At 51.4% G+C, this 55,668-nt stretch carries 59 protein-coding genes, 1 tRNA gene and 1 pseudogene (1 of these 61 only partly in view); 16 read left to right on the top strand and 45 right to left on the bottom strand.

Features of this window, described 5'->3' with window-relative positions:
* The 4 genes from AC9UEO_RS08275 to pip all read right to left on the bottom strand — a co-directional run.
* Window positions 1–489, bottom strand: partial view of a DUF2135 domain-containing protein gene (locus tag AC9UEO_RS08275; protein WP_509532053.1) — the 5' portion only. The gene continues 141 nt to the left of window position 1, outside the view; only the first 489 of its 630 coding nucleotides appear in the window; it begins with the start codon at window positions 487–489; its stop codon lies beyond the left edge, outside the window.
* 13 nt (window positions 490–502) lie between these two features.
* Entirely contained in the window at window positions 503–1,183 is a 681-nt protein-coding gene (locus AC9UEO_RS08270; RefSeq protein ID WP_509532051.1) for a hypothetical protein, read from the bottom strand.
* A gap of 70 nt (window positions 1,184–1,253) precedes the next feature.
* Window positions 1,254–1,883 (bottom strand): response regulator, encoded by a 630-nt coding sequence (locus tag AC9UEO_RS08265; RefSeq protein ID WP_509532049.1) that lies wholly within the window; start codon window positions 1,881–1,883, stop codon window positions 1,254–1,256.
* Between the two features lie 30 nt (window positions 1,884–1,913).
* Complete coding sequence (gene pip / locus AC9UEO_RS08260; protein WP_509532047.1) at window positions 1,914–3,020, bottom strand: prolyl aminopeptidase; 1,107 nt, start codon at window positions 3,018–3,020, stop codon at window positions 1,914–1,916.
* An 86-nt stretch (window positions 3,021–3,106) separates the two neighbouring features.
* Here pip and pqqA point away from each other — a divergent pair, with 86 nt between their 5' ends.
* From pqqA to pqqE, 5 genes are all read left to right on the top strand, one after another.
* Window positions 3,107–3,181, top strand: coding sequence for a pyrroloquinoline quinone precursor peptide PqqA (gene pqqA / locus AC9UEO_RS08255; RefSeq protein WP_506610519.1), 75 nt, complete (start codon window positions 3,107–3,109; stop codon window positions 3,179–3,181).
* 93 nt (window positions 3,182–3,274) lie between these two features.
* Window positions 3,275–4,189, top strand: coding sequence for a pyrroloquinoline quinone biosynthesis protein PqqB (gene pqqB / locus AC9UEO_RS08250; RefSeq protein WP_509532046.1), 915 nt, complete (start codon window positions 3,275–3,277; stop codon window positions 4,187–4,189).
* Complete coding sequence (gene pqqC, locus AC9UEO_RS08245) at window positions 4,186–4,947, top strand: pyrroloquinoline-quinone synthase PqqC (RefSeq protein WP_509532044.1); 762 nt, start codon at window positions 4,186–4,188, stop codon at window positions 4,945–4,947. The genes pqqB and pqqC overlap by 4 nt, the downstream gene beginning before the upstream one ends.
* The gene (pqqD, locus tag AC9UEO_RS08240; RefSeq protein ID WP_509532043.1) at window positions 4,947–5,222 is read left to right on the top strand and encodes a pyrroloquinoline quinone biosynthesis peptide chaperone PqqD; all 276 of its coding nucleotides are present in this window, start codon (window positions 4,947–4,949) and stop codon (window positions 5,220–5,222) included. The genes pqqC and pqqD overlap by 1 nt, the downstream gene beginning before the upstream one ends.
* On the top strand, window positions 5,219–6,367 hold the full coding sequence (pqqE, locus tag AC9UEO_RS08235) for a pyrroloquinoline quinone biosynthesis protein PqqE (RefSeq protein WP_509532041.1): 1,149 nt from the start codon (window positions 5,219–5,221) through the stop codon (window positions 6,365–6,367). The genes pqqD and pqqE overlap by 4 nt, the downstream gene beginning before the upstream one ends.
* 42 nt (window positions 6,368–6,409) lie before the next feature.
* On the opposite strand, the gene AC9UEO_RS08230 is transcribed toward pqqE, so the two are convergent.
* Window positions 6,410–7,840 carry a DHA2 family efflux MFS transporter permease subunit gene (locus tag AC9UEO_RS08230; RefSeq protein ID WP_509532039.1) on the bottom strand — a complete coding sequence of 477 codons (1,431 nt, stop codon included), beginning with the start codon at window positions 7,838–7,840 and terminating at the stop codon, window positions 6,410–6,412.
* 96 nt (window positions 7,841–7,936) lie between these two features.
* Here AC9UEO_RS08230 and AC9UEO_RS08225 point away from each other — a divergent pair, with 96 nt between their 5' ends.
* Together AC9UEO_RS08225 and AC9UEO_RS08220 are read left to right on the top strand one after the other, a co-directional pair.
* Window positions 7,937–8,884 carry a YVTN family beta-propeller repeat protein gene (locus AC9UEO_RS08225; protein ID WP_509532037.1) on the top strand — a complete coding sequence of 316 codons (948 nt, stop codon included), beginning with the start codon at window positions 7,937–7,939 and terminating at the stop codon, window positions 8,882–8,884.
* Between the two features lie 30 nt (window positions 8,885–8,914).
* Window positions 8,915–9,493 (top strand): cytochrome b, encoded by a 579-nt coding sequence (locus AC9UEO_RS08220; protein WP_509532034.1) that lies wholly within the window; start codon window positions 8,915–8,917, stop codon window positions 9,491–9,493.
* On the opposite strand, the gene AC9UEO_RS08215 is transcribed toward AC9UEO_RS08220, so the two are convergent.
* Genes AC9UEO_RS08215 through AC9UEO_RS08205 form a run of 3 tightly spaced genes read right to left on the bottom strand, consistent with a single transcriptional unit; the run spans window position 9,468 to window position 12,460 of the window.
* On the bottom strand, window positions 9,468–10,151 hold the full coding sequence (locus AC9UEO_RS08215) for an ATP-binding cassette domain-containing protein (RefSeq protein WP_509532031.1): 684 nt from the start codon (window positions 10,149–10,151) through the stop codon (window positions 9,468–9,470). The genes AC9UEO_RS08220 and AC9UEO_RS08215 overlap by 26 nt on opposite strands.
* Window positions 10,148–10,837 carry a molybdate ABC transporter permease subunit gene (modB, locus tag AC9UEO_RS08210; protein WP_509532028.1) on the bottom strand — a complete coding sequence of 230 codons (690 nt, stop codon included), beginning with the start codon at window positions 10,835–10,837 and terminating at the stop codon, window positions 10,148–10,150. The genes AC9UEO_RS08215 and modB overlap by 4 nt, the downstream gene beginning before the upstream one ends.
* Window positions 10,838–10,843: 6 nt before the next feature.
* Window positions 10,844–12,460, bottom strand: a complete 1,617-nt coding sequence (locus tag AC9UEO_RS08205) for a rhodanese homology domain-containing protein (protein WP_509532091.1) — start codon at window positions 12,458–12,460, stop codon at window positions 10,844–10,846.
* Window positions 12,461–13,301: 841 nt separating this feature from the next.
* Here AC9UEO_RS08205 and AC9UEO_RS08200 point away from each other — a divergent pair.
* Window positions 13,302–14,141, top strand: coding sequence for a shikimate dehydrogenase (locus AC9UEO_RS08200; RefSeq protein ID WP_509532025.1), 840 nt, complete (start codon window positions 13,302–13,304; stop codon window positions 14,139–14,141).
* 7 nt (window positions 14,142–14,148) lie between these two features.
* On the opposite strand, the gene soxA is transcribed toward AC9UEO_RS08200, so the two are convergent.
* The 9 genes from soxA to AC9UEO_RS08155 are packed head-to-tail and all read right to left on the bottom strand — an operon-like array spanning window position 14,149 to window position 20,563.
* Window positions 14,149–14,943, bottom strand: a complete 795-nt coding sequence (gene soxA / locus AC9UEO_RS08195) for a sulfur oxidation c-type cytochrome SoxA (protein WP_509532022.1) — start codon at window positions 14,941–14,943, stop codon at window positions 14,149–14,151.
* A 12-nt stretch (window positions 14,944–14,955) separates the two neighbouring features.
* Complete coding sequence (locus AC9UEO_RS08190; protein ID WP_509532019.1) at window positions 14,956–15,306, bottom strand: thiosulfate oxidation carrier complex protein SoxZ; 351 nt, start codon at window positions 15,304–15,306, stop codon at window positions 14,956–14,958.
* Window positions 15,306–15,818, bottom strand: a complete 513-nt coding sequence (locus AC9UEO_RS08185) for a thiosulfate oxidation carrier protein SoxY (protein ID WP_509532016.1) — start codon at window positions 15,816–15,818, stop codon at window positions 15,306–15,308. Before AC9UEO_RS08185 ends, AC9UEO_RS08190 begins: the two co-directional genes overlap by 1 nt.
* On the bottom strand, window positions 15,815–16,219 hold the full coding sequence (soxX, locus tag AC9UEO_RS08180) for a sulfur oxidation c-type cytochrome SoxX (protein ID WP_509532013.1): 405 nt from the start codon (window positions 16,217–16,219) through the stop codon (window positions 15,815–15,817). Before soxX ends, AC9UEO_RS08185 begins: the two co-directional genes overlap by 4 nt.
* Window positions 16,216–18,381: a xanthine dehydrogenase family protein molybdopterin-binding subunit gene (locus AC9UEO_RS08175; RefSeq protein ID WP_509532011.1), complete on the bottom strand. Its 2,166-nt coding sequence runs from the start codon at window positions 18,379–18,381 to the stop codon at window positions 16,216–16,218. The genes soxX and AC9UEO_RS08175 overlap by 4 nt, the downstream gene beginning before the upstream one ends.
* Window positions 18,378–18,836 carry a (2Fe-2S)-binding protein gene (locus AC9UEO_RS08170; RefSeq protein ID WP_509532008.1) on the bottom strand — a complete coding sequence of 153 codons (459 nt, stop codon included), beginning with the start codon at window positions 18,834–18,836 and terminating at the stop codon, window positions 18,378–18,380. Before AC9UEO_RS08170 ends, AC9UEO_RS08175 begins: the two co-directional genes overlap by 4 nt.
* Before the next feature lie 16 nt (window positions 18,837–18,852).
* Window positions 18,853–19,791 carry a LipP1 family hormone-sensitive lipase gene (lipP1, locus tag AC9UEO_RS08165; protein WP_509532006.1) on the bottom strand — a complete coding sequence of 313 codons (939 nt, stop codon included), beginning with the start codon at window positions 19,789–19,791 and terminating at the stop codon, window positions 18,853–18,855.
* Between the two features lie 14 nt (window positions 19,792–19,805).
* Complete coding sequence (locus AC9UEO_RS08160) at window positions 19,806–20,228, bottom strand: hypothetical protein (RefSeq protein WP_509532004.1); 423 nt, start codon at window positions 20,226–20,228, stop codon at window positions 19,806–19,808.
* On the bottom strand, window positions 20,219–20,563 hold the full coding sequence (locus AC9UEO_RS08155; protein WP_509532002.1) for a hypothetical protein: 345 nt from the start codon (window positions 20,561–20,563) through the stop codon (window positions 20,219–20,221). The genes AC9UEO_RS08160 and AC9UEO_RS08155 overlap by 10 nt, the downstream gene beginning before the upstream one ends.
* 109 nt (window positions 20,564–20,672) lie before the next feature.
* Between AC9UEO_RS08155 and AC9UEO_RS08150 the strand changes: the two genes are divergently transcribed.
* Window positions 20,673–21,227 (top strand): pentapeptide repeat-containing protein, encoded by a 555-nt coding sequence (locus AC9UEO_RS08150; protein ID WP_509531999.1) that lies wholly within the window; start codon window positions 20,673–20,675, stop codon window positions 21,225–21,227.
* Between the two features lie 31 nt (window positions 21,228–21,258).
* Here the strand turns inward: AC9UEO_RS08150 and AC9UEO_RS08145 are convergent, their stop codons facing one another.
* Genes AC9UEO_RS08145 through AC9UEO_RS08110 form a run of 8 tightly spaced genes read right to left on the bottom strand, consistent with a single transcriptional unit; the run spans window position 21,259 to window position 29,034 of the window.
* Window positions 21,259–21,648, bottom strand: a complete 390-nt coding sequence (locus tag AC9UEO_RS08145; RefSeq protein ID WP_509531996.1) for a hypothetical protein — start codon at window positions 21,646–21,648, stop codon at window positions 21,259–21,261.
* A gap of 22 nt (window positions 21,649–21,670) precedes the next feature.
* Window positions 21,671–22,426, bottom strand: coding sequence for a TerC family protein (locus AC9UEO_RS08140; protein ID WP_509532090.1), 756 nt, complete (start codon window positions 22,424–22,426; stop codon window positions 21,671–21,673).
* A 60-nt stretch (window positions 22,427–22,486) separates the two neighbouring features.
* Window positions 22,487–23,194: a phosphatase PAP2 family protein gene (locus AC9UEO_RS08135; RefSeq protein WP_509531993.1), complete on the bottom strand. Its 708-nt coding sequence runs from the start codon at window positions 23,192–23,194 to the stop codon at window positions 22,487–22,489.
* Complete coding sequence (locus tag AC9UEO_RS08130; protein WP_509531990.1) at window positions 23,191–24,735, bottom strand: glycosyltransferase family 39 protein; 1,545 nt, start codon at window positions 24,733–24,735, stop codon at window positions 23,191–23,193. Before AC9UEO_RS08130 ends, AC9UEO_RS08135 begins: the two co-directional genes overlap by 4 nt.
* A gap of 24 nt (window positions 24,736–24,759) precedes the next feature.
* The gene (locus tag AC9UEO_RS08125) at window positions 24,760–26,328 is read right to left on the bottom strand and encodes an ArnT family glycosyltransferase (protein ID WP_509531987.1); all 1,569 of its coding nucleotides are present in this window, start codon (window positions 26,326–26,328) and stop codon (window positions 24,760–24,762) included.
* Window positions 26,315–27,361: a glycosyltransferase family 2 protein gene (locus AC9UEO_RS08120; protein ID WP_509531984.1), complete on the bottom strand. Its 1,047-nt coding sequence runs from the start codon at window positions 27,359–27,361 to the stop codon at window positions 26,315–26,317. The genes AC9UEO_RS08125 and AC9UEO_RS08120 overlap by 14 nt, the downstream gene beginning before the upstream one ends.
* Window positions 27,362–28,282 carry a lysylphosphatidylglycerol synthase domain-containing protein gene (locus AC9UEO_RS08115; RefSeq protein ID WP_509531982.1) on the bottom strand — a complete coding sequence of 307 codons (921 nt, stop codon included), beginning with the start codon at window positions 28,280–28,282 and terminating at the stop codon, window positions 27,362–27,364.
* Window positions 28,279–29,034: a phosphatase PAP2 family protein gene (locus AC9UEO_RS08110; protein ID WP_509531979.1), complete on the bottom strand. Its 756-nt coding sequence runs from the start codon at window positions 29,032–29,034 to the stop codon at window positions 28,279–28,281. The genes AC9UEO_RS08115 and AC9UEO_RS08110 overlap by 4 nt, the downstream gene beginning before the upstream one ends.
* A gap of 110 nt (window positions 29,035–29,144) precedes the next feature.
* Between AC9UEO_RS08110 and AC9UEO_RS08105 the strand changes: the two genes are divergently transcribed.
* The 3 genes from AC9UEO_RS08105 to AC9UEO_RS08095 are packed head-to-tail and all read left to right on the top strand — an operon-like array spanning window position 29,145 to window position 31,938.
* Window positions 29,145–30,152, top strand: coding sequence for an NAD-dependent epimerase/dehydratase family protein (locus AC9UEO_RS08105; protein WP_509531976.1), 1,008 nt, complete (start codon window positions 29,145–29,147; stop codon window positions 30,150–30,152).
* 59 nt (window positions 30,153–30,211) lie between these two features.
* Entirely contained in the window at window positions 30,212–31,516 is a 1,305-nt protein-coding gene (locus AC9UEO_RS08100; protein WP_509531973.1) for a serine hydrolase domain-containing protein, read from the top strand.
* Between the two features lie 2 nt (window positions 31,517–31,518).
* A complete protein-coding gene (locus AC9UEO_RS08095) occupies window positions 31,519–31,938 on the top strand; it encodes an SET domain-containing protein-lysine N-methyltransferase (RefSeq protein WP_509531971.1) in 420 nt (139 codons plus the stop codon).
* 8 nt (window positions 31,939–31,946) lie between these two features.
* Here AC9UEO_RS08095 and AC9UEO_RS08090 read toward each other — a convergent pair whose 3' ends face one another.
* Entirely contained in the window at window positions 31,947–32,855 is a 909-nt protein-coding gene (locus AC9UEO_RS08090; protein WP_509531968.1) for a GNAT family N-acetyltransferase, read from the bottom strand.
* The gene (locus AC9UEO_RS08085; protein ID WP_509531965.1) at window positions 32,852–33,061 is read right to left on the bottom strand and encodes a hypothetical protein; all 210 of its coding nucleotides are present in this window, start codon (window positions 33,059–33,061) and stop codon (window positions 32,852–32,854) included. Before AC9UEO_RS08085 ends, AC9UEO_RS08090 begins: the two co-directional genes overlap by 4 nt.
* Between AC9UEO_RS08085 and AC9UEO_RS08080 the strand changes: the two genes are divergently transcribed.
* A complete protein-coding gene (locus AC9UEO_RS08080; RefSeq protein ID WP_509531962.1) occupies window positions 33,044–33,454 on the top strand; it encodes a hypothetical protein in 411 nt (136 codons plus the stop codon). The genes AC9UEO_RS08085 and AC9UEO_RS08080 overlap by 18 nt on opposite strands.
* 116 nt (window positions 33,455–33,570) lie before the next feature.
* Here AC9UEO_RS08080 and AC9UEO_RS08075 read toward each other — a convergent pair whose 3' ends face one another.
* From AC9UEO_RS08075 to AC9UEO_RS07995, 17 genes and pseudogenes are all read right to left on the bottom strand, one after another.
* Window positions 33,571–33,753 carry a VOC family protein gene (locus tag AC9UEO_RS08075; protein ID WP_509531959.1) on the bottom strand — a complete coding sequence of 61 codons (183 nt, stop codon included), beginning with the start codon at window positions 33,751–33,753 and terminating at the stop codon, window positions 33,571–33,573.
* Window positions 33,750–34,913 carry an efflux RND transporter periplasmic adaptor subunit gene (locus AC9UEO_RS08070; RefSeq protein ID WP_509531956.1) on the bottom strand — a complete coding sequence of 388 codons (1,164 nt, stop codon included), beginning with the start codon at window positions 34,911–34,913 and terminating at the stop codon, window positions 33,750–33,752. Before AC9UEO_RS08070 ends, AC9UEO_RS08075 begins: the two co-directional genes overlap by 4 nt.
* On the bottom strand, window positions 34,906–38,106 hold the full coding sequence (locus AC9UEO_RS08065; RefSeq protein ID WP_509532088.1) for an efflux RND transporter permease subunit: 3,201 nt from the start codon (window positions 38,104–38,106) through the stop codon (window positions 34,906–34,908). The genes AC9UEO_RS08070 and AC9UEO_RS08065 overlap by 8 nt, the downstream gene beginning before the upstream one ends.
* Before the next feature lie 65 nt (window positions 38,107–38,171).
* Entirely contained in the window at window positions 38,172–38,729 is a 558-nt protein-coding gene (locus tag AC9UEO_RS08060) for a peroxiredoxin (protein WP_509531954.1), read from the bottom strand.
* Window positions 38,730–38,797: 68 nt separating this feature from the next.
* Window positions 38,798–40,282, bottom strand: a complete 1,485-nt coding sequence (locus AC9UEO_RS08055; RefSeq protein WP_509531951.1) for an SRPBCC family protein — start codon at window positions 40,280–40,282, stop codon at window positions 38,798–38,800.
* Window positions 40,282–40,725 carry an SRPBCC family protein gene (locus AC9UEO_RS08050; protein ID WP_509531948.1) on the bottom strand — a complete coding sequence of 148 codons (444 nt, stop codon included), beginning with the start codon at window positions 40,723–40,725 and terminating at the stop codon, window positions 40,282–40,284. Before AC9UEO_RS08050 ends, AC9UEO_RS08055 begins: the two co-directional genes overlap by 1 nt.
* 4 nt (window positions 40,726–40,729) lie before the next feature.
* On the bottom strand, window positions 40,730–42,430 hold the full coding sequence (locus AC9UEO_RS08045; RefSeq protein WP_509531946.1) for a flotillin family protein: 1,701 nt from the start codon (window positions 42,428–42,430) through the stop codon (window positions 40,730–40,732).
* A gap of 52 nt (window positions 42,431–42,482) precedes the next feature.
* Window positions 42,483–43,325, bottom strand: coding sequence for a phosphoenolpyruvate hydrolase family protein (locus tag AC9UEO_RS08040; protein ID WP_509531943.1), 843 nt, complete (start codon window positions 43,323–43,325; stop codon window positions 42,483–42,485).
* 18 nt (window positions 43,326–43,343) lie between these two features.
* Window positions 43,344–44,549, bottom strand: a complete 1,206-nt coding sequence (locus AC9UEO_RS08035; RefSeq protein WP_509532086.1) for a Tm-1-like ATP-binding domain-containing protein — start codon at window positions 44,547–44,549, stop codon at window positions 43,344–43,346.
* Window positions 44,550–45,011: 462 nt separating this feature from the next.
* Window positions 45,012–45,503: pseudogene (locus AC9UEO_RS08030) on the bottom strand (ABC transporter ATP-binding protein); the annotation flags it as partial.
* The gene (locus AC9UEO_RS08025; RefSeq protein WP_509531941.1) at window positions 45,503–46,330 is read right to left on the bottom strand and encodes an ABC transporter ATP-binding protein; all 828 of its coding nucleotides are present in this window, start codon (window positions 46,328–46,330) and stop codon (window positions 45,503–45,505) included. The pseudogene AC9UEO_RS08030 and the gene AC9UEO_RS08025, both read right to left, overlap by 1 nt.
* 17 nt (window positions 46,331–46,347) lie before the next feature.
* Window positions 46,348–47,601, bottom strand: coding sequence for an ABC transporter substrate-binding protein (locus AC9UEO_RS08020; RefSeq protein WP_509531938.1), 1,254 nt, complete (start codon window positions 47,599–47,601; stop codon window positions 46,348–46,350).
* Window positions 47,602–47,706: 105 nt separating this feature from the next.
* On the bottom strand, window positions 47,707–48,858 hold the full coding sequence (locus AC9UEO_RS08015; RefSeq protein WP_509531935.1) for a branched-chain amino acid ABC transporter permease: 1,152 nt from the start codon (window positions 48,856–48,858) through the stop codon (window positions 47,707–47,709).
* Entirely contained in the window at window positions 48,855–49,796 is a 942-nt protein-coding gene (locus tag AC9UEO_RS08010; RefSeq protein ID WP_509531932.1) for a branched-chain amino acid ABC transporter permease, read from the bottom strand. The genes AC9UEO_RS08015 and AC9UEO_RS08010 overlap by 4 nt, the downstream gene beginning before the upstream one ends.
* Complete coding sequence (locus AC9UEO_RS08005; protein WP_509531930.1) at window positions 49,793–51,076, bottom strand: metal-dependent hydrolase family protein; 1,284 nt, start codon at window positions 51,074–51,076, stop codon at window positions 49,793–49,795. Before AC9UEO_RS08005 ends, AC9UEO_RS08010 begins: the two co-directional genes overlap by 4 nt.
* Before the next feature lie 20 nt (window positions 51,077–51,096).
* Complete coding sequence (locus AC9UEO_RS08000; RefSeq protein WP_509531927.1) at window positions 51,097–52,410, bottom strand: metal-dependent hydrolase family protein; 1,314 nt, start codon at window positions 52,408–52,410, stop codon at window positions 51,097–51,099.
* A gap of 10 nt (window positions 52,411–52,420) precedes the next feature.
* Window positions 52,421–53,206 (bottom strand): alpha/beta fold hydrolase, encoded by a 786-nt coding sequence (locus AC9UEO_RS07995; protein WP_509531924.1) that lies wholly within the window; start codon window positions 53,204–53,206, stop codon window positions 52,421–52,423.
* 188 nt (window positions 53,207–53,394) lie between these two features.
* On the opposite strand from AC9UEO_RS07995, the gene AC9UEO_RS07990 reads away from it, so the two are divergent.
* Genes AC9UEO_RS07990 through AC9UEO_RS07980 form a run of 3 tightly spaced genes read left to right on the top strand, consistent with a single transcriptional unit; the run spans window position 53,395 to window position 55,353 of the window.
* Window positions 53,395–54,090, top strand: coding sequence for a TetR/AcrR family transcriptional regulator (locus tag AC9UEO_RS07990; RefSeq protein ID WP_509531921.1), 696 nt, complete (start codon window positions 53,395–53,397; stop codon window positions 54,088–54,090).
* Entirely contained in the window at window positions 54,087–54,965 is an 879-nt protein-coding gene (locus tag AC9UEO_RS07985) for a fumarylacetoacetate hydrolase family protein (RefSeq protein ID WP_509531919.1), read from the top strand. The genes AC9UEO_RS07990 and AC9UEO_RS07985 overlap by 4 nt, the downstream gene beginning before the upstream one ends.
* Complete coding sequence (locus tag AC9UEO_RS07980; RefSeq protein WP_509531916.1) at window positions 54,937–55,353, top strand: VOC family protein; 417 nt, start codon at window positions 54,937–54,939, stop codon at window positions 55,351–55,353. The genes AC9UEO_RS07985 and AC9UEO_RS07980 overlap by 29 nt, the downstream gene beginning before the upstream one ends.
* 43 nt (window positions 55,354–55,396) lie before the next feature.
* On the opposite strand, the gene AC9UEO_RS07975 is transcribed toward AC9UEO_RS07980, so the two are convergent.
* Window positions 55,397–55,473 (bottom strand) — tRNA-Met (locus tag AC9UEO_RS07975).
* Window positions 55,474–55,668 lie beyond the last annotated feature (195 nt).

Raw genomic sequence — 55,668 nt, 5'->3', positions numbered from 1 at the left:
GGGATTGACCTTGATCACTGACAAAGTAGCTTCAACCGGTTGCCCTGTTTGCGGGTCGTTGCGGTCAATTTCTTTGGTTTCATAGTAATGTGCATTGACCACATACTCACCCGGGACGATGCTGCGAATAGTCACCACTTCTTGGCGCAAAGGGTTGACCACCTTTTTGCCATTGATCATGATGGTGTTGTTGGAGTTGCCTCTGTCATCGCGGTCTAGGTGCATCAGGTCAGCCTCGCGATTGCGAAACCAAACGCTCTCGCCAGATGGGCCTTGCACCCACAAATCTAAATCATTGGGGTTCAAGTCAGGCCACGACAGCGTGATGATGAATTCGGCTTTAGCAGGTATGTCGCCAGACTTCAAGGCCTTGGGGTTCATGGCCAACAAGGCAATGATGAAGCAAAACACAAAAGCAATGAGCATGTTGAACAACATGTCGTAAAAGGGGTCAACCTCGGGTTCGCGAGAGTGTCTGAGCTTGCGCATAAAACGGCTGTGATTAGCGAGCGATTCGCATACCGTGGCGCTGCGCCTGCGCCACCAAATCATCGGCAAACCGATCCATGCGGGTGAGTTGAAGCCCCAGCAAGATATTGCCGACCAAGCCCACCATGGTGGTCAGCAATGCAACGCCAAGACCTGAGGTGAGATTGCGAAGAAGATCTTGGGCTTGCGAGGGATCAAAGCTTTGGATCTGGCCAATTTGCATGGCAAGCACTGAAAAACCAATCACTTTGCCAAGCAAACCAAGCTTGAGTTGAACGCCATTGACCCACCATGCAGTGGAATGTGGGCCATGGGTATGCTCCATCAACAAGTCAAGCGGTGCGCCGCTGTCTTGGGGGTTCAAGGCCAAAGCATTCCAGTATTCACCTGCCCAGCCCTCGGCTTGCACCATGAACTCCACACCCGAAGCGCTGGCCAGAGACAGCAAATCTCTTTGCCGCGTGAGTTCTTTAGAGCGTACCCCGCACCACAAAGTGGACACAGCAAAAACGATGATGATGACCAGAGTGATACCTGTAGGGTCAGAGCTAAGAAGTAAATGCCATACCCCTTGAATGCCCAGCAACCAAGTGGCAAATACAAACAAGCCTACCAAAACCAACCACTCAAACCACAATGGCTCGACTTCCCAATGAGGGTTTTGTTTCTTCAGGTTTTGGAAAAAAGACTTCAAGTGAACTGCCTAATAAGAAGAGGGCGGATGATAACGGACGAGGACATCCATACGACAAGTTATCGGAAAGTCACGATTCACTTGGGTGAATTAAGCCCAGACGATGGGCAATCAAAATAAGTTCAGAGAGATTACCAAGTTGAAGCTTTTGCTTGATGCTGTACAAATGTGTTGAAACAGTTGATTCAGATAAATTGAGTCTTTCGGCCACTTGCGGCAATGAAAGCCCTTTTGCAAATTGCAAGAAAACTCCAAACTCTCTGGCAGAAAGATCTTCAAGCGGATCAATGCCGCCATCGAGTTCACTGAGAAATAACTTTTGCGATAAATCAGGTTCAACAAAACGTTTTTTCTGAGCTACGGTTTTAACCGCTTCATACAAAGTTTGGTGTGCAGATTTTTTGGACAAATAGCCCAATGCACCAAAAGCCAATGCACGTTTGAGATAAATAAATTCTTCATGTGCCGTGAGAACAATGATTTTGGCCTTGGGATATTTATCCAAAAACCGCTTGATCGTTTCAATGCCCCCCATACCTGGTAAATCAATTTCTAAAATGACGATGTCGGGTTGATGAAGTTTGTACAAATTCAAAGCTTCTTCCCCGCTGGATGCTTCAGCGACCACAGCAATATTTTCAAACGTCATGAGCAAACGTTTAAAACCAGCTCGCACCAGCAAATGGTCGTCAATCAGCATCAAATTAAGCGTAGCCATCTGCAATAAAAATCAATTGGATTTGAATTTTTGAAGCGATGCGGCACTGGAGTTGATAGTGTTGACCATGCAGTGAACCATAGGCGTTTCAAAAATCCCATGCCCAGCGCTCTCGACCCATTGCAGTCGACTGCGGGGGATTTTTTGGTGAATATCCCAGCTGGATTCCGGTCTGCACACCCAGTCCAGTCGGCCCTGTAAAAGATCAATCTGAATATCAGTAAGACTGCTCAGATGAGGTAACAAGCCTTCTTCAGGAAAGAAGCATAGGTTTTGAAGGTAGTGACTTTGAATCTTGTATTTACCCATTAACTTATCTGCTTCGTGTGGGCTCAAGGGCGTGACGGATGAATCTGCAAAGCTACGTTGCAACAATGCGTTTTCCCATGTGTTCCAAGACTGTGCCAACTTAAGCGCTGTTTCCTTGTTTGCCTCCAAGATATGAGAGCAAAGGTAATGGCAAATATTGTCCTGAAATTTGTCCGGAATATGTTCGACCAGTTTTTTCCAAGCATCAGGCATGAATTGCTTGGCATCTTGGAAAAACCATTTCAAGTCACTGCGCCTAGAAAGAAAGGTATTTCTAAGAACAGCTCCACTGAAAACCTCAGGGTGTTGGCAGGCATAAGCCAAGGCAAGACCCGCTCCCCAAGAGCCGCCAATCACCAACCATTTTTCAATATTCAAATGCTTTCGCAAGCGCTCAATGTCATGAATCAAATGTGGTGTGTCGTTGTTGAATAAAAGATTCTGAGCATTGCTGCGACCGCAGCCTCTTTGATCAAACAGGATGGCCCTGCAGAGGTTGGGATCAAAAAATTGTCGGTGTCGTGCACTGCAGCCACTGCCAGGCCCGCCATGCAGAAAAATCACAGGAACGCCTTGGGGATTTCCGCACTCTTCAAAATAAACTGTGTGTCCATCCTCCTCAGGAAGCAGCCCATGATGAAAAGGTGTAATGGGTGGAAATAAGTCCGTAGGGGTTTGATTCAACATCCTCAGAATATAGGCGCAACTAAAGTTTGAAAGATAAGCATGTGTTGAGACTAGGGATTTCCCTAGGGCCGACTCATGAAATTCACGAGGGCAAATTCCTTGAATTATGGAGTTAGAAAACACCTGTACCCAGCATAATAAGCACTTGTGTTCGGAATGACTCTGTTCACGATTTACCGTGATTTACGGCTTCCATTAGGAGATTCACCATGAAATGGCAAACCCCTGCAGCAAGCGACATGCGTTTCGGTTTCGAAATTACCATGTACATTGCAAACCGTTAATTTGACGGTGGTCTGTTGAGGCAACTCAACAGACCTTTCAAATTCTTTGATGATTTCCGCGCTTGACGCGGTTTTTTTTTAGGCGAAACTATTTTGAAAATACAAGTCCTTGGATCAGCTGCTGGCGGTGGGTTCCCACAATGGAATTGCAATTGCCCCCAGTGCAGTGCTGTTCGAGCGGGTAGTCTCCATCACCGCGCCCGAACCCAGTCCTCTATTGCCATTTCTTCGAACGCACAAGATTGGCTGCTGGTCAACGCTTCGCCAGATATTCTTCAGCAAATCAAAGCTTTTCCCCAGTTGCAACCAGCCCGCTCTTTGCGTGACTCGGGAATTGCTGCAGTCATGCTCATGGATGCCCAAATTGACCATACGACCGGTCTGTTGATGTTGCGCGAACACAAGGGGCGTTTACCTTTGTGGTGTCACCCCTTGGTTAAAGAAGACCTGACGACCGGCAATCCTTTGTTTCATGTGCTTGAATATTATTGTGGTGCTGACTTGCACCCCTTGGCACTTGACGCAGCATTCAGCATCCCAAAATTAAGCCATTTGAAGTTCGAGGCCATTCCCTTGATCAGCAATGCGCCACCTTACTCTCCGCATCGCGATCAACCACAGCCTGGTGACAACATCGGACTCACTGTGGCAGACGAGGAAACTGGAAAAACCTTGTTTTATGCACCAGGACTAGGCCAAATGGAGCCCCATGTCTGGTCAGCCATGCAAAAAGCCGATTGTGTTTTGGTGGACGGTACTTTGTGGACAGACAACGAAATGATTGATTTAGGTGCCTCAAAGAAAACCTCGCGTGCTATGGGGCACATGCCGCAAACAGGTCCCGATGGCATGATCGAATGGCTAGACAAATTGCCCAGCCAAGTAAGAAAAATTTTGATTCATATCAACAACACCAACCCCATCCTGAATGAAAGCAGTCCAGAGAGAAAAACCCTGACTGAGCACGGCATTGAGGTGGCCTTCGACGGGATGGAAATTACGCTATGAGAAACGTATCAATCGAGGTATTCAACGACACCCGCGAACCTTGGGGCAAGGAAGAGTTTGAATCCTTGCTCAGAGGTAAAAGCACCAGTTACCACATACACCATCCTTTTCACGTCATGATGGCAGAGGGAAAGCTCTCTGCACAACAGTTGCGTGGCTGGGTAGCCAATCGTTTTTATTATCAAATCTCTATCCCCATCAAGGACGCTGCGATTTTGTCCAACTGCAACGACCAGGAAATCCGGCGAGAGTGGATATTGCGAATTCTTGACCATGATGGCTTTGAGCTCAACGGCATCAAAGACGAGGGCGGTATCGAGGCTTGGATACAGTTAGGTCAAGCTGTAGGTTTGAGTCGTGACGATGTTGTTTCTCTGCGCTACGTTGCACCGGCCAGCCGTTTTGCCGTGGATGCCTATGTGAATTTTGCAAGACGACAGTCTTGGCAAGAAGCTGTGGCGTCCAGTTTGACCGAGCTTTTTGCGCCCCACATACACCAGCAGCGAATTGACACTTGGCCAGAACAGTACCCTTGGGTGGATGCGGTTGCCTTGAAATACTTTAAAAATCGATTGACCCAAGCCCGCCGCGATGTTGCCCATGGTTTGAGTTTTACCTTGAATTACTTCAGTCAAACCCGTGCATTGCAAGAACGTGCTTTGGAAATTCTGCAGTTCAAATTGGATGTGTTGTGGTCTTTGGCCGATGCAATCATGCTGGATCAGTGCGAGGTTCAAATTACAGGCCCCAAAAAATGATGTCAGATGACGACTTGTTAATCAGTAAGCCTTCTGTTGCTTCTATGTTTCGATTGCAATGGGAAGAGGTTCAACAATCATGGGTCTTGCTGTATCCGGAAGGTATGGTCAAGCTCAACACCAGTGCTGGCGAGATTCTGAAACGACTCGATGGAGAAAAGACATTACAAGTACTTATTGCGGAGCTGGAAACTGCATTTGAAGCCACGGGCTTACAAAAAGAGGTGCTGGGGTTTTTAGACATCGCCATCAAACAAGGGTGGGTAAAACTATGACATTAACAACTGTGATTGCAGACCAAGCTGTTGGACCGCCCCTTTGGCTTTTGGCTGAGGTTACCTATGCATGCCCATTGCATTGTGTGTTTTGCTACAACCCTGTTGACTTTACACAGCACGGTCCAGAGCTCACAACTCAAGAGTGGATTCGTGTGTTGCGAGATGCGCGTGCAGCTGGCAGTGTTCAATGTGGCTTTTCGGGTGGTGAGCCACTGGTTCGTGATGACTTAGAGGAATTGGTTGCAGAAGCGCATAAGCTGGGTTTCTATACCAACTTACTCACTTCAGGCATCGGCTTTACCCCTGAGAGAGCCAAGGCCTTGAAGCTGGCTGGCTTGGACCATGTTCAATTGTCATTCCAAGACTCCACCAGAGAATTGAATGATTTTTTGTCACACACCAAAACTTTTGTATTGAAGAAAAAAGCCGCAGAATTGATCCAGTCAAATGGATGGCCCATGGTTTTAAACTGTGTTGTGCATCGTCTCAATATCGATTACATCGACAAGATCATCGAGTTAGCTGTCGATTTAGGCGCTGAGTACCTTGAATTGGCCAATAGCCAGTATTACTCTTGGGCCCAACTCAACCGTGATGGCCTTATGCCAAGCCGAGATCAGCTGATTCGTGCCGAACGCATAACAAACGAGTACAGAGAAAAATTAGGCGATAAATTGCGAATCTTTTTCGTGGTACCTGATTACTACGAAACCCGACCCAAAAAATGTATGAATGGATGGGGAAATATATTCTTAACCATCACGCCTGATGGAACAGCCTTGCCATGCCATACCGCCAAGATGATCAAACATTTGAATTTCCCCAACGTCAAAAACGCATCAGTCAAAGAAATTTGGTACGACTCCAAGCCATTTAACTTTTACAGAGGCGACGCTTGGATGAAAGAGCCTTGCAGCAGCTGTCCTGAAAAGGCTAAAGATTTGGGGGGATGTCGTTGTCAGGCGTTGATGTTGACGGGGGAGGCTGCAAATGCAGATCCCGTGTGTGACAAGTCACCGCATCACCAAGTGGTTCTGGACGCTGTCGCTTTGGCCCAACTCCCCAATGAAAAGCGCATAGAGGTCAAGCCTTTGGTTTTCCGCGACGCAATCAATTCGAAAAAATTGAGCAAGGTGGAATAAGACCAACGAACCTTGGCCCATGGCGGTCTTGGTAAGAGGTGTTTATCGGTGACCAGTGATTTGGGCACCGTCCTCTTTGCGCAAGTACAAAAACCAGACCACTGAAGCAACAGTCAAAACCCCCAGCGCCAAAAAAGATTGCTGAACAGCGGCGATGGTTTCCTCGGGGGTACTGCTTTGCATATTTTGCAGAAAAAAACCAGCGATCAATGCGCCACTGGCTAAACCAAAATTCATGGTCATTTGTTGCATTGAGCTGCTGATGGTGCTTGCCATGCTGGCGCTGTTTTTAGAAATATCTGCAAAAGCCATTGAATTGATACTGGCCATTTGCAGTGAACTGAACAAGCCCATACACAGGTTGACCAGCAAAATGAATCCCACAGAGGTTTGTGCGTCAATGAAAGCATAAATACTGAAAGTAAGTGAGATCAAAGCAGTGTTCAAAATCAACACCCTTTTGTACCCCAAGGTCGCCAAAACTTTGGATGAAAAAACCTTCATGCTGATGGCAGCAAGGGCGGTTGGAATGGTCAGCAATCCGGCTTTCCATGCTGGAAACCCCAAGCCGATTTGGTAAAAAAACGGCAGAAGAAAAGGCAAGGCCCCCAGCCCTAAGCGGCTAAAAAACCCTCCAAGAACAGAAATCCGAAATGTTCGAATTTCGAACAACTTTAAATTCAGCAAAGGTGAGGGGACTCTTTGGGAATACAGCACATAGCCGCCAATCATGAGCAGCGAAATGATCCCTGCGGGGATGATCAAGGCGAAATTTGGGTGGCGGTTGCCAACAAGATCTAGCATCCACGTCAGCAGACCAAAGCCTGTTCCAAACAGCAAGAAGCCCCAAAAATCAAATGACTTCTTTTCCTCACTTTGGTATTGCGGAACATAGTCCTTGACCAAATACAAAATGGCAATCCCAATAGGGATATTGATGAAAAAAATCATCTGCCAAGAAAACCAATGAATGATCAAGCCGCCAATTGTGGGGCCCAGCAAAGGACCCATCAGAGCGGGAATGATCACAAAATTCATTGCTTTGAGCAATTCTGATTTGTCAAAGGTTCTCACGATCAAAAGCCGACCCACAGGCATCATGAGTGCAGCAGCAACCCCTTGCAAAACACGCGATGCAATTAACATCTCAAGAGAATTGGAGATGCCACACAAGAAAGATGCAAAGGTAAATAAAGCCACTGCGCTGGCAAATACTCGGCGAGAGCCAAATCGATCTGACATCCAACCGCTCAGCGTGATGCATACTGCCAAGCTCAGCAGGTAGCTTGTCATAACCGCCTTAAGGCTCAAAGGTGATACCCCAAGACTGACAGACATTGCTGGAATCGCGGTATTGACTATCGTCGCGTCCAGCTGGTCCATGAACAAAGACACCCCGACAATCAAGGGAAGGATGCGTTTGATTTTCTTTGCTTTCGCGTCATCTGCATTAGAGGTTTTGAGCGTGTCCATGCTGAAATATAGCTGAGTATTCTCAACAATTTAAGGGTCATTCAATTCAATTAAGATAGTTCGAATGATCACTTTTGTGACTAGAAAGCCTTTGAAATGAAACGCATCCGCTACTTTTCTTTTTTCGCTCTCTGTTGTTTGTCTTTCAATCCAGTATTTGCCCAATCCCGCGCCTACGCCACCAACGAGGGTGCTGGCACCATCTCTGTCATTGACATCGCCACAGATACCGTGGTCTCCACCATTGATACAGGTGGCAAACCGCGTGGTTTGACTGTTTGCAAGGGCAGCAAAAAACTCTACGTCACCGAACAAAACAAAGCACAGCTGTGGGTGATCGATACCGTAAAAGGTGTGATTGAGCAGCGTGTGCAACTGGGTGAATCTCCTGAAGCGGTGTACTGCTCACCCAATGGTGAATGGCTGGGCGTTGCCAATGAAGGCGCCAACAGCATCAGCTTTATCCATACCCAGCGTCTCAAGGTGGAGTTTGATATTCCCGTTCATGGCAAAAACCCAGAGCACGGTGTGTTCAGCCCTGATGGCAAGCTCATGCTGGTTTCTGCGGAAGAAGCCGATCAAGTCGATGTGTTGGACATTGAAAAACGCAAACAAGTGGGCTCGATCAAAGTAGGCGAGCGCCCACGCGGCATTGCTTTCAGCCCTGATGGTAAAAAAGCCTATGTCGCTGTAGAGGCTGCCAGTTTGCTGGTTGCCATCGATATGGTCGAGCGAAAAGTGGTGGAAAAGCAGTCTGTGGGCAAACGTACCGCAGGCGTTGTGGTCTCGCCTGATGGTGCTTATGTGTTTGCTACCAATGGAGGGGACGCAAATGTGTCTATGGTTGATACCGCCACATTCAAAGTGGTGGAGAACATCGCCATCGGTCAACGTCCTTGGAACATGAGTTTTTCGCCCGATGGTAAAAAGCTTTACATCGCCTCAGGCCGCAGCGGTTCAGTCAGTGTGGTCGATGTTGCCAGTCGCAAAATGGTCAAAGAGATACCTACAGGTAAACTGCCATGGGGCGTGGTTACACACTAGCCACAAACTCTTAACTAACCGAAAGCTTTCATGAGTTCTGACCATTCCGCGACCGATGCAGCTGATGACATAAGCATGCCTTTGAAATATGACCGCATGTTGGTGATACTGCATTGGGTATTGGTTATAGGTCTTTTTTATCAACTGGGCTTGGGCTTGTGGATGGAAGATATTCCTAAAGACCCACCTGGCGTTCGTGCGCAATGGTTCAACCTGCATAAGTCAATTGGCATTTGCTTAGGGTTGTTGATTTTGTGGCGATTGGGTTGGCGTGTCACCCATTCAGTGCCTGCTGCTCCCATTGGCAACACCGAGTTTCAAAACAAGTTGAGCAAATGGGTTCATCGTGTTTTGTATGTGTGCATGGTTGTATTGCCAGTGACAGGCTTTCTGGGCTCGAGTTTCTCTCAGTACCCTGTCAAGTTGTTTGGGTTGGCATTGCCTAAGTTATGGGAACCTTGGCCTGAGGGCAAAGAACTCTTCAGTGAGATCCATGAAGTAACTGCTTTTGTAATGATGATCCTCATCATCTTGCATATATCGGCTGCTGTATGGCACCAATGGGTTAAACGCGATGGCCTGCTCAGTCGGATGGGTTGGAGCCGATAACTACTTTGCCGTTGTCCACTTGAATCACCTCTTGGGCAAAGGCTTTCATATCTTCTTCATCATGGGTGATCAGCACCATGGGCAAAGACAATTCTGTTTGAAGTTGTAACAACTCATCACGCAGACGCTGTCGCAATGTTCGGTCCATGGCGGCAAAAGGTTCATCTAACAACAAGGCCTTTGGTTGTGACACCAATGCACGGGCTAAAGCTGTGCGCTGACGCTGCCCACCCGAGATCTGTTCAGGATACAGACTCGCCACTGCTTCAAGTTGGAAAACCTCTATCCAATGGTTTACCGACGGATATTTGTGCGAATGAGATGGGTTAAGCCAGCCTTTGCTTAGCGCAAAACCAATGTTTTGACGCACTGTCAGGTGGGGGAACAAAGCGTAATCTTGAAACACATAGCCAAGTCCACGAAGCCGAGCTGGCAAATTAACGTGGCTTTGACTGTCGAACAAGAGCTTGTCTTTAAAGACCACTCTGCCTTGCTGGGGTGAGTTCAAACCTGCCATCATCATCAATGTTTGTGTCTTCCCAGCGCCAGATGGCCCAAACAGCACCAGTCGCTGGGCATTGCTTTTGAAAGTAATCGAAAGGTTGAAAGCAGATTGTTGATGCCCAAAGCGACTGCGAAGTTCTACTTGCCACATCATCGGTCACCTCGTTGGGCTTGACCCGCGATGCGACCTGGGGCCAGATAACCCGCACTCAAGAGCAGTGCCAAACAACTGACAGAGGTCACCAGTACCAAAAAATTAGCGGTTTGGTCTTGCCCCGCTTGCACGGCTTCATAAACGGCGATGGACAGGGTTTGCGTTTCACCGACGATACTGCCAGCCACCATCAGCGTGGCGCCAAACTCTCCTGTTGCACGTGCAAAGGCCAAGAGAGTGCCAGACAAAATACCGCGCCAAGCCAAAGGCAGTGTGATCCGAAAGAAAACAGCCGCCTCACTCAGACCCAGTACCCGGGCAGCTTGCTCTAATGTGGGTTCAACATTTTCAAAAGCTGCTCTTGCTGCTTTGAAGACGAGTGGAAAGGCGACCACGCTGGCCGCAATCACTGCGCCTTGCCAAGTGAAGATCAACTCAATGCCAAGGTTTTGTTTGAGCCATTGACCAATGGCACCATGGCGACCTAATAAGACCAACAAGTAGTAGCCCAGCACTGTGGGGGGCAAGACCATGGGTAAGGTCAGGACTGCGTCTATAACATCTCGCCCTCTGAAACGCCTACGCGACAAGGCATACCCGACAGCAACACCCAGCAGCAAATTGATGGCGGTGGCCCAACCCGCAACTTTCAGGGTGAGTGCAAGCGCGACCCAAGCAGTATCCATAGAGATTTAAATGACCTTGAAGTGGTGTGTGCCATCACGTTTGAGTTGTTCAACCAAACCGTATTTCCAATCCCAATAAGCTTGCATAGCCAGTGCAGGGTTATCGCTGCCCTCATAAGGTCGACGGTAGCGATCGATACGCGGACTGGCCAAATACGATTCTCCCTGTTGAGTGCTAAAGCCTGCAGCCTGCCAAGCTGCATTGCCACCAGGCAACCACAGAACTTCCACGCCAGGGCGTAGCAGGGGTTGCAACTCTGCCACGGCATACCGCGAAATGCGCCCATCCCCACAAGTCAATACATAGCGGTTGGCTTTGTGTACGCGGTTGAAGTCTTGTGTCAATTGAGACCGTAGTAACCACCAAGCACCTGGGATATGGCGTTTGACATAGGTTGCGCTGTCGCCAACATCGATCACCATGCTCAGGTTGCTGCGGTTAGCCAGCCAAGTTTTGAGGGTAGGGGGATCAACCACAGACAACGGCGCAAGCGTAGACGGCAACTCTTCATCTGGCACAGCGGCTTTGCTTTGCAGGTCCTGGTTTGTGATGTCTTTCATGACGGCAACTTGCCAGCCCATTTGTGCCAGCCAAGACGCTGCCATGCTGGCGCGTACACCATCGTCGTCATACACCACCACACGTGCACCTCTTACACCAATGAAGTGATCGGTTTCTTGCAACAGTTGCCCCCCTGGTGCACAGATAGCGCAAGGCCAATGACCTTGGGCATATTCTTCTGGGCTACGTACATCAAACACATAGGTATTACGATCGGTTTCAGTCAACCACTGCTTCACCGTGGCTTGATCCACTCGGGGTACGCCCGCACGGAATAACAAGGCCAGAGCCGAGGCAGCGGCTTTGCTGCGATCGTTTTCGTTGGTTTCGCCATAGCGCTGGCCAGCGCCTTTGACCAAATCCAAACCAGCAAGCGTCCAGCCTATCGTGCCATTGCGCAAGGTGCACACGGGGTTGGGAATGCCAGAATTGATCAGCGACTGTGCGCCAATGATGCTGCGGGTGCGACTCGTGCAGTTGACCACGATGCGGGTAGTGGGACTGGGTGCAAGTGAGCGTGCTCTTAAGACCAATTCACCTCCAGGGACGCTGATGGCGCTTGGAATGCTCATGGCTTGGTAGTCATCAAATCGGCTTGCGTCAAGTAACACCATGTCTGAGCCTCTTTCGAGCAGGGCCTTGACCTCAAGCGCAGAAAAAGAGGGCGTTTTGCGTTGTGCTTCGACCAGCTCGCCAAACGATTTGCTGGGAACATTGACGTCGCGAAACAATTCACCCCCTGCGGCTGCCCAGCCTGCCAAACCGTTTTGCATAACGCTTAATTGGCTGTAACCCATGCGTTGCAATACAGGCATAGCTTGCAGTGCCAAGCCTTCGCCATTGTCGTAAACCACCACAGGTGTATCGCGTCGCGGTATGCGCCGCCATGCATCCACTTCAATGCGTCCATAGGGCAAGTTGATGGCAAACAAAGGATGGCTTTGGGCATAAGAGTCTTCTTCGCGCACATCAATAAGCGCGATTTCCTGCTTGGCTAAGAGGGCTGCCTTTATTTGTGCGTAACTGCTTACGGCATAAGGATGTGCGGCTTCCAACGCAATGGCCTGTGTCGGGGTGTCGTGGCTGGGCTTTGATCCGACTTGCTCAATCACTTCACTCAGAGGTGCGGGGACAGCCTCAGAAGGCGTAACAGTCGAGGCCGATGCCGCGATAAAAACGGGTGCGCTAGCGGGCACAGGGGGTGATGCAACAGGGGGCGGTTGCATTGGTGCTTCTGCAACAGATGTGACATTGGAATACCCAGACACAAATTTGCTGCGTGAGCCATCTTCTCGGTAACTGTTGCGTTCAATCAGACCAATATTGCCACCGTACACATGGATGCTCACGCAGACCTCATCTGCTAAGGCATTCCACACCTTGTGTACGTCACCAATACGAGGAGAGATGGCTTCAACATCGCCAGGCAACATATCGATTTGAAAACCTGCTGGCGCCCAGCGTCCGTCGGACATGCGGCTGTAAGGTTGACAAAACTCCAAACCACGCAACATACCCACCAAGCCCCAGACGGTATGGTCATGGATAGGCGTTGATACACGAGGCGCACCCACAAAACTCACCACCGAAAAGCGGTCTTGAGGATCTGCATACAACAAATACTGCTGGTAGTGCTGTGGATGGGGCTGCGCAAACTCAGGCAGCAACCAGTCATCGTGGGTTACAAGAGAATGCAGGCATTCACGCGCTTGAGATAAAAGTTCAGCTTCTTCAGGTGCAATATCCACCAAGCGCGTGATTTGCGCTAAGAAATGGTGAAAACGAGCAATAGAAGTGGGCGTAGTGTCTGACATCTCGGGACAGTTGACGGGACTGCCCTGATTGTTTCACATGCGGGGGGCAAGCTTCTCACCCCCTAAGTCGAGATATGCTAGCGCTCTTATGGCAACTGATTCATTTATTTTGGCGGGTGTGATGGGTTGGCCTGTTTCCCACTCGCGCTCTCCACTCATTCACTCGCACTGGATAGCCGAGCATGGCCTGCGCGGTGCATATGTTCCGCTGGCTGTGAACCCTGTGAATTTGCAAGAAGCATTGACTGGCTTGAAAGCCTTAGGTTTTGCAGGCTGTAACCTCACCTTGCCCCACAAGATCGAGGCCTTGCCTTGGGTCGATGAGGCAGACCCCATGGCCAAGCGCATAGGAGCCGTCAATACCTTGAGCGTGCGCGCTGACGGCAGTTTGCACGGTACCAACACCGATGCATTTGGGTTTATCCAAAGTTTGCGTGAAGCCCACAGCCGTTGGCAAGCCAGCGCTGGTCCTGCTGTGGTGCTAGGCGCGGGAGGTGCAGCAAGAGCAGTAGTGTGGGCATTGGCCGATGCAGGAGCCACAGAGGTTCGTTTGCTCAACCGCAGCCATGACAAAGCCTTGGCCATGGCCCAAGAATTTGGTGCACCTGTCAAAGCTTTTGGATGGTCCGAGCGCCATGCCGTGCTGGAGGACGCAGCCTTGTTGGTCAATACCACCACCCAAGGTATGCAAGGTCAACCTGCCTTGGACTTGCAACTCGATGCTTTGCCCGCCCAAGCTTTGGTCTCTGACATTGTTTACACACCTTTACAAACGGATTTACTCTTGCGTGCTGCTGCACGGGGCAACCCCACGGTCAATGGTTTGGGCATGTTGTTGCACCAAGCCAGACCGGCTTTTGCCTCTTGGTTTGGTGTCATGCCAGAGGTGACACCTGCTTTATGGGCCAAGGTGTTGGCGACGTTTTAGCCGTTGTTTATTTGCGCACGGCAGGCGCTTCGACGGGTAAGCCTTGTCCGCGCCACATCAAATACAAGCTGATGTCTCGCATATCGCTATGGCCCCATGGGGGTATTTCAGCTTTCACGCCGGTGTAGCAAAAACGCAGTCGCCGCTCAAGTGAGGCAACACGTTGCCAATCGATGCGGTACAGCGGATAGGCATTGGCTTGGCCTTGGCTTAAGGGGTCGGTAAACAACTTTTGCCCATAGTGTTGGTCGTGACAATTTGTACAAGCCAGGTTCATTTGGCCTTGGCGTGTCATGAAAATACGTTGACCGTTTTCAAAATGGCTTTTGGCCACCCCCGTAATTTGTGCTTGCAAAGGCAGGCCGCGCGAGGTGCTGGTCACGGCCAATGTCATGGCCACCAACTCATCAGATTCAAAAGGCCACTCAGCGGCTTTTTGGTTTTTGACGCGGCAGTTCCGAATACGGTCTTCTAAGTTAAAGAGTTTGCCGCTGGCTTTGTCGATGGCCGGGTAGCGGATGGAGACACCTTTCATTTTGTCGATTTCACCATGGCAGGACTGACAGCTTTTATTGCTTTTTCCTTCTGGCTTACCCCAGAATTTGATGCCGTTGTCTAAAGCGATATTGCCAGGGTTGGCAAACTCATCAGTCTGCAAGGACTGCACTTCGGCGCCTGAAAAATGCAAGCCAGACTGCAACTTATCCAAAGGGATGATGCGTTGCTGTGAATGCGAAGGTGTGGCAACACCTAAACCGGCCAGCAACAACCAAAGAAAACACTTGCAAACGGCAAAACGCATGATGGACGCTGCTCAGTTACTGGCAGGCTTAGATACGTTGGCAGACTCGACCACCAAGTTGTGGCGCAGTTCTCCAATGTAAGCCTTGTCATCCACCCAGCGAAACAGCATCTCACCCGACTCGGTTGCCCGCAAATAAAACTCAAACAATGGGTTGGCTGCAACCCCCGTGGTGGGCTCCACGCGAAATACCTCTCGGCCATTCAAAGTGCACAGCAGGTGTCGGATGACATTACGTTGAATGATCACGCCATCAATGTCCCTTAAGAAACCGCTGTCCATGGGATGGTTGACCAACAGGCGAACCTTGAAAACATCGCCTTGAGCGATGCGAGGTGGAATTTGCAAGCGAGCGGAACTCATCAGCCGTTGTCCACACAAGCTGCTTCGGTGACCACCACCTCTTGCACATCGTAAATGAAATTGCCATCGGACAACCTTGCCAGCGCAATCACGCTTTGGTTGCCCGACAAGCGCACACGTGTACTTAAATCAGCACGCCCACTCCAAGGCCCCATGACAAACTTGGCCATCAAGGGCACAGGATTGCGTTGCGAAATCAGGTAGACGTGGGTGATGTGGGAGGCCTCGGTCATGGGACTGTCAATCTTGAGACTTAAAGGCACCATGTGGCCGTTGTCTGCCAACATGGGCAGGGACAAGCTTACGTTTTCTTTTTTTAGCGTTTGGTTTTGTACATAAGGTCGCACCATTTCTTCAAAGGAGCGCAAACGCGCCTCGGACAAACCCGTGATGGTGAGTTTGTCCACTTGCGCTCTGGCAGAGCCCAGCCACAAGCCACCCATACTGGCAGCGAGGGTGGTTTGAAAAATGTTCAAGATTGACTGGCGACGAGATAGCAAGTGAGACCTCATGTAGGGTTCTTCAATAAATAGGCAATGATGTCTTCCAGACCTTGCTCGGTGAGCACGGTTTTGCCTTGCAAGGGTTTGGCGACATTATGAAGACCTGCAGTACTGAAATAAGCAGGCATGAAAGTTTGAGGGTTTAGCACACGAGGATCGGCAATGCGTTGGCGTATTTGCTCACTGCTGAGTCGCTCGCCCACGCCCATCAGAGAGGGGCCCATTTCGCCGCCTTCTTTAAAACCTGGCAGTTGGTGACACAAAATGCAACCCGTGTCTTGCCGAGCCAGCAGCAGTTTGCGACCCCGTGTTGCGTCTGCAGTGGCAGCCGATGGTGTGGCGGGCATGGTGTCGGCTGCCCAGACCAAAGGGCTTAGCAGCAGCACACCAAGTAACAACCCACGCATCATGCTTTGACCAAACTCAAACCGTGGTTTTTCAACGGCAAAGAGCGTATGCGCTTGCCAGTGGCTGCGAACAAGGCGTTACCCAAAGCTGGTGCCAAAGGCGCTTGCGCAGGTTCACCCACACCACCCCAAAAACCGCCACTGGGGGCAATCACCGTTTGCACTTTAGGCATTTCGTTCATTCGCATCATGCGGTAATCATGGAAATTAGATTGCTCTATGCGCCCATCTTTGACCGTCATCTCGCCCCAGAAAATGGCGGACAAACCGTGTACCACGCTGCCTTGGAGTTGCGCTTGGATGTTGTCGGGGTTGACGGCGTAGCCAGGGTCAATGCCGATGACGATGCGGTGTATACGAACCTCGCCTTTAGCGTTGACCGAAACCTCACAAACACAGGCTGTGTAACTGCCATAGCCTTCGGTCTCTGAAATACCGCGAAACACACCAGAAGGCAAAGGCTTATCCCAATCGGCGGCTTTGGCCACTGCTTGCAATATGCCGCGATCTCGGTTGGCTTTCTCGTTGTTGGGCAGCAGGGAGAGACGATAGGCCAAGGGATCAATGCCTGCGGTATGGGCTAACTCGTCGATGAAGCACTCGCGCACAAATGGGTTTTGCGAGTGCCCCACGGTGCGCCAAAAACCCACAGGCACATGGGCACTGCGTTGGGCAAAGTCAACCAAGCAATTGGGTATGTCGTAAGGGTGGTCGTTGAAAGATGCGACGGCTTGGGGATCCACACCGTTTTGCAATGGCATACGCAGCAACTGCGAAAAAATGGAGGGTGCGCTGACACGGATATGCAGCGCATCAGGTTTTCCGTTGGCTTGAACGCTGGCGCGAACTTTGACCAAGCTGGCGGGTCGGTAAAGGTCGTGCTGGGTGTCCTCTTCGCGGCTCCACATCAGTTTGATCGGTTTGCCAGGCATGGCCTTGGCAATAGCCACCGCTTGGCGTGTGAAGTCTTGCGGACTTTTGCGACCCAAACCGCCGCCCATTTGCATGGCAAACACTTTGACGTTTTCTTGCGGTACATCGGCGGTGCTGGCTGCTGCTGTCAAGCTGGACTCTGGATTTTGGGTAGATACCCAAATTTGCAATTGGTCTTCTTGCAGCCAAGCGGTGCACACCATGGGCTCTAAAGTGGCATGGGCTAAGTAAGGCGTGTAGTACTCGGCTTCGATGACCTTGCTGGCTTTGTCTAAGGTTGCCACCGCAGTCCCGTCTTGTCGTGCCACCGCAGCTTCGGTTTGGCTCAAACCATCTCGGTACAGCTTCATCAGGCTGGCACTGTTGACCTGAGCGTACTTGCCACTGTCCCAGTCGATGGACACATCGCGCAGTGCCTCTTTGGCTCGCCACCAGTTGTCAGCCACCACCGCCACAAACTCGCCCATGTTCAGCACTTTGACGATGCCACGGCGGTTGTCCACCTTGCTGCTGTCCATGCTGACGACTTTGCCGCCAAACACGGGCGACTGTGCAATGCAAGCGTGCAACATACCGGGCAACTGGGTGTCGACACCGAAGCGAATCTTGCCGGTCACGATATCGTGCATATCCACCCGTGGTAGGGGTTTGCCGGCAATGGTCCAGGTAGCGGGGTCTTTCAGCGCCACATCCTTGGGAGGGGTCAGTTTGGCGGCGTCGGCAGCCAGCTGACCATAGCTCAGGCTTTTTTTGCTGGGCGCGTGAACCACTTTGCCCAAAACTGCTTGACACTCGCTCTCTGGGACGCCCCAGCGCTGAGCGGCGGCTTGCACCAGCATCATGCGAGCAGAGGCACCGGCTTTGCGCAAATACTCTTGCGAGTTGCGAATTGTTCGGCTGCCCACACTCGCCATGTCGCCATAGGCACGTTTGCGTTTGAGGTTTTCATGCGCCTGAACAGCTTGGACGCGTACCTTTTTCCAATCGACTTCGAGTTCTTCGGCAATCAGCATGGGGGCCGAGGTGCGACTGCCTTGGCCCATTTCTGTACGCGCATAGCGAATGACAATTGATTCATCAGCATGGATGTCTATCCATGCATTGACCTCTTGGGCACTGGCGTTTTCTGCTTGAGATGGCAGTACAAAACCCAAACTCAGGGCGGCAGTGGCGCTGGCGCTGACTTGCAAAAAGCCTCGGCGGTTCAGGCTTGCGTTGGTGAGAGCGTTCATGATTGACCTGCCTGACGGGCTGCGGCGTGGATGGCGGTGCGCATACGCGCATAGGTGCCGCAGCGGCAAATATTGGTCATGGCCGCATCGATGTCTTCATCGGTGGGTTTGGGTTTCTTTTTCAGCAAGGCCACAGCCGCCAGCATTTGGCCACCTTGGCAGTAACCGCATTGGGGTACTTGGTGATCTATCCAAGCTTGTTGAACTGCGTGAAGTTTGCCTTTGTGAGCCAAGCCTTCAATGCTGACCACTTGCTGTCCTGCCGCCGAGGAAACAGGGTAAGAGCAAGAGCGAACAGGTTCGCCGTTGAGCAAAACAGTACAAGCACCGCATTGGGCGATACCGCAACCGTATTTGGGCCCTTTGATGTCGAGTTCATCACGCAGCGCCCAAAGCAAGGGCATCTCTGGTTCGACATCGAGTTGGTGGGTTTGTCCGTTGACGTTTAGTTTCATGGTGTGATGTTCGGTTTTAGGCACTCAAATAACGGCGCAGCGCTTGGGCACAAACTTCCACGCCACTCAAAGCTTCACGCATAACCCGACCCATGGTGATAAAGCCATGGATTTGACGCTCAAAGCAAACATACTCGGCCACGCCGCCAGCAGCAGACAAAGCATTAGCGTATAGATAGCCTTCATCTCTCAGAGGGTCATACCCAGCCGTCAAAACCAGCGCAGGGGGTAAGCCAGCGTGAGAGCTTGCTTTCAGCGGAGAAGCTCGCCAATGGTTGCCATGCTCACGTGTGGGCAGGTAATGGTCCATGAACCAGTGCATGGCGGCTGCAGTCAAACCATAGCCTTCAGCATTGGCGTGGTAGCTGGGGGTGTCGGGGTACATCTGGGTGGCAGGGTAAATCAGCAATTGAAAAGCGGGTTTGTGGGTTGCGTCTTTGCAGCCCAAACTGACTGCAGCAGCCAAGTTGCCACCAGCGCTGTCGCCGCCCACGGCAATTCGTTGTGGGTCAATGTGCAAGAAAGCAGCTTGTGCCACCACCCAGTGAAAAGCCGCCAGTGCGTCGTTATAGGCAGCGGGAAACACATGCTCGGGGGCCAAGCGGTAATCCACGGAAAACACCGCACAACCGCTTGCATTGCTGAGTTGGCGGCACAGTACATCGTGGGTTTCTATGTTTCCAATTACCCATCCACCCCCGTGGTAGTAAACCAATGCAGGCAATACCGTGGTGGCTGTGACACCCATGGGACGGTATTCGCGAACAGGCACTTGCACACCGCCCAAATGGGGCAAGTGATCATGCACATGCGACATGACGGGCGGATCGGGTTGCGTCAAAGCTTTGCGCAAGACGTAGAAATCGCGAGCTTCTTTGGGTGGCAAGGTGTTGACTGCAGGCACACCGCGGTCCACCATGAGTTGTAAGAGGGCTTGGGCTTGAGGGTCGAGCATACTGAGTTTGCGCGTTAAGTGGGAAGTTGACAGGGACCAGTCACCAAGAATTTTAAATTTTTACCGTAGCGTTGTACATCTTTCATCGCATAAAGCGTCACAGGTTGTCGGGTGATTTTGATTTCGGTTTCTTCTTGGCTTGCGACATGTTTGCGCTTGACCCAAATACTCGTTTTAGAGGTCAGATCTTGGCCCTTGAATTCTTCGGTGATCAAGGTGTTGACAAACATGCCGTAAAGCTTGGGTCCTTCGATCTTGATGTACAAGTGGTTGCCAATACTCTCTATATTGACTTCCACCGTAGCGGGCTTGACGATGATTTTCTCCATCTCTGGAAAACTACCTTGGGCTTCGCAGGTAACGGTATAGCCCCAAGCGCTTAAGCTCGCCAACCACAAGGTTGTGCAAAGTAGCCAAGCTTTTCCATTTAACGGCATGTGCGTTGACCTTTTTCTGTTTTGCATACCAAGCCGTTAGACAAATGGGTTTCCTCTGTTGCGCTTTGTGGCACACCGCCGCGTGAGGTGTAGCTGTCAGCAGGTGCTGGCGCAGCAAGTTTGCGCGGCTTGGTCGCTACAGCGGGTTTAGCGTCCATGATTTTGTTGCCGTCGATCAGCACTGCAGGCGAGCCAGGTTGGTTGATGGTGACAGGGGTTGGGGCGGGTACGACTTCGGTTTGAGCGTTGGCTGTTGACAGGGCACCAACCAACCCGACCATCAGTATTAAGGTGGCCGTGCTGTAGGCAAAAAAGCGAGAATGGGCAAACAACATAGGTCTGATCTCATCAGTAGGTTGGTAATGATCGCATGGTTAGCAATCAGCGGGATGGGCGCCATGTATTTCCCACCTGCCCAAGGGTTGGGTATTATTCCCTATCAAAATGGATCTTTTAGAAGGAATTCCTGTGTTTCCCAAATGTTCATCCCCTATGTTTGCCGTGTTGTTGTCTTCCTTTGCATGGGCATGGCCCTGTCAAGTCAGCGCGTTTGACCCCACGAAGTTCGAAGACTTCAAAACCACCAATGTCTGCAAATACTGCGACTTGACCGATGCCGCCATGAGCGGTCGCGATATGCGCGGGGCAGACTTCCAAAACGCCAACCTTTCAGGGGCCAAGATGGACAAGGCCAATATGGCAGAACGTCCCATGGAAAAACGCACCTTGGTGACCAATTTTGAGGATGCCAATTTGCGCCGTACTGACTTCAGTGGCGCCAATTTGCACATGGCCAATTTCACCAACGCTTATCTGCGCGAAGCCAATCTGAGCGGGGCTGATTTAAGTGATTCGGTGCTGACCAAGGCCAATTTGAAAGGCGCTGTGTTGGTGGGCACCAATCTGAAGGGGGCCAAGATGGATGAGGCCAAACTCGACGACGCCAAGTTTTGTAAAACTGTGATGCCTGATGGGGCAGTGAATGATTCGGGTTGCTAGTGGTTTTTCAAGCGCTGCTAAAAGCCAATTTTTACAGACAAGCTTCTTGTAAAGCCAGCAAAACCCCCGCCTTGTCTTTGGGCTGAGCGTTTTGGGCGTCAGAGGCCGCCAAGCTACGAAAACGCTGTCCAACGGCATGGTGCAGTTGAGTGAGTTTGGTTTTCTCGCTGGCCGACAAAGCATTGTCGGCTTGCACACTTTTCACCACATTGGCTTGAACTTTGTCGCCGTTGCGCTGCACCTGAAAAAAATACAACTGTCGATCAGGCGAATCGGTGGCAAAAGTATCTAAGCCATGCCTGTGCATGGTGTACAAGCCTTGGTAAAACTCAGCGTAGTAGGCTGTGCTTTGCAGGCAACTCGTGCTTTGGCTTAAACCCAGCGCTGGCCACAAGGCAAATACCACCAGCGTGACCCTCATCAAGGATTTGAATAAAACACCATCAATCATCTTCACCTGGAATGGTTGATTGGCGAAGTTGCACAGCATGGGAGCGTTTTTTGCGAAAGCGGATATTGAGCATTTCCACACCAAAGGCGAAAGCCATGCCAAAGTAGATATAGCCTTTGGGTACATGGTGACCAAAGCCTTCCGCCACCAACACCACTCCGACCACCACCAAAAAACTCAAGGCTAACATTTTGATGGAGGGATGGGCCTCAACAAACTCGCCAATCGACTTGGCAAAAAACATCATCAAACCAAGGGACACGACCACTGCCGCAATCATGATGCGCACATCGTCGACCATGCCCACGGCAGTGATGATGGAGTCGAGTGAAAACACCAAATCGATCAGCATGATCTGCACAATGATGGCCATCACGTTCACTTTGGCTTTCACGGCGGCTGGCGCCTCATCGCCTTCTAGCGAGTGGTGAATTTCACCCGTGCTTTTCCAAATTAGAAACAAACCACCAGCGAGCAAAATCAAATCTCGCCCCGAAAAAGCTTGCCCCAAAATTGTGATCAGGGGTTCGACCAAACCAATGATCACTGACAGTAAAAGCAGCAAGCCGATGCGCATGAACATTGCCATGAACAAACCAATGCGCCGCGCCATTTCTTGCTGGGCTTTGGGCAGTTTGCTGACCAAGATAGAGATGAAAATGATGTTGTCGATGCCCAGCACCAACTCCAGCAAGGTCAAGGTGGCCAAAGCCACCCACATGTGCGGATCCGTCAGAAGTTCCATCAGATAAACCAAGGTAGTTAAGAATCAGAGCAGAACTGTAGCCTATCTATATCTGCATAAAATTTAGGGCAATAAAGGCGGCGCAGTGCGTTTGCTGCGCTGCCACCTCAGGAGCAGTCCAACATAGCGTATCAATAGATAAGTTAACCAGACAGCCCAGCCTGAAAAAACCACATCGCTCAAGAAATGCCCCCCTTGTGCGATGCGTACGCTGCCTATGAACAGTCCTGCTGCCAAGCCCACGCCCAGCCAGCGTTTGCGTCTAGACCAAGCAGCCCACATACCCCAAGTCATGAGACTGAAACCCGCAGCAGCGTGGCCGCTGACAAAGCCGCAGTTCACATCGCAATGCGAACTCAGTTCAAAGGCTGGCACAAAAGGTTTGCTGCCGCCAAACAGTTCTAACTGCTCGGGGCGGGGACGGCCGACGTTGTCCTTCAAGGCCCAGTCCACCACCAGACCCAAGCCCAGCACTGCCATGATCAGCCAAGCCAGCAAGCGTCTGCGCCATACCTTGGCTGAGGCGAACCCCAGGCGTGGAAGAAGCCACCACGCCACCCAGCCCAGCACAAACAGGGTTCGGCTAAGCCATGGCGTTGCCACATACACCGCATGGACCCAGCCCCATTGGTTGGCGGGAAAGCTTGGACCGCTTGCCTCAAAAAAATACCGCGTGACCAATACATCCAGTTCAGCCCACAAGGTAAAGAGAGCGACGGACACAGCCAAACCGACCGCGCCCACCAGCAGCTCCGTGTCACGCGCTTTCATGGCTGAGGATCTTTTAACAACCATAGGAAGATCTGTCGTCCCATGGGCTGGTGGTCAGATATCAATTGCACCTGCCCATAGCGCGTACGGACCCAGGCTGGAAGCTCTCCCATGACCAGCAGCAAGACGGGTTCAGGGTGTTGCGACGGATCAAAGCGGTAGAGCAAGTCGTAATGGTGCAAGGGGAAGGGGGTTTGCTGCCAACTCAATGCCAAGCTTGCTTGGTCGCGCCAAGCGTAGGCGGCATGGACGATGAGGGTGCGGTCCAGTGCCACCCAGGTTGCTTGCGGATGCTGAGCCAGCAAGGGACGAAGTGTGTTCAATGCGCTTTCCCAACCTTTGGCACGTCCCCATAAATCCCATTGCGACTTTTGCACAGGCAGACCAAGGCGTTGTCGCCAGTCGCCGCCCAGCGACAAAGCGCTGGCCAGCAGCGCAGACACCAGCACCACCCCAACCGGCTCTCGCCAACGCCATGCGCTGGTGCGCGATGCCAACCCCCAGCCCAGCACCATACACGCCCCCAGCAGCGCGGGTGCAGGCCAATTGATTTGGGCCGTTCCTTGCATGGCTTGCACTGCCCCAATCAGCCACAAAGGCCAGCTGGCCTGCCATGCCCAGCGAGCAGGAGAAAGCAAAGGCAAGGTAGGCAAGGGCTGGCGAAACTTCCATCGCCACAGTGCAATACAAAGTATGAGCAAGAACACAGGGCCGGCCACCAAGGCCTGTGAAACCACATACTCAGCGAAGCGAAGCGCCACGGTCGCCATGGAGAACCCAACAGAAGCGTTTGCACCCGAGAGCAAATCTGCCGTGTGTTTCAGGGTGGGCCAGTCGTGGGCTTGGTTCCAAGCCACATGGGGCAGCATGGCCAGTGTCGCCACTCCCAAGGCCAGCGCCATGCCCTTGGTGACAGCAGCTGAGCGATGGCTGAACCACCAAAGGCCCCAGCTTGCAAGTACGGCGGCCATGGTGTACTTGGACAATACACCCAAGGCCAGCACCCATCCCAACAAAAGCCAGCGACCAAGCTGATGCGGCTGTGCCAAAGCTCGCCACATCAACCACAGTTGCAAAGCCCAGCACAGCATCAAAGGTCCATCAGTGGTGGCAACTTGACCCAGCACCCCACTGGCCAATGTGCTGGCCAACAATGCTGCCGCCCAGGCGCCCACTGCGTGGGAGGAGCCAAAGGCCGCTTGGTTGTCGCGCTGCATCTCCCAACCCAGTCGCCACAGCACCAAGGGCACCACTGCCCAACACAGCTGGACTAGCCAGCGCACACCCGTTGTGCTGTCGCCTGCCACCCAAACCGATAACTTGATCAAGACAGGTAACAAAGGTGGCTTGGAGTAATAGCCCCAAGCCAGATCACGACTCCATTCCCAATACTGGGCTTCATCGACAAACAGGCCTGCACCGCTGTGGGCGGCGGTGATCATGCGCATTAGCCAAAGTCCGGGCAACAGTAGCAACACAAAAGCCCAGACTGGCCAGCCTGTATCTGAGCGTTTGCTGTGGGCTTGTATCGCTTCAGTCATGGCCAAACGGGGTTCTTTCGATGTTCAAGGGGCTGGCGCAGAACCCACGGGGCGCTGAACCAAAGCAAAGCCGCGAACGCTTGCCACCACCGGCCATTGGGTCGGCCAAGTGGGTCGGTCGGTTCGTACCAAAGCCATTTCTCCTTCTTCGGGTGAGCGCCGGGGTGCAGGGCTTTGTCGGTACAAGGCAAAAGAGGGGAAATGCACCCCCCACTGCACTGCGCTTTGTCCTGCTGAGTGCAAGGCCAAGGCGTTGACCGGTTGCTGTAAAGCTTGGCTCCACCAAGGCAGCACGCCCAAGCCCAGCACAGCGCAGCTACCCATGGCCAACAAGCCAAAGCGTGGCAGTTGATGAGGTACAGGTAAAAAACGGCTCGACAACAGCCACAGCACTTGCACCAGAAGCACCGCTGCGCTGATGGATCGCACAAAGTGGGGCGTATCGGCGCTTTGTAATAAACCACGGTAAAGACTGTCACCAATCCATTCGGGGTGGTCACGTAAAAGGTCAGGAAGCGTTAGCAGCAGGACCATCCAAGCCGTCAATAAAACCGCACACGCCCACCACCAACGGTTGTTGGCATGCAGCCCAGCATAGGTCAGCAACAGCACCACACCAGGCGCCGCATACAACACATAGTGCGGCAACTTGGTGGCCGACAATGAAAAAAACACCACCACAAAGCCAGTCCATACCAAGGCAAAGCGCAAGAGCGGGGTATCCCACAGTTGTTTCCATCGAGGCACCAAACTGATGGCCAGCGGCGTCCAAGGCATCCAAAGCAAAGGCAAGACGAGTACAAAGTACAACCACCCCCCGCTATGACCTTCCATGGGCGCACTGAAGCGGTCTAAGTTGTGGCGCAGAAAAAAACCTTGGATAAAAGCATCGCCATGGCGCAGCCATGCATAGACATACCAAGGCGCGGCCACTGTGCCAAAGATAAGCCAAGACCAACCATCCCGCAAGGTTCGAAAAACCAAACCTGGCGAAGGCCCCAACCATTGCCAAAGCAACAGCACGCACGCTGGTATCAGCAAAGCCACCGGCCCCTTGGTGAGTACCCCCAAGGCCATCCATAAAGCCATTCGCCTGAGTGCTCGTCGGTCGTTGTTGCAGAGGTAGCGCCACAGATCCAAGGCGCTGAGCATCAGCCACAGACCCAGCAAAGCGTCCGCGGTGGCGGTTCGTGCCATGGCCCAAGGCCCCAAACTGCTGGCAAAGACCATGGCAGCCAGCATAGCGGCGCGGGGCCCCCAAGCTTGGTAGGCGCTCATTGCCAGCGCCAAACAAGCAAGCCAAGTTGCCAGTGCAGAGGGCAGTCGCAAGGCGAATTCACTTATGCCAAAAACCTTCACGCTAAGGGCTTGCAGCCAATACACACCTATGGGCTTGTCAAAGCGGTCAGCGCCATTGAGGGTAGTGTGGCCCCAGTCGCCACTGACCACCATTTCGCGGGTGGCTTCGGAAAAAGCCCCTTCATCTACATCAAACAACAGGCTTTGGCCTAGGCCCAGTAAGAAGTAGCCCAGCAACAGCAATGCGCCTAGCCCTAGCCACCAGCGCCGAATGGGCGCTTCAGACCCTGCCATGCCAGCCTTCGTTGTGTTGCGGGGTAGGCGCGTCCACCAAATGGTAGGCCTGCGCTTTGCCACCTTCGTAATAGGTGCGCATCAGTAACTCGGCCAGCACGCCAGTTGTGAGGAACTGCAAGCCACCCAATACACAGAAAAAGCCAACGAACATCAAGGGCCGCGTGCCAATGGATTCGCCCATGAATTTCAGCGCCATCAAATAAACCAATATGCCCATGCCAAGCGCTAACACCGCCAAGCCAATGCCGCCAAAAAAGTGGCCAGGACGTGTACCGAAGCGCAAAAAATAATGGATGGACAGCAAGTCCACGATCACCCGCAGGGTGCGGGATATGCCGTATTTGGATTGACCTTTGGTTCGAGCGTGGTGGCGTACTGGTAATTCGGCCATGCGGTCAGGTGAAGTGACAGTCGAGAGCCAAGCGGGGATAAAGCGGTGCATTTCGCCATAGAGGCGAATTTTGCGCAAAACCGGCGCCCTAAAGGCTTTCAAACTACAGCCCAAATCTTTGAAGTTCAGACCACTTACCTTGCGAATAAGGCGGTTGGCAAAGTAGGAGGGGATTTTGCGCAACAAAAAACCATCTTGACGGTTTTGCCGCCAGCCCGCCACGATATCTTTGTCTTCGCGCAGCAGGTGCTCGACCAGCATGGGAATGTCACGTGGGTCGTTTTGCAAGTCGCCGTCCATGGTGACGATGACGTCCCCTCTGGCGCAGTCGATGCCAGCTTGCATGGCGGCGGTTTGGCGAAAGTTACGCTGTAAACGTAAAGCACGGATGTGTGGTCCGACCTCGGCGGCGTGCTGGCTCAAGCGAAACCATGTGCCGTCGGTGCTGCCATCATCGATGATGACCAATTCCCAGGGCCAAGGGTAGTGGCTGAGCGCAGCTTGAACGGCGTCGATCAAATCGGCAGCGAGCTCGACTTCGTTGTACATGGGTACCACCACCGATAAGCGGTGTGCTGGTATTCGGCTGGGCATTGCTTCGGTGGCGTCGTGCGGGTGGGGCATGTTCGGGGAGGTCATTCAGCTATTGTCGCTATTTGCAGATGCGGGTTGTGGCCAGCGTAATACTGCCCAGGCAAGGAGAGCCGCACCCAAGGATACCGACAGACAAAAAACGTGGACCAGCAAGGCGGCTGCTGGTAATTGGGTGGCCACATGGGCGTCGGTGATGCCAGCCGCTAGCCAAACACCTGCTTCGTAAGTTCCCAGTCCTGCAGGGCCTTGCAATGGCAATAAACCAGCCCACTCGCCGCCTAATGCGCCTTGAAAAGCAGCTTTGACGGGTATGTCCAAAAGCGAAGACAGCAAGATGGCCACCACGCACAGCTTGCAGACCCAGTTGCCAAGCGACAGCAGCCAAGCGCTGCGTGCGGCTCTGCGGTGCAGCATGCTGCGCAATACCCGTGCCCAAGCGCTTCGACGCTTGAGCAGCAAAAGCCAATACTTGGCGGGCAACATGACCAAGCCCAAAAGTACACCGCTACAAAGTACTGGCCATGCCCAGTGCAAATCTGGCCACAGCCACACCAGTAGCAAGCCCAAAACACCAGCATCTTGAATGCGCAGCCACATCAAACTTCGTAACGACTGAGTCACAGGGGCGGCAAAAACGTGTTTGACCAGCAAGGGGTAGCCCGCTTCGCCCGCTCTAAAGGGCAACAACAGCACCGCTGCGTTATGCAACAGCACCAAGCGCATGGCTGTTAGCAAATTCACTGGCCTGCGCCAATGCCACTCTTGTTGCAGACGATGGCCACGAAACACAAAACTCAGCAGCCACAGCAGCGTGCAAGCCAGCCACAACCAAGCAGGCAATTTCGCCGCGCTTTGCGTCATGCCCGAGGCGTCTACATGCCTGAGCAACCAAAACAGCAACAACCCGCCTAGGCTCCAGCCCAGCAACAGTTTCGACCACTTTTTAAGCGCAAACCGCGCAGTCATCCCTGCGACCTTTGGTGCTGCAAACCCAAGTAACGGCTCACAGCGCTCAGCAGTCCTATGAGTGCAACCAAGCCCATTGCCGCTTTGGCCGCAAAATCTGGGGGCGCGGTTAGCACCACATAGATCGCCAAGCCTGCCTCCAAAATAAGCAACAGCCAACTGCCAGAACGTGCAGACAAATAAGGCGTCCAGGACCACCACCATTCCCAGCGCTGAGCCAACCAAGCGATCCATATGCCTAGCCCTAGGCCTGCGATCACATCCGCTGGCCAATGGGCTCCCACCACCACCCTTGAGAAGGCCACCACCAAGCCACCTAAAATCAAAGGGATCAGTAATGCCTTGCGGCGCAAAAGTGAGGGATACATGAGCACGATCAGGCAGACCAAGGTTGACGCTGCCAAGGCATGTCCGGAGGGCATGGCGTTGGCAGACGCAGGCGGGTTGCCCATGGGGCTGAGCAGTGTGATATCCAACACTGCCAAAGGCCTAGGCACCGACAACCACATCTTCAAAGCGGGTGAGACCACAGAACCAATCAAGAAACCTTTGACGGCCAAAGCCGCACCTTGGCGAGTAGATCTGCCCGCCGCCAGCAACAACAGCAGTACAACTGCAGCGTCACCCCCTTGGGTCAGGAAAATCCAAAGCCATGCAGGTCCCAAGTCGGCTGAGTGCACGGCCAGCATGGCCTCGCGGTTCCAATCCGAGCGCCACAGTGCCCAAGCCAAAATCAGCAAAAGTGTGGCCATGGCCAGTGCGATCGACTGGCTTCTTGCCGATACCCGCGGAATTGAGCTAAAAAGCTGGCGCATGACGGATCTGAGTCTCAACAAGCAATGAATTCCAACGATTGAATGACATGAGCAAAAAAGTATTGGTAACAGGTGTGGCGGGTTTCATAGGCTCACACTTGGTGAAAAGCTTGCATGCCTTGGGCTTTGAAGTGGCCGGTTGCGACAAAGTTGACCCCGCCACGGGCATCGGTGGGGCCGCTGATGCGGCAGACCCGTTTTTGGCACGCTTGCGCAAAGAGCGGTTGGCAGCCTGTGTTACCAAGTGCGGGGTAAAGTATTTTCAAATCGATATAGGGCAAACCGATGCCTTTGCTTCAGTGGTGGGACAGTGGCAACCCGACACGGTGGTGCACTTGGCAGCGCAAGCAGGTGTCAGACATTCCATGCAAGCGCCCATGGATTTTGTCACACCCAATCTGGTGGGTTTTTCCCATGTGCTGGATGCTTGCCACCGCCAGCAAGTGCCGCGTTTGCTCTACGCCAGCTCGTCCAGCGTTTACGGAATGCGCAGCCAAGTCCCTTTCATGGAAACCGACCGTACCGACCAACCGAAATCGTTTTATGCTGCCACCAAAATGGCCAATGAAATGATGGCCTACGCCTACCACTCGCAGTACGGTATGGCGTCGCTGGGTATGCGGTTCTTCACGGTGTATGGCCCATGGGGTCGTACCGATATGGCCCCTTTTATGTTTGCCCAAAACATTCGCCGAGGACTGCCCATAAAGGTCTTTGGCGAGGGCAAGCTGCGCCGCGACTTCACCTATGTGGATGACATTGTGGAAGCCATTGTGGGTTTGGTTGCTAGTCCCCAGTTGGTGCAAGCGGCTCAGATTGTGAACATGGGCCATCAGCGCCCGGTTGAAGTCAACGCCTTCATTGACATGCTGGCGGGCCATTTGAAGCGTCAACCCATCATCGAGTACGCGCCCATGCAGGTAGCTGACGTGCCCTTGACCTGCGCGAGTGAAGACCGCTTGGTGGGTATGCTGGGAAGCTGGCGCGAGACCCCTTTGGATGCCGGTTTGGAGCATTTCGTGAAATGGTTAGAGGCATGGGACCCAATGACCTGAATTTGCCCCTAGACTCGCCATTAGCCCCCAATTTATCCAACTATTTTCTAGGACCAGCTATGAAGAACCCCTCATTTTCAAAACGTTTGCTGTGCATGGTTAGTCTTTCATTGGCGCTGCCCTTGCTCGCAGTTGCATCCGATCTGCCTGCAGCTTCTCCCGCTTCCAAGGGCTTGGTGGCAGAGCGACTGACACGCATTCGCCCCGTCATTCAAGCCGAAATTGATGCCCAGCGAATGCCTGGTGCAGTATTGCTGGTTGCGCGTAAAGGCGCCGTGGTTCATGCCGAGGTGGTGGGCTTGCAAGACCCTGCGACAGGCAAGCCTTTAAAGCGTGACAGCTTGTTTCGTGCATATTCAATGACCAAACCCATGGCGTCGGTTTTGACGATGATGATGGTCGAGGAAGGTCAACTACAGCTGGCCGACCCCGTGGGTAAATTTCTCCCTGCATTGGCCAATATGCAAGTTTTGGCCAATCCCGCCGATGCCGCCAGTGCCACAGTGCCAGCAACAAGGCAAATCACTGTTTATGATTTGTTGCGGCATACCTCAGGCATTACCTACCCTGAATTTACCCGCTCACCCAGCATGCGCAGTGCTTACCAGCAAGCTGGATTGTTCTCCCCCGACATTCCTTCTGTGTGGATCACGCTCACGCCTGAGCAACAGATTGAAGCATTTGCCAAAGCGCCTTTGCAATGGCAGCCTGGCAGCACTTGGGAATACAGTTTGTCCACCGACATGCTTGGCCGTGTTTTAGAAGTTGTTGGCAAAAAGCCTTTAAGCATCTTGCTAGAAGAAAGATTGATCAAACCCTTGGGCATGAAAGACACTCACTTTGTGGTGCCTGCCAGCAAGGTAGACAGGCTGGCACAAGCGCTGGCTGTTGACCCCCTCACCAAAGCGCCCATGGCGGCCATGTTAGACGTCACCAAGGCTCAGGGCAATGACTCTGGCGGCGCTGGTCTAAGCACCACCGCAGACGATTACCTTCGGTTTTGCCAGATGCTTCTCAACGGCGGCAGCTTGGATGGTCGACGATATCTCAGCAGAACAACGGTTGCACTGATGACCTCTGACCATCTGGGGCCCAAAGTCGCCACGCCCTTGCAGCCAGGCGAACTTCTAATGGGCGTACAAGGCTATACCTTTGGCCTAGGGTTCATGGTTCGCCAAGGCGCAGGTTTGGCCAGCGTGCCAGGCTCTGAAGGCGACTATGCTTGGGCAGGTGCGGGTGGTACGTTTTTTTGGGTAGACCCCAAAGAGCAGCTTATTGGGGTGCTGATGGCGCAAACCCCTGGTCCCATTCGCCAATACTATCGGCGCATGGTCAAACAAATGGTTTACCAAGCATTGGAGTAAAAATGCCCATCTCAGAAAAAAAGCTGATCGATCACCTAAACAAAGAGGTTTATTGCAAATTGGGGGTTTCACCTGTACACGGCATAGGCGTGTTTGCCGTGCGAGATATTCCCAAAGGTATTCACCCACTTAGGAGTTACTTGAACGTCAAGGAGGTGGACATTGAGAAAAAGCTGATTAAAGACTTACCCAAGGGTGTCAGGCAACAAATCGATACCTTTTGCTTCTACAACAAGAAAACTGTATCTATACCTACGATCGGGCTCAATTCATTCGATTTGGCGGTCTATCTCAACCACTCCAAAAAACCGAACCTGAAGTTTAAGAAAGCAGGCGTGCTGATCAGCCTTAGGAAAATCGCTGAAGGTGAAGAGTTATTTATCGATTACGACGTCAGTTTCGGTGAGAAGCACTTTTTCTGAAAACCAGATTAACCCACCATGGCCAAAACCATGGTGTCGTCGGTTTGGGTAACGGCGGTTTCATCTCGGAAGATTTGGTTGAACTGATGGGGTTTGAAGTCAGTGACCAAAGGCGAGGTGGGATCCGTGGCCAAGGGGTGAGCCGGATCAATCAATGCCATGGCGTAAATAGGCTCAAAGTCGGTCACAAATAAAGCTTTGTAGCCATAGTCGTCGACGGGGCCGAGGTTGTAGTAGCGCAACCCATTCTTTGCAGCCCAGCGGCAAGCTTGCAAACAGGCGTAAATGCCAGGTGAACGATTTTTATGGGCACGGTTCCATTGGCAAAAACTACCATAGAGCTGGTTGTACTTTGGCAGCAATATAGAAACGTCGGTCAGCACCAACTCACCCTCTGTGTCGCGCACCCTTAAGACCAAAACTTGCAAGTCGCGTACGTAGTCGACAAAGCCCGCTACCTCGCGGTCATCTATGCAGTAGTTGGCGAAGTGCTCTCCCCCCATTTCGAACATATCGTCAATGCTCAGTTGGCTGCCAGGAATAAGCTCCTCGGTGTAAGTGAAATGTTTATATTGCTTGTCGAGTTCGCGAAATTTGCGTTCACGACGGGCTTCAGTCCAGAAGTCGTCTGCAAAGGTATCGACCAAGCCATACTTGTCGTTGATAGGCACTCCGTAGGGGCTGTCGGGGGGAAGCGCATACACCACAAACGGGCGCGGTGCGAAGTTCATCATCTCTTCAGAGACATTGATATAGGGACAAAGCGCATCCCAACGGGTGGTGTAGTAAAGAATATCGTTGTGGTCGCTTTCAACCAGTAAATTGTCCTCGGTCCAACTTTGGTATCCCACATGCCGCACTTTGGGTGCCGAGGAGAACAAGTTCGCAGGTTTAAACTGGTAAAGCGTGCCATTCATAGTGTTGCCTTTTGTGTTGATTTTTTAGGTTTGGTTTTTTTAGGTTTTATTTTTTTCAAGTCGAAATAGGTTTTATCTACTGCGAAGTTTTCTTGCAAGAACACAGGGTCAGTGGCTTCGAGTTTGGCCACGGTACGCGAAACCTTGGCCATATGGGCTGAGGCATCGCTGTTGACGTCTGACAAGCCTTGGGTATAAACATCCATCAAGGGGCAGTCAGCATCAAAGTAGAAATTTTGTTTTTGGGGGTTGTAGCTCAAAGGGTAAAGCGTGCAACCAAAAGGCTTGGCTTCGCCAAGCGAGCAACCTTGGGAGCCAAGGTGGTCGCATTGGGTTTGGATGCAAATGCTGCCAAGCCGTTTTTCTTCTTTTCGGGTGAGGGTTATTTCAAGGGAGGGATAACCAGGCTCAACGTTACAGCAACGCTGGCATTCGGCGCAGTGGTCAAACAACACGCATCAACTCCGAGCGATACATGGTGCGACCAAAGAAGTGCGCATGGGGCAAACAAATACAAGTGTCATCAAGCTTCGGTAGGTTTGAAATCGGCATCATCGAACGAGCTTCAAACCAAAAATCCTTATGTAGTGAACACATAGCAACAACATGAATAATTATTAACGGATTTGACATGTTGCGTCAAGAAATCCTTTTTTGTTTCTTTAGGTGATTTAAACGATTTACAAACAAATGTTTAGACTTCAATGCTCTCGACTTACTTGATTGAATGCAGTCCAATTGCATTGCCATCGGTGTAGCCAATGATGGCAATAAAGCCGTTCGATCCGATGCTGCGTTTGGCTTTGAAAACTCGACCACCATGGTCAATGGCACGTTGCATATCTGCGACATGAATTTCAAACCAAGCAACTCGATTGCGATGCGTAGGCCTATTCATGGCTTCTTGGGTTCTGCAGCAGCGACTTTCACAACGTCGCCATCGGTGATGCCATCAGGGGGGCTTTCAATCACTCTGTCCGATGCTTCCAAGCCTGAAGACAGTTCTACCTTGTTACCGTAATCACGTCCTATCACCACTGCTTTAAGTACCACTTTGTTTTCTGGCGAAACAGTCGCTACACGCAAGCCAGCTTTGGTAAAAATCAAGGCGCTGGGCGGCAAACTCAGGCTGGAAGAAATACCAGGTAACTCAAAGCTAACGTTTGCAAATCCTCCGGGCAACAAAGTACCGCTGGCGTTTTCAGCTGAAAGCTGAACCAGCATGCTGCCCGACCCCGAGTTGATAGCCTGCGACATGGTCTGCACTTTGGCGATGAAGGTTTTTCCGGGACTTTCTGGCACTGTGAACTTGGCGATGGCGCCTTTTTGAATTTGTGCCACATAGGTTTGTGGCAAATTCACATACAAAAGCAAACGTTTGATGTCAGAGACCACAAATAATTCGCTGCCTGCACTGCCCCCCACGTTGATCAGCGCACCCACATCGGTATTGCGAGCGGTGATGACCCCATCAAATGGGGCAACGATGCGGCTGAAGTTTTTCAGGGCTTCAACACGGCTGACATTGGCTTGAGAGGCTGCAACAATGGCTAGCTTGGCTTTAAGATCGCCGAGTTTTTCTTCCACGGCTTGAGAAGAGACAAAATTGGTGGCCAGCAAAGATTGCCAACGCTTGGCGGTGTTTTCCGAGAGGGCCGCATTGGCTTGCGTGCTGGCTAACTCAGCCTTGGCTTGAAGGATTTGTTGATCAAGGTCTGGTGTATCGATTTCAGCCAACAGTTGGCCTGCTTTGACATGCGAACCGATGTCTACTTTCCAACTTTTCAAATAGCCACTGATGCGAGCATAAATAGGCGCTTTGGAAAAAGCTTCGATGCGACCTGGTAAGTCTAAGGTAGGGGTTGCATTGGCTGGTGCCGGGGGGATGACGGAAACGGTCATGACCGTTTGCGTTTGAGCATGGTCCTTCAGAAGTTTTGCATCTGTTGAGCGTGAACTGATGCCGCTGTAAACCACATAAGCTGCCACTGCAGCGCCCAACAACAGGGCGGTCCATAGCAGGCCGCGCGACACAGTAGGGGTTGACGACTCAAGCATGCTTTACTCCGAAAGACGAGGGTGTGGAGCGTGATTGCCCACGTTGGGTATGAACCAGACTAAATATAAGAGGGACGATGACCAAGGTGGCAACTGTGGCAAAGCAAAGTCCGCCGATAACAGCTCGCCCTAGCGGTGCGTTTTGCTCGCCGCCTTCACCCAAGCCCAATGCCATGGGAATCATGCCAATGATCATGGCCAAAGCCGTCATCAGCACCGGCCTGAACCGCACAAAGCCTGCGTCCAATGCCGCGGCCAAAGGGTCACCCCATTCATCTAGGCGCTCGCGGGCAAAGCTAATGACCAGCACGCTATTGGCAGTTGCCACACCCATGCACATGATGGCACCGGTCAAGGCAGGCACGGACAATGTTGTGCGGGTGGCGAACAACATCCACACAATACCCGCCAGTGCTGCAGGAAGAGCGCTGATGATCACAAAGGGGTCTCGCCAAGACTGAAAATTCACCACGATCAAGAAATAAATCAGCACCACAGCGGCCAACAAGCCCCACAGCAAACCAGAAAAGGCTTTTTCCATGGTTCTCACCTGACCCAGTAAAACCACTTTGGTTCCTTTGGGTAAATCGGCTTCGGTTTCAGCAATGACGCGGCGCACCTCTTTGGCCACGGTGCCCAAATCTGTGTCTTGGGTGGTAGCGTTGATCTGCACCATGGGTTGAATGTCGTACTGGCTCACCACGGCATTGCGGGTGGTTCGGTTAAAGCTGGCAATCCCACCCAATAGTTGTTGGTTGTTATTAACCCCAGAGGACACTGGAAGATTCGCCAAATCACTTAACGAATCTAAGTTGTATTGAGGCGCTTGCATGACCACGCTGTAGGAAATGCCATTAACGGGATTGAGCCAATAGGTTGGTGCGACTTGGCTGCTACCTGCAAGATTGACCACCAAGTTGTTGGTGACATCTCTGGGCGTGATCCCAAGGTCTTGGGCTTGTCCGCGGTCCATGGTCACGTCAAACACTGGACTTTTGGCTGATTGTTGTATGCGGGCATCAGCAACGCCTGGTATGCCACGAATTTGCTTCAACAGCTTATTGGCGTACTCAAAATTACCTGCCAAATTCGCCCCCCTGATTTGAATATCAATCGGTGCAGGTGCGCCAAAATTCAAAATCTGACTCACGATGTCTGCAGGTGGAAAGGAAAAGACGGTATCTGGAAATTCCGTTGGCAAGATTTTGCGCAGTTCTCGAACATAGTCAGCTGTCGGTAAATGTCCTTTACGCAAAGCAATTTGGATGTCGCCGTCTTGGGTGCCAATCACGCCGGTATTGTTGTAAATGAGGTTAATCCAACTGGGTGGCAAGCCGATGTTGTCTACCAAGGTCGTGATTTCTTCAGGCGGAATGACCTTCAGAATAGTTTTTTCAATAGCGGCAAACCTAGCAGCAGTCTCCTCTACCCGCGTTCCTATGGGGACGCGAGCATGGATCAGAATTTGCCCACCATCGACATCAGGAAAGAAGTTGCTGCCCAAATAAGGCAAGAGCGCAAATGACGCCAAGATAAAACTCATGAAAACCGTGATGACTTTGATGCGGTTGAACAAGGCCAGATGCAAGACATTTCGGTAACCTGCCCGAAATTTTTCAAAGCCCGACTCAAACCCTCGCTGTAATTGAACCAAAGGATTGCGACTGGCGGGCAAGCTTTGGTTGTTGCCATGCATATCGGTATGCGCTGCATGCGGTTTGAGCAAATAGTTGGCCATGGTGGGAACCAATGACCTGGATAAAAAGAAAGAAAACGCCATGGCCAACATCACCGCTTCAGCCATGGGCACAAACAGGAACCGCGCAACCCCGTCTAAAAAAAACATCGGTACAAACACAATACAAATGCACAACAGCGAGATAAAGGCTGGCGTGACAATTTGTGCAGCACCGTCCAAGATAGCAGTCTCTACATCTTTACCTTGCTCAAGGTGCCAGTTGATGTTTTCAATGGTCACGGTGGCATCGTCCACCAAAATACCGACAGCCAATGCCAAACCACCCAAGGTCATGATGTTGAGCGTTTCGCCAAGAGCGGCCAATCCCATGATGGCACCCATGATGGACAAAGGGATGGAGATGGCAATGATGATGGTCGAGCGCCAACTGCCTAGGAAAAGAAAAATCATCGCGCTGGTCAAGGCCGCAGCAATCGCGCCTTCCATGGCAACCCCACTGATTGCTGAGCGCACAAAAATCGATTGATCGTTCAGAGGTTTAACTTCCAAAGTAGGTGGTAACGAAGCCTTCATGGTTAGCAGTTTTTCGCGCACACCATCGACAATGGCCAAGGTGGACGTGGTGCCGTTCTTGAGTACGGACATCAATACAGAGCGATTGCCATCGACATGCACAATATTGGTTTGCGGTGAGTTGCCATCATGCACATTGGCTACATCTCGAAGGTAAATCATTGCGCCATTAACTGACTTGACGGGGATATTGGCCAAGTCTTTGATCTCAGTGGCCGCATTGTTGAGGTTGATGGTGTATTCGAAACTGCCAATCTTTTGGGTGCCTACTGGCGTGACGATATTTTGAGCCGCTAGCGCAGTGGCCACGTCTTGAGCGCTTAGGCCGCGCGCTTGAAGCTCGGGTAATTTCAAATCCACTTGAACAAGACGCGACTTTCCACCGTAGGGAAAGGGAATAGCGGCACCAGCGACAGTGACCAAGGGGGTGCGCACTTGTGTGAGCCCGAGGTCAGCCAAATTTTGTTCTGATAGCCCCTTGCCCGATAACGCTAATTGCAAAATGGGGACGGTCGAGGCGTTGTAATTCACAATCAAGGGCGGCAAAGTGCCGGGCGGCATTTGACGAATCATCACCTGAGAGATAGCTGTCACCTGCGCATTGGCTACGGCGATATTGACACCCGGATGGAAAAAAATCTTAACAATGCCAACGCCAGCATAGGAATTGGCCTCTATGTGTTCTATGTCATTCACCGTGGTGGTCAGCACTCGTTGATACAAGGTGGTGATACGCCCAGCCATTTGATCTGGTGGCAAACCCGTATAAGCCCACGCCACTGCAATGACGGGTATGCGAATTTCAGGAAAGATATCTGTCGGTGTTCGCATCGCAGCCAAAGGGCCGAGTACCAACATCAAGAGTGCCATCACCACAAATGTATAAGGCCTTTTAAGGGCTACGCCCACCACATCTACCAGCATACTTCTAAGCCCCTAGGTTCAATCAAAGATCAGCGCAAAACACAAAGTTTCTAGCATGGGTGTTAAAGCACGGTCTGTAAATAGTTCAACACCCAGGCCGCATCAGCGTCGCTTGGAAACACTGGGTAATGTACTTGTTGAATCGTACCTTCATTGGCCACCAAGGTTAGCCTTTTAATCAATGTTTTTTCGGCAGCGATGAAGGTGGGCAATTGCAATGCCTTTTGAAATTGCAGTTCATCGTCGCTGAGCACTGGAAAAGGCAATTGCAAGCGTTCGGTCATTTCTTGCTGGTATGCCGTGGCTTGTGTACTTAGGCCAAAGACTTGCACTCCCAATGCTTTAAGCGTTGGGTGAGCTTGTTTGTAAGCGTTGGATTGGGGGGTGCATCCCCGTGCACCTGGTATTTGGTCCCAACCTGCTGGCAAGGGTACACCTGGTATGCCTGTCATGGGGTAGCAGTAAATTACTACCCAGCCCTTTAAATGCCCGACATTGACTTGCGCACCATGCGTCCCCATCATTGCGATAGATGGCAGTGACAACCCCATCAAATGTTGGGCAGCACCATCGTCTAGGGGCACTGGAAGGTTATCGGGTGTGGTGTTGTAGTTGGACATGGTCGTGCTTCAGGTGGCAACAAATCTATTTTCGCTGAGCTTTGCCCAAACGACTTGGCACTTAGGTGTCAGTTAGGCAAAAGTACCAATGCCCCAATGCTTTGACGAGACTCAAGTCTTGTGTGTGCTCTCGCTGCTTCTTTCAAGGCAAATTGTTCTGTTTGTACGGGTAGCAAAACACCCTCACGAAAGGCTTGCCAAACTCGCTCTGCCCTTTGGTTAAGCAAGGCATGTGTGGCTACGTACGCAAATGCAACTGGTCGAGAAAAACTGACAGACTTCTCCACCAACCAATCCGGCGATATGGGCTGTAGTGGGCCGCTGGCTTGACCAAGACTGATCCAATGGCCACAAGGGGCAAGAGCGGCAAAATTTTCTTCTCTCGCGCCATCCCCTAGACCATCAATGATGACATCGGCTCCCTTAGAAATGCTGTGAACGGCGGCGCTGAATGTGTAATCAGAGGTAACGATGACATGCTGGCACCCATGGTCACGTGCAATTCGCGCTTTGGCCTCGGAGCTGACGGTGCCTATGACCAATGCGCCCATGCTTCTTGCCCATGCGCATACCAAAGTCCCTACACCACCAGCTGCTGCATGAACCAAGAGGCGGGTTCCCGCTTTCACTCGGCCAAGGTCGTGTAACAAATACTCTGCTGTGATGCCTTTGAGCAAGCTTGCTGCTGCGGTCACATCATCAATACCAGCACCCAAACGCACGGTCCAAGCCACAGGGACATTACGAACCGAGGTGTAAGAACCAGGGGCAGGGCCCATGTAGGCCACACGGTCTCCGGGTAAAAGACTGGTCACATCAGGACCTACGTCAATCACCTCACCGGCTGCCTCCATCCCAGGGGTGCCGGGTAAGGGAAGAAATTCTGGAATCCAGCCTTTGCGTAAATAGACATCAAGGTAATTCACACCTATAGCGTTTTGGCGGATACGAACCTCACCAACGCCAGGGGGAGGCACCTCTGTGGTTTCAGCTCGCAATTGAACAGCATCACCATACTCACGCACTTTGATGGTTTGTGCTGCAATGGGCGAAGATTGAAGCACAGGCTTGACGCCCGTTGTACGTGCTGTGTTGCGCACAAACGTACTTCCCAGTTGCAGATGTCTTTTAAGGTTGACGAACCCAGCTTCATACACCCCGTGGGCCACCATGTCCCGCAGCTCTTTTTCCATACCAGGAGGTGTTGCAAAAGAAGAAGCCCAGTGCCAGAAAGTGCGCTGCCCGTCTGTCACTGGTTTTAAAGTGATGGTCGCAACATAACGTTGCAATGGAACAGTCGCCTCGACAATGGTGTAGGTGCTGATGTAGTCTTTATCAGACAAGCTAAGCAGCATCTCACGAATATGGCTGCCGTCTTGTAAAGTGAAGTTACGCACACAGCCTATACGGTCACTCTGTTTACCGTCCTCAATCTCACTGCGGTCAACTACTTCATGCCATTGGTCATGGCTGTTGAAGTCGCGCAAAACTGCCCATACTCTATCAATAGGGGCATCGATGACAGTCGAGCGGACAACTTTTTGCAAAGCCATTAGCGACGCGAAGAAAAATGACGCTTCAAAGCGTCAAATCCAACTTGAAAAACACCTTGCCCTATAGAGTTTGACAACTCAGCTTCGCGCTGAGGCGGGCAGTCAAATTCTGCACTCCACTCGGCGAAACAGCGACCTCCGTCCGTGATGGGGGTCAACTTCAGGGTGGCGACATAGTTGTCAACCCCCAAGGGGCTTTCCAAGATACTGTAAGTACAGGTGAAGTCATAGTCTGACAAAGCCAGCAAGCGTTCACGGATAAGCCCACCATCACGCAAGTGAAAGTAGCGAACACAACCTACCCGGTCCGAAGCTTGGCTATTTTCAATGCGGCTGTCTGCAATCGCGGGATGCCATTGAGGCAGGGCATTGAAGTCGCGAATTTTGGCCCAGACAGCATCAGCACTCGCATCAATCACGCTGGAGGTGTAGACCTGAATCAAAACACTACTCCTTGAGCGCTGGTGGTGTGACGGGATCGCTCATGCCTGCATTGGCACCAGACACGCCTGAGACCAAGCGTTGTATGTCGCCGCCTTCAAGGCCAATCTCTTTCAAAAGCTGGTCAACAATGGGTGCCTGTGCTCTGAAACGCAAAGCAGAATTGACAATGCCATCTGCAAAACCGACTTGTCCATGGTTGTCAGAGCCACCATGACCGCCGCCAGCTAAGCCGTCAACATGCATGATTTTGATACCCTCGATACGCTCCATGGGGCGCACCGATTCTCGAATAATGGCCTCAGCCTTCTCAACCAAACGCATCCTCAAGGCAGAAGCCCTTGCCTCAGGCGTCAAAGTGTTGTGCGCCTTGTTCATCAACATCAGCGACTCCGCCTCAACTTCAGCGCGAATGCGTTGAGCCATGGCACGAATTTTTTCTGCATCCGCATCCGCTTGGGCATTCGCACGAATAGCCGCGCCTCTGCTGGCGCTGGCGTTTTCTTCAGCCTGTGCGGTTTGCACTATGCGCATGGTTTCGCGCTCAATATCTTGCTGGGTAGCAATCAGTTCAATTTCTTTTTGGCGATTGGCTACTTCAACTTCGCGAGCGGTGAAAACACGTTCTTCCGCACTGACAGCCAATGCACGCGCTTCGTCCGCCTTGGCCAAGGCCTCGCTGTGTTGCTTGCTTTCAACCGCAACAGCAATCGCACGTTGTTGCTCAGCCAACTCTAAGGCCTTGCGACGTTCGATCTCGATCGATTGCAAGTTTTGCTCCTTTTGAATCCGCTCTTTTTCGATGGTTTCATCCGAATGGATACGCGCACTCTCTATCGATTGACGGGCAATGATTTGAGCGCTTTCTGCCTCTCGTTCGCGCTCCACACGCTCGGTCGTGAGTTCAGAGCGCTGGCGAGCCCTGGCAAATTCAACTTCTCTGTTTTGCTGCAGGCGAGCAAGTTCCGATTCGCGGTCAATACCCAAAGACAGCTTTTCTGCTTCAAGGTTTTTATTGCGAATTGCAATCAAGGTATCTTGTTCTACATCGTTGCGTTGTTTTTTACGGTGCTCAATTTGTTCTGTCAGTCGGGTTAAGCCTTCAGCGTCAAAGGCATTGCTGGGGTTGAAATACTCCATGCTGGTTTGATCGAGCTGCGTTAAAGATGCGGCTTCAAGCTCTAAACCGTTTTTGGTTAAGTCTTCTGCCACTGCTTCACGTACACGACGCACATAAGCACCACGTTTCTCATGGAGTTCTTCCATGGTCATGTCAGCTGCAGCGGTTCGCAGGGCATCAACAAATTTACCCTCAATCAATTCTTTCAGGCGTTCTGGCTCCAAAGTCCGTTGCCCCAGCGTTTGAGCGGCCGCTGCAACAGACTCTGGTTTTGCAGCAACTCGAACATAAAACTCAGCAATGACATCGACACGCATACGGTCTTTGGTAATTAAAGACTTATCACGCCCTCGAATGACCTCAAGCCGAAGGGTGTTCATATTCACAGGAATCACATCATGCAAGATGGGGAGCACAAATGCACCACCATCAACCACCACTTTTTCTCCGCCTAGGCCAGTACGCACAAATGCACGCTCTTTGCTGCTGCGTAAATAAAGCCAATGCAGCAACCAAACAGCGATGGCAACGACAATTGCTAAAACGATGAGGCCGAGTAAAAACTCACCAAATTGAGAGCCCGTCATGGTCAATTCTCCAGCATATAAAACAAACAACAGTCAACACAAACGACTTGCTTCATTGAGAACCTTTGCGTCGCAGGTTCACAAATTGGCGAGTGGTATCCGTTAAAGCAATCTCCGTGGGTAGACGTTCCATGGAACTTGCCCCATAAAACCCGTGCAACTCTGGGCATTGCTGCAAAATCCATTCGGCATCAATGGGTGTTGCAATCGGGCCGCCGTGGCACAGCAGTAAGACATCAGGTTTGACTTTTAAAGCAGCTTCACACCACTGGTGAATGGGCTCAACACAGTCACTGAGCTTCATGGCTGTGTCTGCACCAATACTCCCACCTGTGGTCAATCCCATGTGGCACACCACAATATCTGCACCAGCTTTTGCCATGTCCGCTGCTTGGTCGCTATGAAACACATAAGGTGTGGTCAACAAATCAAGGGAATGTGCTTGTCGAATAATGTCTACTTCTAAGCCGTACCCCATGCCAGTTTCTTCAAGGTTGGCACGAAAAAGTCCATCAATCAGCCCAACCGTTGGGAAATTTTGAATGCCAGAAAATCCAAGACGAATCAGTCGATGAAGGAATTCTTCAGGCAGCATGAAAGGATCCGTGCCATTGACACCAGCCAATACGGGTGTGTGCTTCACCACGGGCAAAACTTCTTTCGCCATATCGCACACGATATCGTTGGCATTACCGTAAGCAAGTAAACCAGCCAATGAACCTCTGCCTGCCATGCGGTAGCGGCCAGAGTTGTAAATCACAATCAAATCGATGCCGCCAGCCTCTTCACATTTAGCGGACAAACCGGTACCTGCACCACCGCCAATGATTGGCAAGCCTTGAGAAATTTTTTGGCGCAAGTTGGTGAGAATGGTTTGACGAGCGATACGCGGCATGTTCTTTCCTGTTCTTCCTTAGGCTGTTTTACTTTGACGTTGGCTGTGGGTGCTAATTTCTAGCCATGCATCCACCAGAGCATGGGCAAAAGCTTCGTCATTGATATGCAAAGGAAGTTTGATTAACTTGTGTTGAGCAGTTGTACTGAAGTTGGCTTGCAATGCTGAAAACAAAGCTTGATTTGCAGTAGGATCGAAAAAAACCTGACCCTCTTTGTCAATGGCAGAGACCCCTTTTTCAGGAATTAAGAAGCGCACAGGACCACGCATTGCATTCAGTTTATTGGCGATAAATTCACCGATTTGTCGGCACTCTTCAGCGGTTGTACGCATCAAGGTGACGTTGGGGTTATGCCGGTACAAAACGCGCCCTTTGAAACGCTCAGGTACCGTGTCGTAAGGGCCAAAGTTGGCCATGTCCAAAGCCCCGCAAGAACCAATATAGGGCAAATCAACTTGGGAAAACACATCCATTCGTGTGGGGCCAGCAGACAATGTTGCTCCGACGATTTCATCTGCAATCTCGGTGGTCGAGACATCAATAACCCCATTCAGAAGTTGCGATGCTGCCAACTTCTCCATGGATTGACCGCCTGTACCCGTGGCATGAAAAACCAAGCAATCAAAGCGATCTTCTAAACGTTTGGTAACAGCTTGAACACAAGGTGTGGTCACACCAAACATGGTTAATCCGACTGCGGGTTTAACGGTTTCAGAGCCGCGGTGCTTGTGTGTGACCATGCCTGCGAGAGCATGTGCAGCATTGGACAAAACCTTTTCGCTGATTCGGTTGATACCCTGCACATCTGTGACCGAGTACATCATGCAAATATCGCTGGGGCCCACATAAGGTCTTGTATCCCCTGAAGCCATGGTTGACACCATGACCTTGGGAACCCCAATCGGCAACACACGCATGGCCGCTGTGGCCAAGGAAGTGCCGCCAGAGCCGCCAGCGGAAATCAATCCACCTACATCTCGGCGAGTGCGAATAAATGACTCAAAAGCCAATGCCATGGCTGCAACACTGCTGCCCCTGTCAGAAGAGAAAACAGCTTGCTCTCCTTGCGGATGGTGTCTTGCCACTTCTCGCGGATGTACTGATGCAGGCGAGGGGCGACCTGTTGTGGAAAGGTCTACGGTGACAACTCGCAGGCCGAGCTTTTCCAAGCACTGGCGCAAAAAGAACAGTTCTTTGCCTTTGGTATCAAATGTGCCAGCCACATAGGCCGCCTGACTGCTGCTTGCTGCAACAGGGAAGTCAAAAACTTGTGCTTGTGACGATGCAACTTGGGCCAACCCAACAGAGTTATCCGAGGCGTTAAAGGCCTTGGTGAATTGCTGACTAAATGGAATATCTTCTGAACTGTAGGCACGTTGAACTCGCACCACAGTGGCAGGTTCATTGCTTACAGGTTCCAAAGGCGTTTCATCAAACGCTTCACCAGAGGCTCGAAGGCCAAGCAGACGCTCTTGTAAACCTTTGTCATTAGCCAACTCAGCAGCAGGCATTTCATCTTGTATGCGTCCATTGACCATCACAGCCACACGGTCAGCGCTGGCCACTGCGACGCCTAAGTTTTGTTCAATCAACAAAATGGCTATGCCGTCTTCAGTGGCAAGTTGGCGCAGCGAAGCCTCTACTTGCTCAACAATCACAGGCGCCAAACCCTCTGTCGGTTCATCCATGATCAAAATACGTGGTCGTAAAAGCAGCGCACGACCAATGGCTAACATTTGCTGTTCACCGCCAGAAAGCTGGGAGCCACCGTTGTTTTTTCGTTCAGCCAAGCGAGGGAACATTGCATAGACGCGGTCAACATCGCTGCGCTGAGGTGCAACCAATCGCAGGGTTTCATCAACCGTCAACGAAGGCCAAACACGTCGACCTTGGGGGACATAGGCCATGCCACGTCTTGTGATTTCGTGGGGCGACTTGCCTAAAATTTCTTCACCAGCCAAACGTACACTGCCGCTCGCACCCACCAACCCAGTGAGCGCATTACAAAGCGTTGATTTACCCATGCCATTGCGACCCACAATGCCGAGAACACCCTGACTGAGTGAGAGTGAAATGCCTTGCAGTACATGTGCTTGGCCAAAGTACACGTGCAAATCCTCAACCACCAGTAAGGGGCCTTTGAAGTTGCGGCTGGGGGCTTCGCCAAACCAGGCCATCAGTGTTTGCCCCCCATGTAGATGGCTTGCACCTGCGCATCGTTTTCAATCTCGGAAGGTGTACCGGTTTTGATCACAGCGCCGTTATGCATGACGGTAACTTTTTCAACCACTCGCAAAGCAATTTCCAAATCGTGCTCAATCAACACGAAGCTCATGTGGGATGGCAAAGATGTCAAGAGTTTGACAAGCTCACGTCGCTCAGCGGGTGACAGTCCCGCAGCTGGTTCATCAAACAAAATCAAGCGAGGTGCACCCGCCAAGGCAATGGCAATTTCAAGTTGTCTTTGTTGACCGTGGGCAAGATTGCTGACCAATTCATCTGCAATATGGGTGAGGCGCCCACGCTCTAATAAATCTTGGGTAGCCAATGTGGAGGGGTGGTTTTTACCTGCCCGCCTGAAACTGAATCTTGCGTTGGCCACACCTCGAACTGCAAGAAACAGGTTGTCGCGCACACTCAGGTCGCGAAATAAAAGTGAAGACTGGTAGGTTCGTCGCAACCCTTTGCGGATGCGCTCAAACGGGTCCATGTAAGTAACGTCTTCACCAAAAAAACGAATTTGACCCGATGTGGGTGGAAAGTCACCGGTGATGGCATTGAACAAAGTGGTCTTACCCGCTCCATTCGCACCCAAGATGGCACGTTTTTCACCGGCGAGAACAGATAAAGAGACGTCATCCACCGCCCGCAAAGCGCCAAATGCCCGTGTCACATTCTCCAAGACCAAGGCCTCGGAAGACATGCGGGGTACTTCGCTTGGCGAAGTAACCATGGGCCTCGCCATTTCTGGCGAGTTTGAACGCAATGCGGTGATGGATGCCATCGTTATCTGCCTGATGCTTACTTACGGCAGTCAGGAATATCCCGTGTACCCAAGCCCATTTTCTTGAATTCTGCTTCGGGCAGACCCAGAGTCTGGGTAATGTTAGGAACAGTCTTGACCACTTTGTTGAAAAGCGAACCGTCTGCGGCCTTGGTCACTTCGGTGATGTAGGTTGGTCCTACGCCGTTACGGTTGGCATCGATCACCACTTCGCCAGCAGGGCCGACAAATTTGGTTTTCTGCAGCGCTTCACGGTACTTCTTCTGACCTCCACTCAAATCACCTTTAACAGCATCCAAACCATCCAAGGCTGCTTTGGTGTTGATGTAGTAGAGGTAAGCGAACAGTGATGGGCTTGGGAAACCGTCTTTAAAGTTGGCTTTGTAGTCAGCAACAAATTTTTTCCACTCAGCTGTATCCAACGAATCGGCCATGGGTCCAGCTGAAGCTGTGCCCACCAAAGATTCACGACGTTTGCCTTTGTAGTTCAGCACGGTTTGGTCAACCGTGATGGAGCCGCCCACCATGGGCTTAGTGCCGCCGGATTGCTCGTATTGGGTCAGGAAGTTGACCGCATCAGAGCCACCCAAGACCACCAGCAATGCGTCCACATCCTTGGGGATTTTGGCAATGACGGAAGCGTAGTCCTTAGTGCCCAGTGGCACCCATGCTTTGTCCAATACCTTGCCACCTTTAGCGCAGTAACTGGCCATGAAGCCTTGTACCTGCGAATAGGGGAAGCCATAGTCTTCGGCAATCAGGAACATTTTTTTGTATCCCTTAGACAAAGCATGGTCGCCCAGTCCCACCATCCACTGCGCACCTTCTGTGTTGAAGCGAAAGAAGTTGGTTGAAGGATCGTTCAAGGTGGCTGCTTGCGCACCCGATGAACCATTGATGAAGGTTATGCCTGCCTGTGTTTTGGCATAGTTCTTCACTGCAATTCCTTCGTCTCCCGACAAGGGGCCAATCATGACTTGCACCTTGTCTTGTTCTACCAATTTACGGGTAGCAGCAACGGCTTTGTCAGGATTGCCATCAGAGGATCCGCTGATGAGTTCAATTTTCATGCCACCTGCTGTTCCACCTTTTTGTTTCAAGGCAAGCTCAGCGCCGCGAATGCCATCTTGTCCAGGTACCGCAAATGGGCCTTCAAGAATAGAAAGCAGTCCAACTTTCAAGGTTCCTTCAGCGAAAGCAAAACCAGTAGTGGCCGCCAAAATTGCTGCGCTGATCACAGTACGTGCCAGCGTTCTTTTGCTTAAATGCATTGTTGTCTCCTCAGGTTGAAAAAAGGCCAATGGCCGGTGAAAAGACGCCCAGACCCACCGGCCATAGCGTCAAGTTACCAAACTGATTGACTAAAAAAAAATCAATCATGAGCGGCGACTTTCAGGTGCTGACGCCGTGGATGAAACCAACCAGCGTGAGCGAAATTTGTGCCATAGACCCAGCAGTCCATCAGGCGAGAAAAATACGATCAATAAAAACACACCGCCAATCACCAGATTAAAGCGTTGTCTGTCAACCAAATCGATGGCAAAGTTTTGCAGCAAAACAAAAGTAATGGCCCCAATAAATGCGCCTAAGGGGTGCTTCATGCCTCCTAGCACAGCAATCACCAAAATATTTATCAGTGCACCTGTGTTGATAGAACCGGGCGAGACGCGGTTGTTGTACCAAACAAGCAGAATGCCGCCAATAGATGCCAGCAATCCTGAGAATGCATGTGCAGCGAGCCTGTGGGCTGTCACATTAAAGCCAAGCGAGTTCATACGCCTTGGGTTATCGCGGATACCTTGTAAAGCCAAGCCAAAAGGCGCACGAACCAAATACTTGATGGACCAATATCCACAAAGAGCACACCCGAGTGCAAGAAAATAAAAAGCTACTGGGTCGGTGAAATTGACTTCACCCACGATGGGGGCGCTGATTTTGCTAAAGCCTTGAAAACCATTGAACAAGACGTAGTTTTGCTGTGTCAAATAGAAAAATGCGACACCAATGGCCAAGGTAATCATGATGGTGTGAATACCCTCGGTTCTGATAGACAGCCAACCAATCAAGGTGGCAAACACGATAGAGATAAACATCGCAAAAAGTACGGCTAACCACCATGGCCAGCCCAGACTGATGGCTTGCATGCTGCTGGTGCCGAATATCGCAATCAGGTAACTGCTAAGACCAGCCACAGTCATTTGCGATAGCGACACCATGCCACCGTATCCACCTAAAAAAGTCAGAGATAAAGCGATGAGACCCAAGGCAAGAGACTGGGCGCCAATTTGGTAGGTAAAAAAAGGCGACGCGACAGCTGGGTAAAGCAACACCATGGCCATGACCACCCAATGGCGAAGATGAACGGGCGCCCACATTCGCGACCACCAACCCGTTCCCTCATAAGCAGGCGCACTGTAGCGGGCTGTGCGCGATATTGTGTTTTGCACAACAGGCACTTGTGTGCTGACTGTCACCCTGACGCCAGGTGACTGCGTGTTCATGGCGCGACGCCAGTGGGCCGCACTCATGTGGCTTTCCCTAAAACACCGCGCGGTCTGAACGCCAGTGCGATGATCATGATGACAAAAGTGAAAACCACGCTGTAGGTGGGCGCGTAGGCTTGACCAAATTGCTCTGCAAGACCAATCAGCAATGCGCCAATTGCAGCGCCCGGTACACTGCCCATGCCACCCACAATCACCACCACCAAAGAGGCCAGCAAATATCGGGTGTCTTCTCCAGGAGAAATCGACAATGCGGTTCCCCCGACGACGCCAGCAAGACCTGCAAGTCCTGCGCCTAAAGCAAAGGTGAGCGCAAAAATTCGCTGCACATTAACGCCAGATGCGGAAAGCATTCCTCTGTCATCAACACCTGCGCGAATCATCATGCCTATGCGAGTGCCATTGAGCAAGCCCCACAGCAGCAAACCAATGACGATCGATATAAGCAACACAACAATGCGGTAGGTGGGAAATTTCTCAATGATGGGCAAGCTCATCGTTCCGTAAATCCAAGCGGGTGGGTCAAAGGTATAAATTTCCCCGCCAAAGTACCAAAGCATCAAGTCAGCTAAGACGATGGACAGGCCAATCGTTACCAAAGTTTGCCTGAGGTCTTCGCCCTGCATACGCCTGAAAACCACAATCTGTATGACCACACCAAGGACAGCAGATGAAATAAACCCAGCCAAAACGGCTAACAACCAAGAGCTTGTCAGGTCGCCCACAATCCATCCAACATAGGCCCCAACCAAGAACAAAGAACCGTGTGCAAGGTTGACATTTCGCATCAAACCAAAGACCAGCGTAAATCCACTGGCCACGATGAAATACAGCGAAGCCAAAGTCAAACCATTGAGAAATGTCTTAAGAAACAGAACTGCGTCATCAAACAAACCCCACAGCGCCAGCAGCGCCAGTGGGAAGACCAATAACCACCAAAATGCCAATCTGGCTCGACTCATGCAGCACGCTCCCAAGCGCGTTGACGGGTGGTGGGTGGGTGTTTGGCAAACACACCGTCCTTCATAACAGCCAACATACGCGAGGGTTCTCGCAAAATTGCCAAGTTGGTCAACGGGTCGCCATCGACCAACAACAGGTCAGCTAAATAACCTTCTTTAACCAAACCCAGTTCATTGGGCTTCATCATGATTTGACCGCCATACAGCGTGCAAGAGCGAATAGCTTCCATGGGCGTAAAGCCCAAATAACGAACAAAGAATTCAAGGTCGCGAGCATTTTGACCGTGGGGTGTGAACGCAAAGCCGTAGTCACCACCTGGCATGACGCGAACCCCACGCTTGTGCATAGCTGACAGCGATTTCAAAGCAGCTTCCCACTCTATGCCATAGCCCATGCTCTCTGCTTTGGCGCGGGTGACGCCCCATTCAGAGGCTTCATTGAGTAATGCGTGAATAATGCCGATGCCTGGCACTACAAACACGCGGTCTTTTGCAGCTTCGAGCATGTCCAAGGTTTTTTCATCGCAAAAGCTTGCGTGGTAGATGATGTCTATGCCATGACGCAAGGCTTGTTGCACTGAGGGTCCCGAGCGCGCATGGGCTGTACCGCGTTTGCCACGCATCCGTACTTCCTCCATTGCGGCCCCCACTTCAGCATCCGTCATCCAATGGGTTTCTGCAGGTGAGTCTTGGGTGAAGTTATCGCCAGACAAATTCAGTTTGATGGAATCAACACCATACTTTAAAAACAAGCGTACACATTTACGCATGTCTTCAGCGCCACTGACATTGGCACCAAAACTGAACTCGGGAAACGGTAAGTGCGGCAAGGTTTCATCGCCCAAAGCCCCCAGAACGGTAATTTCTTGGCTGGCTGCCAGATAGCGTGGACCAGGAATTTGACCGCTGTTAATGGCATTTCGAATAACCACATCCAAACGCGGCTTGGCACAAGCCGCACCCACGCATGATGTCCATCCCGCTTCCAAATAGATTTTGGCAACCTTGGCACTCCACAATACATGCTCTTCCAAGGGCATGGTTTGAATGCCAGCCAAATTGGCTGCGTTGTTCCAAGAGAAATGGGTGTGAGCTTCGCACATCCCAGGCATGAGCGTTGCGCCTGCAGCGTCAACTTGCATGGCGTCTCCAGCTGACATGGGTGCTGCAGACTTGCTGATGTGCTTGATGCGATTACCTTCCACCAACACACTGCCTGGGTATGGCGCCGCACCCGAGCCATCAAGAATTCGCACATTGGTAAAGAGCGTGGTTGTCATCGCTGTCTCCTCTTTAAAGCTTAAGCGGCCCAACGGGTGGGCGGTGACTGACGAGAAGGGGTTCCTCGGCTGGTGACGGAGGGCGGTTCACGATGGAATTTGCCATCTTTCATGACAGCAAGAATGCGCGATTTGTCTTGCAAGACTGTGATGTCAACCATCGGATCGCCATCGACCAACAAAATATCAGCCAGATAACCTTCTCGCAACTGTCCCAAGGGTTCGGCACTGCGCATCATGGGCGCCCCCCAAGCCGTCGCACTGAGCAAGGCTTCAAGGTTGGACATGCCTATGTGTTTGGTGAAATATTCAAGGTCTTTGGCGTTGGTGCCGTGCGGTGTCCATGCAAAACCATAGTCTCCACCGGGCATGATGCGTACGCCGCGTTTGTGCAAAGCACGCATAGATTCAATGGCTGAATCCAACTCTTTGTAGTAGCCCATTTTTTGAACTAAATCAGGGGTGAGGCCATACTCTTTGGCGTTGTGACATGTGTTGATCAGCCATGCCAACCCAGGTGCAATGAAATGCGAATTGCGATGTTGATCTAGCAAATCTAGCGCTTCGCTGTCTAAAAAACTTGCGTGATAGATGACATTGATACCTTGCTTGACGCATTGTTTGACAGACCATGTTGACCGCGCATGGGCCGCAACCCATTTGCCCCAACTTTTAGCTTCTTGCACGCAGGTAGTGATTTCTTCTTCGGTGAATTGGCTTTGCTCGCTAGACATACCGGTGATGGATTCACCAGAGAGGTTGATTTTCAAAGTGTCAACACCGTATTTGCAAAACATGCGTACACAGCGACGCATTTCGTCGTTACCGCTGACTACTGCGCCAAATGAAAATTCCTGCTGAGGCAAATGCGGCTGGGTGCTGTCACCCAAACCGCCGGGAACGGTGATTTCTTGGCTGGGTGCGGTATAGCGAGGGCCAATGATGGTGCCATCGTTGATCGCGTTGCGAATCACAACATCGAGCCTTGGCTTGGCAGCGGCTGCACCGACGCAAGAAGTCCAACCCATGTCGAGGTATAGCTTGGCCACTTCTGCGCACCACAAAATATGCTCCTCAGGTGGCATGCGCTGTATGGCATCTAGGCTAGGTTGGTTGTTCCATGAAAAATGCGTATGTGCTTCCACCATTCCAGGCATCAAAAAGCAACCAGCACCATCAATAACAGTTTGACCCGCTAAAGGCATATTTCGCATACCTTGATGTGTTCGGGTGACTCGGATGATTTTGTTGCCTTCAACCAGCACTTCGCCAGGGTAAGGCATTTCCCCTGTCGCATCAAATACATTGACATTGGTAAACAGCACTTGGCTCATGTGTTTTCCTTCAAGTGTGTCGTTTCAAAAATGAACGTGCTTCACGGGCGCATTCATGGGGTTTCTCAATGGGTGTCCAATGGCCACACCTGGTGAGCACGACAGATTTGGCAGATGTCATGCGCCGTGCCAAGGCATGAACCGCTTGTGGCGGCGAGACTTTGTCATCTTCACCCGTGACCAGCAAAACCGGCGAAGCGATGCGTTCAACATCTGCACTGCGAGCTTGTGACAACACTTCACAAGTAGCCGCATACCCCAAAGGTGACTGGCGCATCAGACTCTCGCGGACATAAGCATATGCACTGGGATTGTTTCTTTTGGTGTGCTCAGAAACTGCCGTGCTTAATAGAGCTTCTGTGACTTCTTGAAGACCTTGCATACCGCTACTTCGAATTTTTTCAGCCCTGTTGCGTATGCTTTCGCGAGCAGTTTCAGGCGGTTCTGCCAATGGGCCAAACAACACCATGCTCTTAACCAGTGAAGGTGCTGCAAGGGCTAAGTGCTGAAGAACAATGGTTCCCATGGAATGCCCTAGCCACTGGGCTTGAGCGATGCCTAAGCTTTTGCAGATGGTTTGAAGACATTGAACCAACAAAGCCATGCTTAACTCTTCTTGGGGTAACTTTGAGCGACCACTGCCAGGTAAATCAATGCGAATCAATCGGTGGGCATCAAGACTGGGGTGCATGGCAGACCACGTGTTGGAACTTCCGCCCAAACCATGAACACACACCACAGGCGAACCTGTGCCGCTTTCTTCCACAGCCACATGGTCCATCAGGTAAAAACTCATCTCAGCACCTTCAAAAGGGTGAGAATTTTTTTCAACATCTTGCAGACTCCTAGCGGCAAACTTTATGAATAAGGCTATAAACTGTCGCAAATTATTGAGACGACCGTCTCATTTATTCGGCTCATCCTAAAGCTTGACGGTCTTGTGTGAAAGTGACTGCAGCGACTTTTTCATCCTGATTTACCCTGATGGCAAGAAAAATCTCACCCCCAACTCCGGATAAACCACTAGCACCAGCGGGGGTCAAGCAAGCTACTTTTAATCAGCTACTAGATATTGCTCGCCAAAAAATTGAATCAACGGGCGCAGCGCCATCGGTCTCAACGGTTGCATTGTTAGCAGGTGTATCTAGAGCAACGGCCTACCGTTGTTTCCCTAGCCGAGCTGCGATGTTGACGGCAGTGGTTGGGGCTTCATTAGGCCCCATGCGTACATTTGCATCAGATCATTTGGAGGGCATAGACAGAGTGATGGATTTATTGAAACGCAGCCTGCCTCGGTTGAGTAAAAATGAAACATCCTTTCGAACTGCTGTTCAACTTTCTTTAGAGCAACGTGCGCTAGCTTTGGCGGGACAATTGAAGGAACCGTCATTCAGGCGTGGCTACAGAATTGAAATACTGGCTCATGCCATGGAGCCATTCAAGACCCAACTTCCAGAAGATATTTATTTGCAATTGCACAAAGCTTTGTCTGTTGTCTATGGCATTGAGTCCTATATTGTTTTGAAAGATATCTGGAGTGAATCTAGCAAGCAGGTAGAAGCGACAGTGCTTTGGATGGCAAAAGCATTAGTAGAGGCGGCACAAATTGAAGCCAGGGCTCGCATAAACTCAAAGCCAGTTAAAGCTACACGCAGTCAATCTTTAAAGGGAAAAACATGAAGTTAGCCACATTTATTTACCAAGGTAGCAGAAGTGTTGGTCTTTTAAGTGATGATGGTTTAAGAATTCAAGCACTTGATTTAAGCAATCAAGAAAATGAGCGGGGCATTCTTGCCTTGGTAGACCGAAAAGCCAGCGGCAAACCCTTTCCTGCTGTCAGTTCCGAATCAATAGCCTTGACAGATCTTAAGTTAGAGGCGCCAATTCCTCGCCCGATGCGAAATATTTTTTGTGTTGGAAGAAACTACCATGCCCATGCAAAAGAGCTGTCCAACACTGTTTTCAAAGACAACAATGCTGACCCCAATGCTTGGCCTATCGTCTTCAGCAAAGTTCCTGAATGTGTCACAGGACCGTATGATGATGTGCATCTGCCTTTGAATGTTTCGCAGCAAATCGATTACGAAGCCGAGTTATTGGTTGTCATTGGCGTGCAAGGCAAAAATATCTCCAAGACAGACGCTATGTCATATGTGTATGGCTATACCGTGGTAAATGATGTAACCGCACGAGATGTACAAATGCGTCACCAGCAATGGGACTTGGGTAAGTCCTTTGACACCTTCTGCCCAATGGGGCCATGGGTCGTCACTGCGGATAAATTTGATGGGCTGAGCGCGCATGTGAAATGTTGGGTCAATGGAGAGCTGCGTCAAGATGGAAATGCTGCAAACATGATTTTTGATATTCCTACATTGATTGAAACGTGTTCTCGCGGAATCACTTTGTACCCTGGTGACCTGATTGCCACAGGAACACCTGCGGGTGTGGGGATGGGCTTGAAACCACCGCAGTATTTGAAGCATGGTGACAAAGTTCGCATAGAGATTGCCCAACTCGGCGCAATTGAAAACACATTCATTGCTTCAAGCTGAGGAGTTCATAGACATGATTCTTGGCATGAACCACTTCACCGCTATTGCTAAAGATCCCGAAGTCACTTTGGACTTTTATCAGCGAATCATTGGCTTGACAGTTGGACCGCGCCCAGACTTGGGCTTTCCCGGCGCATGGCTTTATGCAGGAGACACGGCAGTACTGCATTTGTATTTTGAACGACCAATCCCTAACCCGCCAGCAGGCGTTATTGACCACATGGCTTTTACTGCAAAAGATTTGAAGGCAGTTAAATCAGTCTTCGATGAAACTGGCTACCCCTATAAATTACAGCACCGCCCAAATGGGCCATGGCAGATTTTTTGCGAAGACCCCAGTGGCGCCAAGGTAGAGCTCAATTTCAGCCCACTTGAGAGCTTGGATTAGAAGAAATTAAGAAGCCCTTGAAGTTGTTCAAGGGCTTTGAATTTGGTGGCGCTTCACGGATTCGAACCGCGGACCTGTGGATTATGATTCCATCGCTCTAACCGACTGAGCTAAAGCGCCGAGCCATAAATTATAGCGAGACTGCAGCAAGAGTTTTAAAGCAATGAGGCGATTTTTAGTAGCCTCGTTTTTTTATTGCGCTGTGGGGTGTGTACAGCTTGCGCTACAGACTACTTATTACTCAACGCGAACCGTGCTCAAGTGTTGCTAGCGTGATAAACCATTTTTACTATGCCTGTCAGTCGTACTGTCAAA

The sequence above is a fragment of the Limnohabitans sp. genome (genome assembly GCF_040401495.1).
Taxonomy (GTDB): domain Bacteria; phylum Pseudomonadota; class Gammaproteobacteria; order Burkholderiales; family Burkholderiaceae_C; genus Limnohabitans.
Note: the sequence above shows the minus strand (reverse complement) of the source record. Positions and strands in the feature narration are given on the sequence as shown.

What these genes read in the sequence shown, in the direction of transcription:
- AC9UEO_RS08265 (WP_509532049.1), bottom strand. Translation starts at nt 1,883, where the DNA reads ATGCTGATTGACGACCATTTGCTGGTGCGAGCTGGTTTTAAACGTTTG.
- pqqC (WP_509532044.1), top strand. Translation starts at nt 4,186, where the DNA reads ATGAGAAACGTATCAATCGAGGTATTCAACGACACCCGCGAACCTTGG.
- pqqD (WP_509532043.1), top strand. Translation starts at nt 4,947, where the DNA reads ATGTCAGATGACGACTTGTTAATCAGTAAGCCTTCTGTTGCTTCTATG.
- pqqE (WP_509532041.1), top strand. Translation starts at nt 5,219, where the DNA reads ATGACATTAACAACTGTGATTGCAGACCAAGCTGTTGGACCGCCCCTT.
- AC9UEO_RS08230 (WP_509532039.1), bottom strand. Translation starts at nt 7,840, where the DNA reads ATGGACACGCTCAAAACCTCTAATGCAGATGACGCGAAAGCAAAGAAA.
- AC9UEO_RS08225 (WP_509532037.1), top strand. Translation starts at nt 7,937, where the DNA reads ATGAAACGCATCCGCTACTTTTCTTTTTTCGCTCTCTGTTGTTTGTCT.
- AC9UEO_RS08220 (WP_509532034.1), top strand. Translation starts at nt 8,915, where the DNA reads ATGAGTTCTGACCATTCCGCGACCGATGCAGCTGATGACATAAGCATG.
- AC9UEO_RS08215 (WP_509532031.1), bottom strand. Translation starts at nt 10,151, where the DNA reads ATGATGTGGCAAGTAGAACTTCGCAGTCGCTTTGGGCATCAACAATCT.
- modB (WP_509532028.1), bottom strand. Translation starts at nt 10,837, where the DNA reads ATGGATACTGCTTGGGTCGCGCTTGCACTCACCCTGAAAGTTGCGGGT.
- AC9UEO_RS08200 (WP_509532025.1), top strand. Translation starts at nt 13,302, where the DNA reads ATGGCAACTGATTCATTTATTTTGGCGGGTGTGATGGGTTGGCCTGTT.
- soxA (WP_509532022.1), bottom strand. Translation starts at nt 14,943, where the DNA reads ATGCGTTTTGCCGTTTGCAAGTGTTTTCTTTGGTTGTTGCTGGCCGGT.
- AC9UEO_RS08190 (WP_509532019.1), bottom strand. Translation starts at nt 15,306, where the DNA reads ATGAGTTCCGCTCGCTTGCAAATTCCACCTCGCATCGCTCAAGGCGAT.
- AC9UEO_RS08185 (WP_509532016.1), bottom strand. Translation starts at nt 15,818, where the DNA reads ATGAGGTCTCACTTGCTATCTCGTCGCCAGTCAATCTTGAACATTTTT.
- soxX (WP_509532013.1), bottom strand. Translation starts at nt 16,219, where the DNA reads ATGATGCGTGGGTTGTTACTTGGTGTGCTGCTGCTAAGCCCTTTGGTC.
- AC9UEO_RS08175 (WP_509532011.1), bottom strand. Translation starts at nt 18,381, where the DNA reads ATGAACGCTCTCACCAACGCAAGCCTGAACCGCCGAGGCTTTTTGCAA.
- AC9UEO_RS08170 (WP_509532008.1), bottom strand. Translation starts at nt 18,836, where the DNA reads ATGAAACTAAACGTCAACGGACAAACCCACCAACTCGATGTCGAACCA.
- lipP1 (WP_509532006.1), bottom strand. Translation starts at nt 19,791, where the DNA reads ATGCTCGACCCTCAAGCCCAAGCCCTCTTACAACTCATGGTGGACCGC.
- AC9UEO_RS08160 (WP_509532004.1), bottom strand. Translation starts at nt 20,228, where the DNA reads ATGCCGTTAAATGGAAAAGCTTGGCTACTTTGCACAACCTTGTGGTTG.
- AC9UEO_RS08155 (WP_509532002.1), bottom strand. Translation starts at nt 20,563, where the DNA reads ATGTTGTTTGCCCATTCTCGCTTTTTTGCCTACAGCACGGCCACCTTA.
- AC9UEO_RS08150 (WP_509531999.1), top strand. Translation starts at nt 20,673, where the DNA reads ATGGATCTTTTAGAAGGAATTCCTGTGTTTCCCAAATGTTCATCCCCT.
- AC9UEO_RS08145 (WP_509531996.1), bottom strand. Translation starts at nt 21,648, where the DNA reads ATGAGGGTCACGCTGGTGGTATTTGCCTTGTGGCCAGCGCTGGGTTTA.
- AC9UEO_RS08135 (WP_509531993.1), bottom strand. Translation starts at nt 23,194, where the DNA reads ATGAAAGCGCGTGACACGGAGCTGCTGGTGGGCGCGGTCGGTTTGGCT.
- AC9UEO_RS08130 (WP_509531990.1), bottom strand. Translation starts at nt 24,735, where the DNA reads ATGACTGAAGCGATACAAGCCCACAGCAAACGCTCAGATACAGGCTGG.
- AC9UEO_RS08125 (WP_509531987.1), bottom strand. Translation starts at nt 26,328, where the DNA reads ATGGCAGGGTCTGAAGCGCCCATTCGGCGCTGGTGGCTAGGGCTAGGC.
- AC9UEO_RS08120 (WP_509531984.1), bottom strand. Translation starts at nt 27,361, where the DNA reads ATGACCTCCCCGAACATGCCCCACCCGCACGACGCCACCGAAGCAATG.
- AC9UEO_RS08115 (WP_509531982.1), bottom strand. Translation starts at nt 28,282, where the DNA reads ATGACTGCGCGGTTTGCGCTTAAAAAGTGGTCGAAACTGTTGCTGGGC.
- AC9UEO_RS08110 (WP_509531979.1), bottom strand. Translation starts at nt 29,034, where the DNA reads ATGGCCACACTTTTGCTGATTTTGGCTTGGGCACTGTGGCGCTCGGAT.
- AC9UEO_RS08105 (WP_509531976.1), top strand. Translation starts at nt 29,145, where the DNA reads ATGAGCAAAAAAGTATTGGTAACAGGTGTGGCGGGTTTCATAGGCTCA.
- AC9UEO_RS08100 (WP_509531973.1), top strand. Translation starts at nt 30,212, where the DNA reads ATGAAGAACCCCTCATTTTCAAAACGTTTGCTGTGCATGGTTAGTCTT.
- AC9UEO_RS08095 (WP_509531971.1), top strand. Translation starts at nt 31,519, where the DNA reads ATGCCCATCTCAGAAAAAAAGCTGATCGATCACCTAAACAAAGAGGTT.
- AC9UEO_RS08090 (WP_509531968.1), bottom strand. Translation starts at nt 32,855, where the DNA reads ATGAATGGCACGCTTTACCAGTTTAAACCTGCGAACTTGTTCTCCTCG.
- AC9UEO_RS08085 (WP_509531965.1), bottom strand. Translation starts at nt 33,061, where the DNA reads ATGGATGTTTATACCCAAGGCTTGTCAGACGTCAACAGCGATGCCTCA.
- AC9UEO_RS08075 (WP_509531959.1), bottom strand. Translation starts at nt 33,753, where the DNA reads ATGAATAGGCCTACGCATCGCAATCGAGTTGCTTGGTTTGAAATTCAT.
- AC9UEO_RS08070 (WP_509531956.1), bottom strand. Translation starts at nt 34,913, where the DNA reads ATGCTTGAGTCGTCAACCCCTACTGTGTCGCGCGGCCTGCTATGGACC.
- AC9UEO_RS08060 (WP_509531954.1), bottom strand. Translation starts at nt 38,729, where the DNA reads ATGTCCAACTACAACACCACACCCGATAACCTTCCAGTGCCCCTAGAC.
- AC9UEO_RS08055 (WP_509531951.1), bottom strand. Translation starts at nt 40,282, where the DNA reads ATGGCTTTGCAAAAAGTTGTCCGCTCGACTGTCATCGATGCCCCTATT.
- AC9UEO_RS08045 (WP_509531946.1), bottom strand. Translation starts at nt 42,430, where the DNA reads ATGACGGGCTCTCAATTTGGTGAGTTTTTACTCGGCCTCATCGTTTTA.
- AC9UEO_RS08040 (WP_509531943.1), bottom strand. Translation starts at nt 43,325, where the DNA reads ATGCCGCGTATCGCTCGTCAAACCATTCTCACCAACTTGCGCCAAAAA.
- AC9UEO_RS08025 (WP_509531941.1), bottom strand. Translation starts at nt 46,330, where the DNA reads ATGGCATCCATCACCGCATTGCGTTCAAACTCGCCAGAAATGGCGAGG.
- AC9UEO_RS08020 (WP_509531938.1), bottom strand. Translation starts at nt 47,601, where the DNA reads ATGCATTTAAGCAAAAGAACGCTGGCACGTACTGTGATCAGCGCAGCA.
- AC9UEO_RS08015 (WP_509531935.1), bottom strand. Translation starts at nt 48,858, where the DNA reads ATGAGTGCGGCCCACTGGCGTCGCGCCATGAACACGCAGTCACCTGGC.
- AC9UEO_RS08010 (WP_509531932.1), bottom strand. Translation starts at nt 49,796, where the DNA reads ATGAGTCGAGCCAGATTGGCATTTTGGTGGTTATTGGTCTTCCCACTG.
- AC9UEO_RS08005 (WP_509531930.1), bottom strand. Translation starts at nt 51,076, where the DNA reads ATGACAACCACGCTCTTTACCAATGTGCGAATTCTTGATGGCTCGGGT.
- AC9UEO_RS08000 (WP_509531927.1), bottom strand. Translation starts at nt 52,410, where the DNA reads ATGAGCCAAGTGCTGTTTACCAATGTCAATGTATTTGATGCGACAGGG.
- AC9UEO_RS07995 (WP_509531924.1), bottom strand. Translation starts at nt 53,206, where the DNA reads ATGAGTTTTTACCTGATGGACCATGTGGCTGTGGAAGAAAGCGGCACA.
- AC9UEO_RS07990 (WP_509531921.1), top strand. Translation starts at nt 53,395, where the DNA reads ATGGCAAGAAAAATCTCACCCCCAACTCCGGATAAACCACTAGCACCA.
- AC9UEO_RS07985 (WP_509531919.1), top strand. Translation starts at nt 54,087, where the DNA reads ATGAAGTTAGCCACATTTATTTACCAAGGTAGCAGAAGTGTTGGTCTT.